Annotated in this window: 48 protein-coding genes, 3 tRNA genes and 4 pseudogenes (1 of these 55 only partly in view); 25 read left to right on the plus strand and 30 right to left on the minus strand. The window is 71.7% G+C overall.

The genetic code is table 11. The annotated features are described in order from the left end of the window. Together ACFVYX_RS29380 and ACFVYX_RS29385 are read right to left on the minus strand one after the other, a co-directional pair. Positions 1-1,651, minus strand: the 5' portion of a protein-coding gene (locus ACFVYX_RS29380) for a restriction endonuclease (RefSeq protein ID WP_389684520.1). Its footprint begins 434 nt before the window's first position; the window shows 1,651 of its 2,085 coding nt (coding positions 1-1,651); the start codon lies at positions 1,649-1,651; its stop codon lies beyond the left edge, outside the window. Positions 1,652-1,805: 154 nt separating this feature from the next. Beyond that, positions 1,806-1,872: transfer RNA gene (locus ACFVYX_RS29385), tRNA-Tyr, on the minus strand. Positions 1,873-2,453: 581 nt separating this feature from the next. Between ACFVYX_RS29385 and ACFVYX_RS29390 the strand changes: the two genes are divergently transcribed. The 4 genes from ACFVYX_RS29390 (at position 2,454) to fdxA (ending at position 4,402) form a co-directional block, all read left to right on the plus strand. After that, positions 2,454-2,559 (plus strand) — tRNA-Ser (locus ACFVYX_RS29390). Positions 2,560-3,113: 554 nt separating this feature from the next. Continuing rightward, positions 3,114-3,371 carry an Imm51 family immunity protein gene (locus tag ACFVYX_RS29395; protein WP_389684610.1) on the plus strand — a complete coding sequence of 86 codons (258 nt, stop codon included), beginning with the start codon at positions 3,114-3,116 and terminating at the stop codon, positions 3,369-3,371. A gap of 356 nt (positions 3,372-3,727) precedes the next feature. Then, positions 3,728-3,940, plus strand: coding sequence for a cold-shock protein (locus ACFVYX_RS29400; protein WP_389684521.1), 213 nt, complete (start codon positions 3,728-3,730; stop codon positions 3,938-3,940). Positions 3,941-4,066: 126 nt separating this feature from the next. After that, positions 4,067-4,402, plus strand: a complete 336-nt coding sequence (gene fdxA / locus ACFVYX_RS29405; protein ID WP_389684522.1) for a ferredoxin FdxA — start codon at positions 4,067-4,069, stop codon at positions 4,400-4,402. Positions 4,403-4,587: 185 nt separating this feature from the next. Here fdxA and ACFVYX_RS29410 read toward each other — a convergent pair. Beyond that, positions 4,588-5,518 (minus strand): annotated as a pseudogene (locus ACFVYX_RS29410) (IS5 family transposase). 31 nt (positions 5,519-5,549) lie between these two features. Further along, positions 5,550-6,134: a S1 RNA-binding domain-containing protein gene (locus ACFVYX_RS29415; RefSeq protein WP_389684523.1), complete on the minus strand. Its 585-nt coding sequence runs from the start codon at positions 6,132-6,134 to the stop codon at positions 5,550-5,552. Positions 6,135-6,348: 214 nt separating this feature from the next. Between ACFVYX_RS29415 and ACFVYX_RS29420 the strand changes: the two genes are divergently transcribed. Then, positions 6,349-7,362, plus strand: a complete 1,014-nt coding sequence (locus ACFVYX_RS29420; protein WP_389684524.1) for a quinone oxidoreductase family protein — start codon at positions 6,349-6,351, stop codon at positions 7,360-7,362. A 137-nt stretch (positions 7,363-7,499) separates the two neighbouring features. Then, positions 7,500-7,636 (plus strand): annotated as a pseudogene (locus ACFVYX_RS29425) (site-specific integrase); the annotation flags it as partial. A gap of 121 nt (positions 7,637-7,757) precedes the next feature. On the opposite strand, the gene ACFVYX_RS29430 reads toward ACFVYX_RS29425, so the two are convergent. Beyond that, positions 7,758-7,834: transfer RNA gene (locus ACFVYX_RS29430), tRNA-Thr, on the minus strand. A gap of 182 nt (positions 7,835-8,016) precedes the next feature. Here ACFVYX_RS29430 and ACFVYX_RS29435 point away from each other — a divergent pair. The 3 genes from ACFVYX_RS29435 (at position 8,017) to ACFVYX_RS29445 (ending at position 10,542) form a co-directional block, all read left to right on the plus strand. Next, positions 8,017-9,114, plus strand: coding sequence for an ABC transporter ATP-binding protein (locus ACFVYX_RS29435; protein ID WP_389684525.1), 1,098 nt, complete (start codon positions 8,017-8,019; stop codon positions 9,112-9,114). A gap of 233 nt (positions 9,115-9,347) precedes the next feature. Then, on the plus strand, positions 9,348-9,758 hold the full coding sequence (locus ACFVYX_RS29440; RefSeq protein WP_389684526.1) for a hypothetical protein: 411 nt from the start codon (positions 9,348-9,350) through the stop codon (positions 9,756-9,758). A gap of 67 nt (positions 9,759-9,825) precedes the next feature. Further along, positions 9,826-10,542 carry an NDP-sugar synthase gene (locus ACFVYX_RS29445; RefSeq protein ID WP_389684527.1) on the plus strand — a complete coding sequence of 239 codons (717 nt, stop codon included), beginning with the start codon at positions 9,826-9,828 and terminating at the stop codon, positions 10,540-10,542. Between the two features lie 82 nt (positions 10,543-10,624). Here ACFVYX_RS29445 and ACFVYX_RS29450 read toward each other — a convergent pair whose 3' ends face one another. The 6 genes from ACFVYX_RS29450 to ACFVYX_RS29475 all read right to left on the minus strand — a co-directional run bounded on the left by ACFVYX_RS29450 (position 10,625) and on the right by ACFVYX_RS29475 (position 16,910). Further along, complete coding sequence (locus ACFVYX_RS29450) at positions 10,625-12,193, minus strand: DoxX family membrane protein (protein ID WP_389684528.1); 1,569 nt, start codon at positions 12,191-12,193, stop codon at positions 10,625-10,627. A 92-nt stretch (positions 12,194-12,285) separates the two neighbouring features. Further along, positions 12,286-13,251 (minus strand): 23S rRNA (guanosine(2251)-2'-O)-methyltransferase RlmB, encoded by a 966-nt coding sequence (gene rlmB / locus ACFVYX_RS29455; protein ID WP_389684529.1) that lies wholly within the window; start codon positions 13,249-13,251, stop codon positions 12,286-12,288. 77 nt (positions 13,252-13,328) lie between these two features. Continuing rightward, positions 13,329-14,729 carry a cysteine--tRNA ligase gene (gene cysS / locus ACFVYX_RS29460; RefSeq protein WP_389684530.1) on the minus strand — a complete coding sequence of 467 codons (1,401 nt, stop codon included), beginning with the start codon at positions 14,727-14,729 and terminating at the stop codon, positions 13,329-13,331. A 124-nt stretch (positions 14,730-14,853) separates the two neighbouring features. After that, positions 14,854-15,354, minus strand: a complete 501-nt coding sequence (ispF, locus tag ACFVYX_RS29465) for a 2-C-methyl-D-erythritol 2,4-cyclodiphosphate synthase (protein ID WP_389684531.1) — start codon at positions 15,352-15,354, stop codon at positions 14,854-14,856. Then, positions 15,344-16,093 carry a 2-C-methyl-D-erythritol 4-phosphate cytidylyltransferase gene (gene ispD, locus ACFVYX_RS29470; RefSeq protein ID WP_389684532.1) on the minus strand — a complete coding sequence of 250 codons (750 nt, stop codon included), beginning with the start codon at positions 16,091-16,093 and terminating at the stop codon, positions 15,344-15,346. Before ispD ends, ispF begins: the two co-directional genes overlap by 11 nt. A gap of 334 nt (positions 16,094-16,427) precedes the next feature. Then, entirely contained in the window at positions 16,428-16,910 is a 483-nt protein-coding gene (locus tag ACFVYX_RS29475) for a CarD family transcriptional regulator (protein WP_003953493.1), read from the minus strand. A 683-nt stretch (positions 16,911-17,593) separates the two neighbouring features. Between ACFVYX_RS29475 and ACFVYX_RS29480 the strand changes: the two genes are divergently transcribed. Next, positions 17,594-18,184 carry a DUF461 domain-containing protein gene (locus ACFVYX_RS29480; RefSeq protein WP_389684533.1) on the plus strand — a complete coding sequence of 197 codons (591 nt, stop codon included), beginning with the start codon at positions 17,594-17,596 and terminating at the stop codon, positions 18,182-18,184. Positions 18,185-18,263: 79 nt separating this feature from the next. On the opposite strand, the gene ACFVYX_RS29485 is transcribed toward ACFVYX_RS29480, so the two are convergent. Together ACFVYX_RS29485 and ACFVYX_RS29490 are read right to left on the minus strand one after the other, a co-directional pair. Further along, entirely contained in the window at positions 18,264-18,944 is a 681-nt protein-coding gene (locus tag ACFVYX_RS29485; RefSeq protein ID WP_017242433.1) for a response regulator transcription factor, read from the minus strand. Beyond that, complete coding sequence (locus ACFVYX_RS29490) at positions 18,941-20,170, minus strand: sensor histidine kinase (RefSeq protein WP_389684534.1); 1,230 nt, start codon at positions 20,168-20,170, stop codon at positions 18,941-18,943. The genes ACFVYX_RS29485 and ACFVYX_RS29490 overlap by 4 nt, the downstream gene beginning before the upstream one ends. A 263-nt stretch (positions 20,171-20,433) precedes the next feature. On the opposite strand from ACFVYX_RS29490, the gene phoU reads away from it, so the two are divergent. Continuing rightward, on the plus strand, positions 20,434-21,114 hold the full coding sequence (phoU, locus tag ACFVYX_RS29495; protein WP_384111601.1) for a phosphate signaling complex protein PhoU: 681 nt from the start codon (positions 20,434-20,436) through the stop codon (positions 21,112-21,114). A 207-nt stretch (positions 21,115-21,321) separates the two neighbouring features. After that, a complete protein-coding gene (locus ACFVYX_RS29500; RefSeq protein WP_169749546.1) occupies positions 21,322-21,477 on the plus strand; it encodes a hypothetical protein in 156 nt (51 codons plus the stop codon). A 59-nt stretch (positions 21,478-21,536) separates the two neighbouring features. Here ACFVYX_RS29500 and ACFVYX_RS29505 read toward each other — a convergent pair whose 3' ends face one another. The 3 genes from ACFVYX_RS29505 to ACFVYX_RS29515 all read right to left on the minus strand — a co-directional run bounded on the left by ACFVYX_RS29505 (position 21,537) and on the right by ACFVYX_RS29515 (position 23,397). Beyond that, positions 21,537-22,004: a GNAT family N-acetyltransferase gene (locus ACFVYX_RS29505; RefSeq protein WP_389684535.1), complete on the minus strand. Its 468-nt coding sequence runs from the start codon at positions 22,002-22,004 to the stop codon at positions 21,537-21,539. A 49-nt stretch (positions 22,005-22,053) separates the two neighbouring features. Continuing rightward, positions 22,054-22,404, minus strand: a complete 351-nt coding sequence (locus ACFVYX_RS29510) for a hypothetical protein (RefSeq protein WP_389684536.1) — start codon at positions 22,402-22,404, stop codon at positions 22,054-22,056. 234 nt (positions 22,405-22,638) lie between these two features. Then, complete coding sequence (locus ACFVYX_RS29515; RefSeq protein ID WP_389684537.1) at positions 22,639-23,397, minus strand: phosphoglyceromutase; 759 nt, start codon at positions 23,395-23,397, stop codon at positions 22,639-22,641. A gap of 137 nt (positions 23,398-23,534) precedes the next feature. Here ACFVYX_RS29515 and ACFVYX_RS29520 point away from each other — a divergent pair, with 137 nt between their 5' ends. Continuing rightward, a complete protein-coding gene (locus ACFVYX_RS29520) occupies positions 23,535-24,860 on the plus strand; it encodes an MDR family MFS transporter (RefSeq protein WP_389684538.1) in 1,326 nt (441 codons plus the stop codon). Between the two features lie 10 nt (positions 24,861-24,870). Here the strand turns inward: ACFVYX_RS29520 and ACFVYX_RS29525 are convergent, their stop codons facing one another. Beyond that, positions 24,871-25,785, minus strand: a complete 915-nt coding sequence (locus tag ACFVYX_RS29525) for an MBL fold metallo-hydrolase (RefSeq protein WP_389684539.1) — start codon at positions 25,783-25,785, stop codon at positions 24,871-24,873. A gap of 103 nt (positions 25,786-25,888) precedes the next feature. Between ACFVYX_RS29525 and ACFVYX_RS29530 the strand changes: the two genes are divergently transcribed. Beyond that, positions 25,889-26,851 (plus strand): AraC family transcriptional regulator, encoded by a 963-nt coding sequence (locus ACFVYX_RS29530; protein ID WP_389684540.1) that lies wholly within the window; start codon positions 25,889-25,891, stop codon positions 26,849-26,851. On the opposite strand, the gene ACFVYX_RS29535 is transcribed toward ACFVYX_RS29530, so the two are convergent. From ACFVYX_RS29535 to mshA, 3 genes are all read right to left on the minus strand, one after another. After that, complete coding sequence (locus tag ACFVYX_RS29535; protein ID WP_389684541.1) at positions 26,842-28,524, minus strand: glycosyl hydrolase family 28-related protein; 1,683 nt, start codon at positions 28,522-28,524, stop codon at positions 26,842-26,844. The two genes, ACFVYX_RS29530 and ACFVYX_RS29535, sit on opposite strands and share 10 nt — an antisense overlap. Before the next feature lie 105 nt (positions 28,525-28,629). Continuing rightward, positions 28,630-29,130: a YbjN domain-containing protein gene (locus tag ACFVYX_RS29540; protein WP_389684542.1), complete on the minus strand. Its 501-nt coding sequence runs from the start codon at positions 29,128-29,130 to the stop codon at positions 28,630-28,632. Next, positions 29,123-30,490: a D-inositol-3-phosphate glycosyltransferase gene (gene mshA, locus ACFVYX_RS29545; protein ID WP_389684543.1), complete on the minus strand. Its 1,368-nt coding sequence runs from the start codon at positions 30,488-30,490 to the stop codon at positions 29,123-29,125. The genes ACFVYX_RS29540 and mshA overlap by 8 nt, the downstream gene beginning before the upstream one ends. A gap of 205 nt (positions 30,491-30,695) precedes the next feature. On the opposite strand from mshA, the gene ACFVYX_RS29550 reads away from it, so the two are divergent. Next, the gene (locus tag ACFVYX_RS29550; RefSeq protein WP_389684544.1) at positions 30,696-31,511 is read left to right on the plus strand and encodes a class I SAM-dependent methyltransferase; all 816 of its coding nucleotides are present in this window, start codon (positions 30,696-30,698) and stop codon (positions 31,509-31,511) included. 69 nt (positions 31,512-31,580) lie between these two features. Here the strand turns inward: ACFVYX_RS29550 and ACFVYX_RS29555 are convergent. Continuing rightward, a pseudogene (locus ACFVYX_RS29555) lies at positions 31,581-31,670 on the minus strand (IS5/IS1182 family transposase); the annotation flags it as partial. A gap of 262 nt (positions 31,671-31,932) precedes the next feature. Between ACFVYX_RS29555 and ACFVYX_RS29560 the strand changes: the two are divergent. Both ACFVYX_RS29560 and ACFVYX_RS29565 read left to right on the plus strand, forming a co-directional pair. Beyond that, positions 31,933-32,982 (plus strand): NlpC/P60 family protein, encoded by a 1,050-nt coding sequence (locus tag ACFVYX_RS29560; RefSeq protein WP_389684545.1) that lies wholly within the window; start codon positions 31,933-31,935, stop codon positions 32,980-32,982. A 380-nt stretch (positions 32,983-33,362) separates the two neighbouring features. Beyond that, positions 33,363-34,598 carry a PP2C family protein-serine/threonine phosphatase gene (locus ACFVYX_RS29565; RefSeq protein ID WP_389684546.1) on the plus strand — a complete coding sequence of 412 codons (1,236 nt, stop codon included), beginning with the start codon at positions 33,363-33,365 and terminating at the stop codon, positions 34,596-34,598. Between the two features lie 126 nt (positions 34,599-34,724). Here the strand turns inward: ACFVYX_RS29565 and ACFVYX_RS29570 are convergent, their stop codons facing one another. The 3 genes from ACFVYX_RS29570 to ACFVYX_RS29580 form a co-directional block, all read right to left on the minus strand. Beyond that, positions 34,725-35,069, minus strand: coding sequence for a DUF2516 family protein (locus ACFVYX_RS29570; protein WP_389684547.1), 345 nt, complete (start codon positions 35,067-35,069; stop codon positions 34,725-34,727). Positions 35,070-35,158: 89 nt separating this feature from the next. Continuing rightward, entirely contained in the window at positions 35,159-35,728 is a 570-nt protein-coding gene (locus tag ACFVYX_RS29575) for a hypothetical protein (RefSeq protein ID WP_389684548.1), read from the minus strand. A 35-nt stretch (positions 35,729-35,763) separates the two neighbouring features. Then, positions 35,764-36,189, minus strand: coding sequence for a helix-turn-helix domain-containing protein (locus ACFVYX_RS29580; protein ID WP_389684549.1), 426 nt, complete (start codon positions 36,187-36,189; stop codon positions 35,764-35,766). Positions 36,190-36,352: 163 nt separating this feature from the next. Between ACFVYX_RS29580 and ACFVYX_RS29585 the strand changes: the two genes are divergently transcribed. The 4 genes from ACFVYX_RS29585 to ACFVYX_RS29600 all read left to right on the plus strand — a co-directional run bounded on the left by ACFVYX_RS29585 (position 36,353) and on the right by ACFVYX_RS29600 (position 39,191). Beyond that, a complete protein-coding gene (locus ACFVYX_RS29585) occupies positions 36,353-36,844 on the plus strand; it encodes a hypothetical protein (RefSeq protein WP_389684550.1) in 492 nt (163 codons plus the stop codon). Continuing rightward, positions 36,841-37,251 carry a hypothetical protein gene (locus tag ACFVYX_RS29590; protein ID WP_389684551.1) on the plus strand — a complete coding sequence of 137 codons (411 nt, stop codon included), beginning with the start codon at positions 36,841-36,843 and terminating at the stop codon, positions 37,249-37,251. Before ACFVYX_RS29585 ends, ACFVYX_RS29590 begins: the two co-directional genes overlap by 4 nt. 288 nt (positions 37,252-37,539) lie before the next feature. Beyond that, on the plus strand, positions 37,540-38,115 hold the full coding sequence (locus tag ACFVYX_RS29595; protein ID WP_389684552.1) for an RNA polymerase sigma factor: 576 nt from the start codon (positions 37,540-37,542) through the stop codon (positions 38,113-38,115). Then, complete coding sequence (locus ACFVYX_RS29600; protein WP_389684553.1) at positions 38,112-39,191, plus strand: CU044_5270 family protein; 1,080 nt, start codon at positions 38,112-38,114, stop codon at positions 39,189-39,191. The genes ACFVYX_RS29595 and ACFVYX_RS29600 overlap by 4 nt, the downstream gene beginning before the upstream one ends. Positions 39,192-39,257: 66 nt before the next feature. On the opposite strand, the gene ACFVYX_RS29605 is transcribed toward ACFVYX_RS29600, so the two are convergent. Then, positions 39,258-39,737 (minus strand): hypothetical protein, encoded by a 480-nt coding sequence (locus tag ACFVYX_RS29605; protein WP_389684554.1) that lies wholly within the window; start codon positions 39,735-39,737, stop codon positions 39,258-39,260. 100 nt (positions 39,738-39,837) lie between these two features. Between ACFVYX_RS29605 and ACFVYX_RS29610 the strand changes: the two genes are divergently transcribed. The 3 genes from ACFVYX_RS29610 to ACFVYX_RS29620 all read left to right on the plus strand — a co-directional run bounded on the left by ACFVYX_RS29610 (position 39,838) and on the right by ACFVYX_RS29620 (position 43,165). Next, positions 39,838-40,323 (plus strand): MarR family winged helix-turn-helix transcriptional regulator, encoded by a 486-nt coding sequence (locus ACFVYX_RS29610; RefSeq protein WP_389684555.1) that lies wholly within the window; start codon positions 39,838-39,840, stop codon positions 40,321-40,323. Between the two features lie 212 nt (positions 40,324-40,535). Next, complete coding sequence (locus tag ACFVYX_RS29615) at positions 40,536-42,017, plus strand: MFS transporter (protein WP_389684556.1); 1,482 nt, start codon at positions 40,536-40,538, stop codon at positions 42,015-42,017. Positions 42,018-42,076: 59 nt separating this feature from the next. Further along, complete coding sequence (locus ACFVYX_RS29620; protein WP_389684557.1) at positions 42,077-43,165, plus strand: helix-turn-helix transcriptional regulator; 1,089 nt, start codon at positions 42,077-42,079, stop codon at positions 43,163-43,165. On the opposite strand, the gene ACFVYX_RS29625 is transcribed toward ACFVYX_RS29620, so the two are convergent. The 4 genes from ACFVYX_RS29625 to ACFVYX_RS29640 all read right to left on the minus strand — a co-directional run bounded on the left by ACFVYX_RS29625 (position 43,113) and on the right by ACFVYX_RS29640 (position 48,030). After that, positions 43,113-45,128, minus strand: a complete 2,016-nt coding sequence (locus tag ACFVYX_RS29625; protein ID WP_389684558.1) for a HelD family protein — start codon at positions 45,126-45,128, stop codon at positions 43,113-43,115. The two genes, ACFVYX_RS29620 and ACFVYX_RS29625, sit on opposite strands and share 53 nt — an antisense overlap. A gap of 70 nt (positions 45,129-45,198) precedes the next feature. Beyond that, a complete protein-coding gene (locus ACFVYX_RS29630; protein WP_389684559.1) occupies positions 45,199-45,870 on the minus strand; it encodes a TetR family transcriptional regulator in 672 nt (223 codons plus the stop codon). A 233-nt stretch (positions 45,871-46,103) separates the two neighbouring features. Beyond that, positions 46,104-47,348, minus strand: a complete 1,245-nt coding sequence (locus ACFVYX_RS29635) for a GNAT family N-acetyltransferase (RefSeq protein WP_389684560.1) — start codon at positions 47,346-47,348, stop codon at positions 46,104-46,106. Between the two features lie 61 nt (positions 47,349-47,409). Beyond that, a complete protein-coding gene (locus ACFVYX_RS29640; protein ID WP_389684561.1) occupies positions 47,410-48,030 on the minus strand; it encodes an ABC transporter substrate-binding protein in 621 nt (206 codons plus the stop codon). Between the two features lie 139 nt (positions 48,031-48,169). Here ACFVYX_RS29640 and dtd point away from each other — a divergent pair, with 139 nt between their 5' ends. After that, on the plus strand, positions 48,170-48,595 hold the full coding sequence (gene dtd, locus ACFVYX_RS29645; protein WP_389684562.1) for a D-aminoacyl-tRNA deacylase: 426 nt from the start codon (positions 48,170-48,172) through the stop codon (positions 48,593-48,595). Between the two features lie 49 nt (positions 48,596-48,644). On the opposite strand, the pseudogene ACFVYX_RS29650 reads toward dtd, so the two are convergent. Continuing rightward, positions 48,645-49,559 (minus strand): annotated as a pseudogene (locus tag ACFVYX_RS29650) (YgfZ/GcvT domain-containing protein); the annotation flags it as partial. Positions 49,560-49,635 lie beyond the last annotated feature (76 nt).

Here is a 49,635-nt window from a genome sequence, read left to right on the forward strand (position 1 = left end):
CGTCGAGCGCGGCCGTGCCGGACCACATCATGCCGAGCAGGTTGAAGTCGGCGTCGGCCTCGACGGGCGTGTCCACGGCGACGGGCCGCGCCGTCCCGGGCCCCAACCGGCCCCGCAGCCCGTGCTGGTGGAGCAGATCGACGAGCTCGGTCCCGGAGATGAGCGTCAGGGGTTTGCCGTTGGCGAAGGTGTACGAGCCGGGCCCGAACGTGGAGGTGGTGACGAGGACGCCCTTGTTCGCGCCGGCGCCCTGAACGGTCCCGAAGAGATCGCGTACCGCCGACGGAGGAACGGTGTTCCGGTACCGCTTCACCTGTACGAGGATCGACCCGCCGCTGATGGGATCGGGATCGAGGGCTTCGACGTCCACACCACCGTCGTTGGACCGGGTCGTGGTGACGGCCTGGAGCCCACGGGCCCGGAAGAGCTCGGCCACGAGCCCCTCGAAGGCGACGGGATCCATGGCGAGCAGATCGGGCTCCTCGCCGTCGCCCTGCACGACCACGTCCGAGCTCACCTGGTCCGGGGAGAGCAGCGGCGCGACGGCCGCCCGCTCGTCGGGCTTGGCGGAGAGCCGCCCGGACAGGGCGCCGGTCAGGCACTCGACGGCCGCGACGAGCTCCAGGTTGAGCCGGTCGAAGACGCTCCGCTCGACGACCACGGAGGCCAGGCACACGCGTGCCGCGAGGCCGGTGGCGGGATCGACGCCGGCCACGTAGCCGTTGAGGGCGACCCGCTCCAGCACACCGAAGCGGTCCGCCGCGAACAGTTCGCGCACGGCGAGCAGGACGCTCTGGGCGAGCACGTCCCGGTAGAGCGCCCGCCGCTGCGTCACCGGCCGGGGGACTTCCTTCTCCTGGTCGGTACTGGGCAGGTACTTGACGCCCTTGGCCTCGGGCACGACCTCGAACCCGGGCAGACCCCAGTCGAGAACGAGCCCGCGGCCACCGCGCTCGTAAGCGGCGGACACCTCCCGGGGGAACCCCTCGGGCCACGCCGTGGAGGCGAAGAGCACGGCGGAGAAGTACTCGACGACGGTCTCGGGCTCCCCAGCCCTGAGGGCTTCGACGGTCCCGGCGACACCACCGTTGTGGGTACGTATCTCGGCACGCCGCGCGGCGGCCCAGGCGTCGTACTCCCGCCGGTACGCGGCCAGTTGCTCGACCCGCCGCGCCTCGGCGGCCTGGGCGGCGTACCAGTCGCGCTCGAACCGGGCCCGCGCGTCCCGCTCGGCCTGCGCGCGCCCGGAAGCCGTCCAGGCCGACCCCTGCGGCTGGTAGAACCGCTGGTCGGGCATGGCGACGGGCTCCCCGAGGGGCCCGGGCGAGAACGGCTCGACGTCCTCCTCCCGCCGCAGGGACTCCACGCTGAAAGCCGGAGCCCGGCACCCGGCCACGAGGAGCGACTCGAGCAGGGCGACCCGCTGATCGAGCTCGTGGGTCCGCCGCAGCGCGTCCGCTTCCCGCTGCTGCCGATAGGCGGCCCGCTGCTCCCGCTGCATCCGGGCCACGTCCCGCTCGTACGCCCGCTGCGCCCGCTCCGCGTCCCGCTGCTGCCGCAGCACCGCCTGCTGCTGCCCCTCCCGCTGCCGCTGCGCCACCCGCTGCTGCTCGGCCCAGACTCCGATCAGCCCACCGGAACGCCGACTCATCCGCCGCACCCCTCCCGCACAACACCCCAGCCACCCGAACCCCCGCTACGAACAAGTGTCCCGGACCGAACCACCCCGGAACACCGAAACCCAGGAGTCCACCGAGCAGCACCGACGCCCGGACCGACGACGGCCTCACCGGCGCTTCAGCATGAGCCCCCTGTCGGGTTCGAACCGACGACCCCCGCTGTACAAGTTCGATCCGGGCCCGCTGCGGCGGCTTTCGTCGATTGGCGCGACGGCCGGGCAGAGGTGCTGGTGTACGCCCCCGTCCGGCGTCGTTGATGTCAGCCGCTGATGTCAGGCCCCGCACGCGGTCTTTGCAGGGGGCGGCGCTGTTGAGCGATGGGGGCTGTCCCTGGCATGGCGGAGGATGGTGCTCATGTGCGCTCTCTTCGACCCCCCTGAGCCTCGCCGCGTCTTGCCGGGCGAGTACCCAGTGTGGGACCAGGCTCTCGCCCTTCTGAACCGGGACCTAGCGGTGACGCTTCCCCAGCTGGAACCCCTGCAGCTGCTGGCCCTTCCGTCCTACGACGCGGATGAGCCGGAGAACGTCTACGTCGCCATGGCCAACGGCGAGTGGCACGGCAACCACTTGGACCCGAACTCACAGGACAGCCTTGCCTCTGCACTGGCGAGCATCGCCGATGCCGCGCAGGAGACCGTCATGGAGCTTCTGTGGCAGGCGTGGCCCCTGTGCCCCGAGCATGGCCTGGGCATGCATCCAAGGGAGGACACAGAAGAGCAACTGTCCTGGTGGTGCGCGGGAGAACGGTTGCGTCGCGGCCCGGCTCATATCCACGCGGCCGTGGGCACACTCGCCGCTTTGGGAGCGTCCATCCGTACACGGTCTTGAAAACCGTCGTGGCAGCGATGTCACCGTGGGTTCAAATCCCACACCCACCGCAGATGAACGGCCCTTGACCAGTCAAGACGGTCAGGGGCCGTTCCCGTGCCCCTGACCGTGATCCCCCCGGCGTTCCCCGTGCTTCCCTGCTCGATCGACACGCGCATCAGCCAGAGCGAGACGGGTTCCGACGCGGAGCGACCACACCGGCCGCAGCCACATCGCGGCATCAGCTGCTCCCCACCCGCCCATTTCCGGTGGTGCGTTCGCCTCGCGCGCCCGTCATCCACGACGGCGGGGGTACGGCGCCCAGCCCCACTCGGCGCCGGCAGACGGCCGACCCTGCGCAAGAGGCCGGAGCGGGGCGCAGACAGGAGCGGCGGCCCGGGCGACGGGCCGCGCGCGCCGCGCGTGCGCGGCGGGTGCCTTGATGAGGTAGCGAAATCTGTAACAGCTGCGTCGGCCACACCCGCCAGCACTTGGCGCAGGGACGGACGTGGACAGTCGGCTCGGAGCAACGGGCAGCCCGTGCAGCAGAGGGTGGGATCATCGCGCTGCAACCATCAACCTGCTTGACTTCGACGGTGAGCACTCGCTGACGTTGAATGCCGTGGCCTGCCTGTCGATGCTGCAGTAGCTGCCGCCGGGCATGAGCCGAACGGCTGCTTCTGGGAAGGTCTCGTGCAGTGCGCCTGGCCGGACATTGCCGAGAGTCTCGACTTTGACAGCGAGGCCGGCATGTTCTGCGCGGTCGGCAGTCTGGGCGGCCTCACACGACTCAAGGAAGCCCTTGAATCCGTCATCACGAGCCCTGGCGCAGCCGGCGACCTCATTGATCGCGCGACAACGTCGGGCTTCGAGTTCGACGACTAGGGCTTGTCCGGCCGATCATGCCGCTGCTCCGTCGTCTGGCGATGCGGCGTCCCGCGCCAGGTGCATGTCGTGCCACACGTCTGGTGCCGCTCCTCGGGTGCGGGTGCAGCCCCCGTAGCAGAGGCACCGGGGGTCGTGGCTGGGGCAAAGCCCGTCGGTTTCGGCGGCGGCTCCGGGGCATCCGGCGGCGGCGCAGAAGGGGACACCGCGGGCGAGGGTGTGGTGCTGGCTGCTTGGGTCGGTGCAGCCGGGGGTGGTGGCAGGTGTGGGGGATGGGCATCTTCCTGGTGCTCGGTGCTACGCGCCCGTCATGACATGATCTCTGCGTAATCGGTCGGCTACGCACTGGAGGCACCGTGGCGGAGCGTCAGAACGGCACCGCGAAGTGGTTCAACGACGAGAAGGGCTACGGCTTCATCACCCCCGAGTCGGGGCCCAACCTGTTCGTGCACTTCCGTGCGATCGAAGGCGACGGCTTCAAGTCCCTGAAGGAAGGCCAGAAGGTGACCTTCGAAGCCGTCCAGGGGCAGAAGGGCGAGCAGGCCGACAAGGTCCAGGTCGTCGGCTGACCCTGCCATCGCCGGCCGAAGGGTCGGCGTCCCTGGCGGGCCGCAGCTCCCGCCCTGTGTCTGGTAGCGCGCCGTATGGCACGCACTGGGCAATCGACCAGATCAACTCGAACTAGAAAGTTCCCCATGACCTACGTAGTGGCTGAGCCTTGCATCAGGTGCCGGACCACCGACTGTGTATCCGTATGCCCCGTCGACTGCTTCTACGCGGGCGAGAACATGCTCGTCATCCACCCGGAGGAGTGCATCGACTGCGGCGCCTGCCAGCCCGAGTGCCCGGTCGACGCAATCTTCGAGGAGTCCGAGCTTCCGGAGAAGTGGTCGGAGTACAAGGAACTCAACGCCGAGTACTCCAAGAAGTGGCCGGGAATCGCGGAACAGAAGAGTCCTCCCTCCGACTGGGAGGACTGGAGGAACGTCGAAGAGAAGGCGGATCACTTCAGCTCGAAGCCCGCTTCCTGAGAGGACGTCACTCGGCACCGTCAGCGCCCTACCGCGCGGCGCGGACCCAGGAGTGCTCGTCGCCGACCCGGTCGGCGACGAGGCGTCCGTCCTGGAGCCGCCAGTTTGTCGGGATGCCCGCTTCCTCGGCGAGCCGGGCGGTGCCCGCCGCTCCGTGTGATCGGCGCTAGGACTTGTCCGGCCGATCATGTGCGGAGCCAGATCGCGACGGCCGCCGCCGCGGTGGCGGTGCCGAGGAAGACGTAACCGCGCTTGTCGTATCGAGTGGCGACCGCCCGGAACTGCTTCATGCGGTTGATCGCCCGCTCGACGGTGTTGCGCTTCTTGTAACGGTCCTCGTCGAAGCCGGGCGGCCGTCCACCGCGTGCGCCTTTGCGTCGGCGGGGCCTGGCTGTCACTCTTCTCCGGAATCGTGTGGCGGATGCCCCGCCGTCGCAGGTACTCGCGGACGGGGCCGTTGCTGTAGGCCCTGTCGGCCGCAACTGTCGGGCTTCTTGCGTGGTCGTCCCAGGCCCGGTCTGGGGACTCGGATCTTCTCCAGCACCGCGATGAACTGGGTGCAGTCGGCTCGCTGACCTGGTGTGACGATGAGGGATATCGGGCGGCAGCGGCCGTCCGCGCTCAGGTGGAGCTTGGTGGTGAAACCGCCGCGCGAGCGGCCCAGGCCCTCGCCTCCCGTATCACCTCCACCAGGCGGGCGTGCAGATTCTGCCACGGCGCTTCGTCCTGATGTTCTAGCTCCTCGGCCCCCTTTGAGCCGGGCGCCGGCGGTAGGTCGGTGCGAGCGCCGGCCGCGTGCTGATGCGCGCGGACGATGGCGGAGTCGACCGAAATGTCCCAGTCGATCTCGCCTGCGGCGTCGGCCGCCGCCTGGACCTGCTGGAGGAGACGTTCCCAGGTGCCGTCGGCCGACCACAAGCGGTGGCGTTCGTAGACGGTCTTCCATGGCCCGAACCGTTCGGGCAGGTCACGCCACTGCACTCCGGTCCGCACCCGGTGCAGGATCCCGTCGATCACCTGCCGGTGGTCCCGCCACCTGCCACAACGCCCGTTGCTGACTGGCAGGAATGGCCGCAGCCGTTCCCACTCAGCATCACTCAGATCACCCCGCCCCATGCTCGCATCAACGGCTGGAGCACGCTGGCCGTCACGTGGCCGGTACGACACCTTCGCGCTGGGCGTTCTTCGGCCTGGAAAGACGGATCCGGCGGGTCGGCAGGTCGATTTCCGTGACGATGACGGTGATCTCCTCTCCGGCCTCCAAGTCCTCCACCGGACTCACCGCGGGCCGACCGTCGATCTCTCTGGAGGGGATCAGCCCGACGATCCCGTCTCCGAGCTCGACGAAGACGCCGATGGGAACGGTCTTCTCCACCGTCCCGCAGATTTCCTGACCCACCGGCGTATGGTCGGCGAAAGCCCGCAGGGGGTCAGGCTCCAGCGCCTTCAAGGACAGTCTGGCCTCCAGGTTGTAGGTGTCGAACTGGAGGAACTCGCACGAGACCCTCTGGCCTACGTGAACGACATCGGTGGGAGCGTAGATGTGCCGCCAGGACAGTTCGGGGATGACGATGAACCCGACGCCGGGGAAGAGCGGATGGGCAGGTCCGTCGTCCAGGGCCACGAAGACCCCGAACCGCTCGATCGCCGCAACGGTGCCAGACAAGATGTCGCCACGGTGCAAGGTCTCCAAAAACGCCCAGAGTTCCGGGCTCTCAGACTGCCAATCCATACCGTCACCCTGGCACACGACATCGCGGGCCGACCATGAGCTCGACAGACTGAAGCCCCGCCGTGCCCCAGCAACCGGAACCATGATCGGCCGGACAAGTCCTAGGTGTATTGCCTCGTTAGGTCGGGGACGCGCCTTTCAGGTGGTTTGCCTGCCGGGAATCGGATCGCCATCAGCGGGGTTGGTGGGGGGACGAGCCGATCATGGGAGGGTCATGCGAGCGATTCAGGTGTACGAAGTGGGCGGTCCCGAGGTGCTGCGGGAGGCCGAGGTGGACCAGCCGCGGCCGGGTCCGGGCGAGGCGGTCGTGGAGGTCGCCGCATCCGGGGTCAACTTCCTCGACGTCTACCACCGCGAAGGCCGGTACAGCCTCCCGCTGCCCTTCACCCCGGGCGCTGAGGGCGCCGGCACGGTCGTCGAAGTCGGACCCGGCGTCGCTGACGTCGCAGTCGGGGACCGGGTCGGTTGGGTGGAGATCCCCGGCACGTATGCCGAGCGGGCCGTCGTGGACTCCTCCCGGCTGGTGCCGCTGCCCGACGATATTGGCTTCGAGACCGCCGCCGCCGTGCTCCTCCAAGGCATGACCGCGCACTATCTCGTCACAGACGCCTACCCGGTCCAGCGGGGCGACACGGTGCTCGTGCATGCGGCCGCTGGTGGCATGGGGCTGCTTTTGACCCAGCTCATCACCCATCTCGGCGGCAGGGTGATCGGCACGACGTCGACCACGGCGAAGGCCGAGCTGGCGAAGCGTGCCGGGGCCGCTGAGGTGATCCTTTCCTCCGCAGTCGACGATCTCGCAGCCGAGGTGAGGCGGCTCAACGGCGGTCAGGGACTGCCGGTTGTCTTCGACGGCGTCGGCGCGCACACCTTCGATGCGAGCCTCGCCAGCCTGCGAACCCGCGGCCATCTCGTGCTCTTCGGCGCGGCAAGTGGTGCCGTGCCGCCGTTTGATCCGATTCGGCTCGCCCACGGCGGTTCGCTGACCCTGATCCGGCCCAGCCTCGGAGACTTCATCGCCGATCGGTCCGAACTGCTCCGACGGGCCGCCGATGTGTTCGAGTGGGCGCGCTCCAAGGCGCTTGAGTTCACCGTCACGGGCCGCTACGCATTGTCCGAGGCCGCCCAGGCCCACAGCGATCTGCAGGCTCGGCGTACCACCGGCAAGCTGCTCGTCATACCCGATGCGGCCGCCGCTATGGGACGCCGCGAGGAGACGCAGAGCTGATCGCGGGTGACGAGGTCGGGGATCTTGGAGACTGAGATATCGAGGGCATGGCCGACCGCCATCGCCAAGATCCCGACAGCGTCGGGCACTCAGCAGGCCGAGATCAAGTTCTGGCGGGTTTCTGGGGCATCTGGGTCACGGGCTACGTCTTCGCCACCCCCACCGGCCGTCCCGTCGAGCCCCGCAACGCCACCGGCCCTTCGTACGCGTCAGCGTGGCGGCCGGCCTCCGGCTCATCCGCCTCCACGACGCCTGGCACGGCTGCGCCACGCTCCACATGGACCGGCTGCTCTCCCGAAAGCGGCCCGACCGCGGCCGACCGCAGCCGTTGATGTCACCCGTAGATGTCGAAGACCCCCAACCAAGATCGGTCGGGGGTCTTCGACGTGCCTGCCTGGAGCCCCCTGTCGGGTTCGAACCGACGACCCCCGCTTTACAAGAGCGGTGCTCTGGCCAGCTGAGCTAAGGAGGCAGCGAGTGCAGTGTATCCAACGCCGTCCGGGTGGCGGTCGGAAATCTCGTCGCCTTCGGAGTGCTGACAGATCCCGGATCGCCAGGTAGCGTCGCCTGGAGTTCACTCCGGTGGACTAGACCTCAATCCTTCCTTTACTCGGATCGTCCGGCACGTTCCTGCCGGTGAAGGGACACATCACCATGGCTTCCGTCACTTTCGACAAGGCGACCCGGGTGTACCCCGGTGCCACCAAGCCCTCCGTCGACCAGCTCGACATCGAGATCGCCGACGGCGAGTTCCTCGTCCTCGTCGGGCCCTCCGGCTGCGGCAAGTCGACCTCCCTGCGCATGCTCGCGGGTCTCGAGGACGTCAACGCCGGCTCCATCCGCATCGGTGACCGCGACGTCACGCACCTGCCGCCCAAGGACCGGGACATCGCCATGGTGTTCCAGAACTACGCGCTGTACCCGCACATGACCGTCGCCGACAACATGGGCTTCGCGCTCAAGATCGCCGGCGTCAACAAGTCCGAGATCCGCGCCAAGGTCGAAGAGGCCGCGAAGATCCTCGACCTCACCGAGTACCTGGACCGGAAGCCGAAGGCGCTCTCCGGTGGTCAGCGTCAGCGTGTGGCCATGGGTCGTGCCATCGTGCGTGAACCGCAGGTCTTCCTCATGGACGAGCCGCTGTCGAACCTCGACGCCAAGCTGCGCGTGTCCACCCGTACGCAGATCGCCGGTCTGCAGCGCCGGCTCGGCATCACGACCGTGTACGTCACGCACGACCAGACCGAGGCCCTCACCATGGGCGACCGCGTCGCGGTCCTCAAGGACGGTCTGCTCCAGCAGGTCGACTCGCCGCGCAACATGTACGACCGGCCCGCCAACCTCTTCGTCGCCGGCTTCATCGGCTCCCCGGCCATGAACCTGATCGAGGTCCCGATCGTCGACGGCGGCGTGAAGTTCGGCAACAGCATCGTCCCCGTCTCCCGCGAGGCGATCGCCGCCGCGTCCGCCAAGGGCGACACCACCGTCACCGTCGGCGTCCGCCCCGAGCACTTCGACGTGCAGGGCCCCACCGGCAAGGACGGCCTCGCCGTCACCGTCAACGTCGTCGAGGAGCTCGGCTCCGACGGCTTCGTGTACGGCTCCACCCGCGTCGGCGGCGAGGACAAGGACCTGGTCGTCCGCGTCGGCGGCCGTGACGTGCCCGCCAAGGGCACCACGCTGCACGTCGTGCCGCGCGCCGCCGAGCTCCACGTCTTCTCGACCTCCACGGGCGCGCGCCTCAGCGACTGACCCGTCGGTCTCGACGACCCCCTCCGCGGCCCCGTGTCCCTCGTGGACGCGGGGCCGTTGGTTCATGTGGCGGCCGCCGGGTGGTTTACCCGGCGAAACCCCGGCAGGTCCCGGCATTCCGGGCCCGTCGTCCCCCCGGGCGTCAACACGGGATTCGAAAAGCCGCCTCGAACCATCGCCCGTGAGAGTGACTAAATGTCGCCATATCACTACCGGCCGCTACGCTCGCCTGCGTGACGCACACTGCCCGCCGAATCGGCCGCTCTCTCGCCCTCGTCCTGCCCGTCGTCCTGGTGCTCTCGGGAACGCTCGCGGTGTCCGCCGTTCCGTGGGCCGGCAAGGACGCCGGGACCCAGCTCACGGCAGCCTCCTCCGAGGTCTCCGTCCGGGCCAAGGCCCGTGCCCCGCAGGACGTCCTGCGGGACCAGCTCCTCGCCGAGCTCCAGGAGAAGGACCCCGGCACGGCTCTCACCCACCTCCAGCGCGAGGTGGAGAACCGTCCCTCCCTCGCCAAGCACTGCATGTCCATCGCCCGCTCCCTCGGCCGCGCCGCCGTCGAGCAGTACGGCCCGACCCGCGCCCAGTCCTTCTCCCGGCCGGTCTGCGACACCTCGTACGCGACCGGCGTGATGCGGGCGAGCTGAACAGCCGGACACTGAGCGCCGTCGCGCGTCCGGACCACTGCCGTACGGGGCGCCTATCGTTCCCCGTATGCACACCACTCCGACGCAGGCCGTGGTCCTGGCGGGCGGCCAGGGCTCACGGCTCCGCCCGTACACCGACGACCGCCCCAAGCCGATGGTCGAGATCCCGGGCACCGGGACCCCGATCATCGGCCATCAGCTTTCCTGGCTGGCCGCCGAGGGCGTGACCGACGCCGTCGTGTCCTGCGGCCATCTCGCCGAGGTGCTCCAGGAGTGGCTGGACAGTGCCGACCTGCCCCTCAAGGTGACGACGGTCGTCGAGACCGAGCCGCTGGGCCGCGGCGGCGGCCTGAAGTACGCCGCCGCGCGTCTGCCCGCGCCGGACCAGCCCTGGTACGCCACCAACGGCGACATCTGGACCCGTTTCTCGCTGCGCGAGATGGCCGCCTTCCACTCGGAGCGCGATGCCCTCGCCACGCTGGCCCTGGCCCGGCCCCGGATCCCGTGGGGCGCCGTCGAGACCGACACCTTCGGGCACATCACCGACTTCATCGAGTCGCCGCCGTCGCCGTTCCTGATCAACGCGGGCGTGTACGTCTTCTCCGCGGCCTTCACGGAGCTCCTCCCCGACCTGGGGGACCATGAGCGGACCACGTTCCCCCGGCTCGCCCGTGAGCGGCGTCTGGCGGGCTTCCCGCTCCCCCAGGGCGCGTACTGGAGGGCCATCGACACCGCCAAGGACCTGACGGAGGCCGCCAAGGAGCTGGCCACCCAGAGGGGCTGAGGGGCAAGGGGAAGGGCGGCACCGCTTCACGCGGTGCCGCCCTTCCGTATCGGGTACGGGCGTTGATCGGGTACGGGCGTTGTCAGCCCAGCAGGCCGCCGATCGGGTTCCTCGCGCCGCCCGACGTCGAGCTGCTCTCCGACGGGGTCCCCGTCGAGCCGGTCGAGCCGCCGGTGGAGCCGCCGCTCGTCGTGCCGCCGGTGGTGGTCGGGGTGTCGCTGGTGGTCGGCGGGGGCTCCGGCTCGGAGCGCGTGGGCGTACTGCTGCCGGTGCCGGCGCCCTGGGTGGCGGTCGGGCGCCGCTCCTGGGTGCGGGGGGCCTCGGGGGTCGTCTCGGTGGGTCGGCTCGCCTCCTCGGTCTCCTCGCGCTCGGCCGGGGCCTCGCTGGTCGCGGCCGGCTCGGGCGCGGTGGACCCGGCCTCGGAGGGAGTGCGGCGTGTCGGCTCCGTGGGGAGCGGCCGGCCGGGGAGGTGGTTGATCGGGTCGTCGTTGGGACCGGGGACCGTGATCATCTCGGTGGAGCGGACGGCGCCGCCGAGGACGGAGCCGACGAGGAGGGTGAGGCCGACGACGAGGGAGGCGAGGAGGGTGCTGCGGCGCATGACGCGGCGGCGGAGGTGCCAGAGGTCGGCGCGGGGGCCGAGGGTGCGCCAGGCCTCTCCGGCGAGGCGGCCGTCGAGGGAGTAGACGGGCGCTCCGGCGATGATCAGCGGTGACCAGGCGGCCAGGTAGATGATGTCGGCCGAGTCGTAGACCGGGACGGTCTTCCAGCTGACGGTCAGCAGGAGCGCGGCCGACAGCAGGGCGCCGACGACGGCGGCGGCCCGCTGCCAGAGTCCGAGGACGGTGAGGACGCCGACGACGACCTGGAGGAAGGCGATGGTCAGCCCGGCGCCGACGGGGTGCTGGAGGGCGAAGTCGCGGAGGGGTTCGGCGAGGGCCCAGGGGTGGAGGGAGTTGAGCCACTTCACCATGGAGCCGCGCTCGCCGCCGTCGAAGTAGACGGGGTCGCAGAGCTTGCCCATGCCCGCGTAGACGGAGATGAGGCCGAGGAAGACGCGGAGCGGGAGGAGCACGACGCCGAGGTTCATCCGGCGGCCGGGGTAGTAGGCGTGCCGGACGGCGGCGTCCTGCCCGTGGCGCTGCGCGGGCCGGTCGTGCGCCGCGTCGTCCGCTTCGGGGCCGCCGGTCTCGGGCCGGAGCTCGTACAGCTCGTCGTACGCGCCCTCGGCGCGGCGCATCGGCGGCAGCAGCGGCGCGGAACCGGCGGGCACCATCGGGGTGGGCATGGTGTCGTCGATGCGCGGGATGGCCTGGGTGGCGCCCGCGTCACCCCCGGGGTGGCCGATGCCGGGCTCCAGGGTGGAGACGGAGGACTCGCGGACGGCCTGGAGGAGGCCGGTCGCGCCCGGTGAGGACTTCCCGGTCCATACGACGGGACGGCGGCGCGGGCCGCCCGCTCCGGCCGCGGCCCCGGAGAGGGCCGCGGTGCGGGCGCCGGCGCCGAACTTCGGTTGCGGGGCGGGCGCGAGCCGCACACGGAAGCTGGCGTGGTTCACGATCACCTGGGCGGGATCGGAATCCACCTTGACCATGCTCAACGCGGGCTGATCGTCGAACCCCGGCCGGGGCGTTCTGGTGTCCACACTCATCTAACCGAGTGATCTGGGTTTAGGACACTGCCTTGACGGCTCGCAAATGTCCGAGACCCGTCAAGATCACGCCATGGCCGGGGCCGGGGGTACTACAGCGACGTGCCCATCCGGCGGCGGGCCGCCTCGTAGAGCACGACACCGGCGGCGACACCGGCGTTGAGCGACTCGGCGCCGCCCGGCATCGGGATGCGGACGAGGAAGTCGCAGGTCTCGCCGACGAGCCGGGAGAGACCCTTGCCCTCGGAGCCGACGACGATGACGACCGGACCGGACAGCGCCTCCAGCTCGTGGACCTCGTGGTCGCCGTCGGCGGCGAGGCCGACGACCGCGAGACCGGCCTTCTGGTACGCCTCGAGGCAGCGCGTCAGGTTGGTGGCGCGGGCGACGGGGGTACGGGCGGCGGTGCCGGCCGAGGTCTTCCAGGCACCGGCGGTCATACCGGCGGCGCGGCGCTCGGGGACGACGACGCCGTGGCCGCCGAAGGCCGCGACGGAGCGGACGACGGCGCCCAGGTTCCGCGGGTCGGTGATGCCGTCGAGGGCGACGATCAGCGGTTCCTCGTGGTGGTCGTAGGCCGTCGCGGCGAGGTCCTCGGGGTGCGCGTACTCGTACGGCGGGACCTGGAGGACGAGGCCCTGGTGGTTGAGGTTGTTCGTCATCCGGTCGAGCTCGGGGCGCGGCGCCTCCATGATGTTGATGTTGCCGCGGCCGGTGGCGAGGTTCAGGGCCTCGCGCACGCGCTCGTCGTTGTCGATGAACTGCTGCACGTACAGGGTCGAGGCGGGCACGCCGTCGCGCAGGGCCTCGAAGACCGGGTTGCGGCCGACGACCATCTCCGACTGGCCCTTGCCGCCGCGGCGGGCGACGGGCTTGCGCTTGGCCGCGTTCCGGGTCATCGCGTTGGAGACGCGGAACGCCTTGTGGCCCTTGCGGTTCTCGGCCTTGGGCGTCGGGCCCTTGCCTTCCAGGCCCTTGCGCCGCTGGCCACCGCTGCCGACCGTCGCGCCCTTCTTGTTGGACGTACGACGGTTCCTGCGCTGGCTGTTCCCGGCCATGACTACCTATTCCTCGGTGTTGCGTACATAGGTCTGTAACTGAAGTGTGCCGCCCGGAGCCCCGAGCGGCACGTCTTCTAACGGTTGCCCAGCGTCCAGCGGGGGCCGTCGGGGCTGTCCTCGATGGCGAGGCCGGACTGGTTCAGCTGGTCGCGGATCGCGTCCGCGGTCGCCCAGTCCTTGCGCTCGCGGGCCGACTCGCGCTGCTGGAGCACGAGCCGTACGAGGGTGTCGACGGCGCCGTGGAGCTCGTCGCCGCCACCGCTCTCCTCGGCCCAGTGCGGGTCGAGCGGGTCCAGGCCGAGGACGCCGAGCATGGCCCGGACCTCGGCGAGGCGGGCGATGGCCTCGTCCTTGTCGTCCGCGGCGAGGGCGCTGTTGCCCTGGCGGACGGTGGTGTGGATGATCGCGAGCGCGTGCGGCACGCCCAGGTCGTCGTCCATGGCCTCGGCGAAGGCCGGCGGCACCTCGGCGGCGGGGGCGACCGTCGTCCCGGCCTTCTCCGTGGCGCGCTGGACGAAGCCCTCGATGCGGCCGAACGCCGACTCGGCCTCGCGCAGGGACTCCTCGCTGTACTCGATCATCGAGCGGTAGTGCGGGGTGCCCAGGTAGTAGCGGAGGACGATGGGCCGCCAGTTCTTCACCATCTCGGACACGAGCACGCTGTTGCCGAGCGACTTCGACATCTTCTCGCCGCTCATGGTGACCCAGGCGTTGTGCACCCAGTACGAGGCGAAGTCGTCGCCGAAGGCCTTGGCCTGGGCGATCTCGTTCTCGTGGTGCGGGAAGATCAGGTCGAGGCCGCCGCCGTGGATGTCGAAGGCGGAGCCGAGGTACTTGTGGGCCATGGCCGAGCACTCCAGGTGCCAGCCGGGGCGGCCGCGGCCCCACGGGGTCTCCCAGTCGGGCTCGCCCGGCTTGGTCGCCTTCCACATCGCGAAGTCGCGAGGGTCGCGCTTGCCCGTGATGCCGTCCTCGGAGGGCTGGCGCAGGTCGTCGATGTCCTGGTTGGACAGCTCCAGATAGCCCGGGAAGGAGCGCACGTCGAAGTAGACGCTGCCGTCCGCCTCGTAGGCGTGGCCGCGCTCGATGAGACCGCGCATCATCTCGATCATCTCGGGGACGTGACCGGTGGCGCGGGGCTCGTACGTCGGCGGGAGGCAGCCGAGCGCGTCGTACCCGGCGTTGAACGCGCGCTCGTTCTCGTAGCCGATGGACCACCAGGGGCGGCCCTGGTCCGCGCCCTTCGCGATGATCTTGTCGTCGATGTCGGTGACGTTGCGGATGAACGTGACGTCGTAGCCGCGGTACGCGAACCAGCGGCGCATGATGTCGAAGTTCAGCCCCGACCGGATGTGTCCGATGTGCGGGGCCGCCTGGACGGTGGCGCCACAGAGGTAGATCGAGACGCAGCCCGGAGTGAGCGGGGTGAAGTCACGGATCTGCCGGGCGTTGGTGTCGTACAGGCGAATAGTCACCACTCCAGGGTAGTGGGCGTGTGGTAGTGCCCCGCGACCGATTCCCGGTAGCGGGGCACGATTTTCGGCGGCCTTCCCGCCTACGGGGTACGTACGGGGGGCTTACGGGGTATGTCCGGGACGCCTACGGGGTGCGTACCGGGTAGACGAGCGCGGTCGCCAGCGCGGCGAGGCCCTCGGCGCGGCCCGTGAGGCCGAGCCCGTCCGTCGTGGTGCCGGAGACGGAGACCGGGGCGCCGGCCGCCTCGCCGAGGGCCTTCTGCGCCTCGTCGCGCCGCTTGCCCACCTTGGGGCGGACGCCGACGACCTGGACGGCGATGTTGCCGATCTCGTACCCCTCGGCGCGGACGATCCGGGCGGCCTCGGCGAGCAGCGTGACGCCGGAGGCGCCGGACCACTCGGGCCGCGAGGTGCCGAAGTGGGCGCCGAGGTCGCCGATGCCCGCGGCGGAGAACAGCGCGTCACAGGCGGCGTGGGCGGCGACGTCACCGTCGGAGTGCCCGGCGAGGCCGTACTCCTCACCGTCCCAGAGGAGACCCGCGCACCAGAGTTCGCGGCCCTTCTCGAAGGCGTGGACGTCGGTACCGATACCGACGCGCGGGATCGGGGGGATGTCAGAAGCCATCGTTGGCCCTCCTGCGGGCGAGTACGGCCTCGGCGAGGACGAGGTCGAGGGGGCGGGTCACCTTGAAGGCCTCTTCGTGGCCGGGCACGACGACGACGGGCGCGCCGAGCCGCTCGACCATGCCGGCGTCGTCGGTGGCGCCCTCGCCGGTGAGGGCGATGGTGGCGTGGGCGTTGACCAGGGTGTCGTGGTCGAAGCCCTGCGGGGTCTGGACGGCGCGGAGCCGGGCCCGGACGGGGGTGGCGACGACCTGCTCGGGGTCGCCCGGCTTCCCGGCCGGTTCGACCTCCTTGACGGTGTCGGAGACGGGCAGCGCGGGGACGACGGCCACGGCCCCGCCCCGTACGGCCTCGATGACGGCGTCCACGGTGTCGACGGGCACGAGCGGGCGGGCCGCGTCGTGGACGAGGACGGTGGTGACGCCGTCGGGGAGCGCTTCGAGCCCGAGACGTACGGACTCCTGGCGGGTCTCGCCGCCGGGCACGACGAGGTAGTCGGTGCGCTCGGGGAGGGCGTGGGCGTCGAGGAGGTTCTTGACCTCGGCGGCGCCATCAGAGGGGGCCACCACGACGACGAGCGAGACCGCGCGGGAGGCGGCCATCGCGCGGACGGCGTGGATCAGCATGGGGGTGCCGTTCAGCGCGCGCAGCGCCTTGGGGGCGCCCGGCCCGAGGCGTACGCCCCGGCCGGCCGCCGGGATCACCACGGCGGTACGAGGAGGACGCGCTTCGTCTGACATCGGTTGCACTCCGGCAGGTTTGTTTCCGCGGCCGACATGGGTATGGCCTCAACCGTGCCGGACGCTCCGCCTTGACCGGGCCCTTTCCGTGACGACGGTCGAGGCGTGCCGCCCGAGCACAGGGGTTCGGACGTTACAGGGGGTGCGGTTTCTTTCTCGGCGATACGCACATGTGACCGGTCACCGTGTGCGTGCGGCCGCGCATACGCTCCGCGGGCGTACGCGAACATGCCGCAGCGCCCGGCGGCAGCGCTGTGTGGATCACAGCACGCCAACGGGCACCGCGGCATCGCTTCACTTGGGAACGCGCTCGGATGTCGTCAGAGCACGCTCATCAGGACGCGAGGACCTCGTCGAGGAGAGCCTCGGCCTTGTCCTCGTTCGTGTTCTCCGCGAGGGCCAGCTCGCTGACCAGGATCTGCCGCGCCTTGGCGAGCATGCGCTTCTCACCTGCGGAGAGACCCCGCTCGCGCTCGCGCCGCCACAGGTCGCGGACTACTTCGGCGACCTTGATGACATCGCCGGAGGCGAGCTTCTCGAGATTTGCCTTGTAGCGCCGGGACCAGTTCGTCGGCTCTTCGGCGTACGGCGCGCGCAGCACCTCGAAGACCCGGTCCAGCCCATCCTGACCGACCACGTCGCGAACACCGACGAACTCCGCATTGTCCGCCGGCACACGCACCGTCAGGTCGCCCTGCGCGACCTTGAGCACCAAGTAGGTCTTGTCCACGCCTTTGATCTGGCGAGTTTCGATGGCCTCGATCAGCGCGGCCCCGTGATGGGGATAGACCACGGTGTCGCCAACCTTGAACGTCATGTGACAGGTACCCCTTCCGTGGCTATCCAGGGTAACACGGATACGGCTTCTTCTGAATGGCGTTTTCGCAGGTCAGGGCATATCTCGGGGCTTGACAACAGCGACAGGGACGTGCTGCGGAGGGCTTCCGGAAGGCGGTATTCGCAGGTCGGAGTGGTTGTGCGGACGGAGAGAAACACGCACGTCACTCCTGCCCGGACTGCCTCCAGAGAGGGGCGATGACCCGATTTGTCGGGTTCGGAGTGGCCTTCTTCACCTACTCCGTTCGAGGATCGTCCACCCGTACGGATGCATCACGGGGTGATTCCGTAATTGATCAGCCGACACGGGGGCGGAGTTTTCCGGAGGCACGGCTCCGGGGAATGCGGGGCGGCCCTCGAATTGATCAAGGCAGTTATGTGAACAACAGGTCAATGGGTCGTGATCCGGCCACACCGGCCGGCTCCGGGGGCCGATCTTCGCGGGCGGGGCGAGGCGCGGCTCGCGGGCACCCCGGGCGCTCCGCGGCGGCACCCGGAGACGGCCGCGGCCGGTTAGGGGCGGGTCGGGTGCGGGACGGAGAGTGCGGCTCGGTAACCTAAGCGCGCTGACACACCTTTAGTTGATCCGTAGCTCCGAAGCTCGTCCGTAGTTCCGAAGCCTGTCCGTAGCCTGATCCGAACGTCCTAGGAGATGCCGCCGCCGTGAGCCGCAGCCTTCGACGCGGCGCCCTCGCCGCCACCGCCATCGTGTTCTCCATCGCCACGCTGTCCGCCTGTGGGGCGGGCAACGACGCGCAGACGCTCGGTGTCCGGCCGGACAACGCCGCCGTCACGGTGGATGACGTCAAGATCCAGAACGCGCTCGTCATCACCCAGCCCGAGGCCGCCTCCAAGGGCCCGGCCGTCGTCTCCGCCACCGTCTTCAACAACGGGGCCACGCCGCAGACCCTCGACGCCATCAGCCTGCCGGGCAGCAGCGCCACCGTGAAGCTGAAGGCGGCCCAGGGCACCGGCCCGATCACCGTCCCGGCCAACGGCTCCGTCGTCATCGGCGGCGCGGGCAACGCCTCCGCCGTCATCGAGAACGGCAACGAGGCCACCCGCGACGGCGACGCCCAGAAGGTCACGTTCAAGCTCAGCAAGACCGGCGACGTGAGCCTGAACGCCTTCGTCGTCCCGGCGACCACCTACTTCAAGGACTTCGGCCCCGAGGTCGTCCCGGCGCCCCCGGGCTCCTCCCCCACGGCCTCCGCGACGCCGTCGGGCGAGGCGGAGCACGGCACCGGACACTGACCGCCAGCGGTACCTGTACGTGTGAAGGGGCGCCCCCCGGCCGGGGGGCGCCCCTTCACATGTATGACTCCGGAGCTGTCTACGGCTCGAACTTGTAACCCAGGCCGCGGACCGTCACCAGGTAGCGCGGCGCGCCCGGGTCCGGTTCGATCTTCGCCCGCAGGCGCTTCACGTGGACGTCGAGGGTCTTGGTGTCGCCGACGTAGTCCGCGCCCCACACCCGGTCGATCAGCTGCATACGGGTCAGGACTCGGCCCGCGTTGCGCAGCAGCATCTCCAGGAGGTCGAACTCCTTCAGCGGCAGGTCGACCTTGCCGCCCGAGACCGTCACCACGTGACGGTCTACGTCCATGCGGACCGGGCCGGCCTCCAGGGCCGCCGGGGTGACCTCCTCCGGCTCGCCGCGGCGGCGCAGGACCGCGCGGATGCGGGCGACCAGCTCCCGCGAGGAGAAGGGCTTCGTCACGTAGTCGTCGGCTCCTATCTCCAGGCCGACGACCTTGTCGATCTCGCTGTCCTTGGCGGTCACCATGATCACCGGGACGTTCGAGCGGCCGCGCAGCTGCCGGCACACCTCGGTACCGGGCAGCCCGGGAAGCATCAGGTCGAGGAGGACGAGGTCGGCCCCGTTGCGCTCGAACTCGTCGAGACCGTCGGGCCCGGTCGCCGCTACGGCGACTTCGAAGCCCTCCTTGCGGAGCATGTACGACAGGGCGTCGCTGAAGGATTCCTCATCCTCGACGACGAGCACTCGGGTCACGGAAGGACCTCCGGGGCAGGAAGCGGTTCGGTCATGAGATCAGGGGTGGGGGAAGAGGCGGGCCGGCGGTCCCGTGCGGCGCCCGCCTCGGGCAGCCGCAGGGTGAAGGTGGAGCCCTGGCCCTCGGTGCTCCAGACGGTGACCTCGCCGCCGTGCGAGGCGGCCACGTGCTTGACGATGGCCAGACCGAGCCCCGTACCGCCGGTGGCACGGGAGCGGGCCGGGTCGACGCGGTAGAAGCGCTCGAAGACGCGCTCCTTGTCCTTGTCGGGGATGCCGATGCCCTGGTCGGTGACGGCTATCTCGATGAGGTCGCCGGCGGGTGCGGCGACGCGGCGGGCGGCGACGCCCACCCGCGTACGGGCCGGTGAGTAGTTGACCGCGTTCTCGACGAGGTTGCCGAGGGCGGCGGCGAGCTGGCCGCGGCTTCCCCAGACCCGCAGGTCGGCCTCTCCCCCCGAGACCATGGTGATCTGCTTGGTGGAGGCGGTGTGCCGGGAGCGGTCGATCGCCTCGGCGACGAGTTCGTCCACGGACACGGGCTCGGAGTCCTCCAGCGGGTCGTCGTTCTGCACGCGGGAGAGGTCGATGAGCTCCTGTACGAGGTTGGTGAGGCGGGTGGCCTCTATCTGCATGCGGCCGGCGAAGCGGGTGACCGCCTCGGGGTCGTCCGAGGCGTCCATGACCGCCTCGGAGAGCAGGGACAGGGCGCCCGTCGGGGTCTTGAGCTCATGGCTCACGTTGGCGACGAAGTCGCGCCGTACCGCTTCGATGCGGCGGGCTTCGGTGAGGTCCTCGACCAGGAGCAGGACGAGGCGCGAGCCCAGCGGGGCGACCCGGGCGGAGACGGCGAGGGCCTCGCCGCGTCCGGTGCCGCGCCGCGCGAGGTCCAGCTCGACCTGTCGTATCTCCCCGTCGCGGCGGGTGTCGCGGGCCATGTTGAGCATGGGCTCGACGGCCAGCTTCCCGCCTCGGACCAGCCCGAGCGCGTACGCCGCCGAGCTGGCCTTCACCACGGAGTCGCTCTCGTCGAGGACGACCGCGGAGGAGCGCAGCACGGACAGCACGGTGTCGACGCCGGGCGGGAGCACGGCGTCGGTGTGCAGGGAGCTACGGGTGGGTCGCGCCTGGTCGCGTTCGCTCCAGCGGAACGCCAGCATGGCGATCACGCCGGTGCACACGCCGGCGATCGCGGCCAATGCGGCCACTGCCGCGTTCACGTCCATGCCTCAAGGTTATGCGGGGCCGGGGACACTCTCCCAGCCGTCCGAGTGGCTCCTCGAACACTCGTCGCTCAGAGTTCACTGTGAAGACGGGACCGGTTCATTTGCCCCAGCGGGGACGGTGGTGCGTGTGGCCCAGAGTTCACCTGGGGGAAAGTGATGGTTCATGTGTGGGGGTGGAGCCGGACGCGTAGGGGGCCGAACGTGGGAGCGTGGGGGTCCGAGCCCCACCCGGACCCCGGAGCTTTGCGTAGAGAGGGACATCCATGCGGGACGCGTATCACGAGGAACTCGACTCGATCGGCGAGAGCCTGGTCGAGATGGCCCGACTCGTCGGGTCGGCGGTCGGGCGCGCCACGACGGCGATGCTCGACGCGGATCTGAAGCTCGCGGAGAGTGTGATCGCGGCGGACCAGAAGGTCGACGACCTCCAGCACGATCTGGAGGCGCGTGCGATAGCGCTGCTCGCGCGGCAGCAGCCGGTGGCGACCGATCTGCGGATCGTGGTCACCTCGCTGCGCATGAGCGCCGACCTGGAGCGCTCGGGCGACCTGGCGCAGCACGTGGCGAAGCTGGCGCGGCTGCGGTTCCCGGAGTCGGCGGTGCCGCGTGACCTGCACGCGACCATCCTGGAGATGGGGCAGCTCGCCCAGCGCCTGATGGCGAAGGCGGCGGAGGTCATCATCACGAAGGACGTCGATCTGGCGCTCCAGCTGGAGCAGGACGACGACGAGATGGACCTGCTGCACCGGACGCTCTTCCAGCACCTGATCGACGACCGCTGGAAGCACGGCATCGAGACGGCGGTGGACGTGACGCTGCTCGGCCGGTACTACGAGCGGTTCGCCGACCACGCGGTGTCGGTGGCCAAGCGGGTCGTGTACCTGGTGACGGGTGAGCACGCGGACGAGCTGCAGGCGTCGGACGCGCCGGTGGAGGGCGCGTGACCCTGGCGGGTGCCCGGGGGGCGGGGCGTCGTTCGCGGGCCCGGGGGCTCGGGGGCGCGTGACCCTGGCGGGTGCCCGGGGGGTGGGGCGTCGTCCGCGGGCCCGGGGGCGCGTAGGCGCACGGGCGCCGATGCGCCGTTGATGCGCCCGTGCGGGTGGGCATGCAATGGGGGGAGGCGACGCACGCCTCGAAAGGGAGGGACCCTCATGGCCGAATCCCCGATGACGACGAGCGACTCCGGGCCGGAGGCGCCGCGGGAGCCGATGCTGCTGCCCGTACTGGGCGCCTGCGGGTGCGGCTCGGGCTGCGGCTGCGGCTGCCAGTCGGGCGCCCCGTGCCAGTGCGGCGGCTGCTCGGGCTGACCGAGGAGGGGGTGGGGCGCGGAATCCGCACCCCACCCCCTCACCCGTACGCCGCTCTCTCACACGTCGAGTACGCCGACGGTCTGGCCGCCGCTGGCCTCACCGGTCGTACGGAAGCCGAGCCGGCGGTAGAACTCGCCGGGCCCGTCCTCGCCGGGTTCCCAGGTCACGTACATCAGCGGTGTTCCGCGGCGGCGCAGCTCGTCGCGTACGGCTTCGACGGCGAACCGTCCGTATCCCTTGCCCTGGGCGTCGGCGGCGATGTTGAGGCGCCAGAGACCGCTGCGGCGGTCGGCGGGGTCCTTCTCCTCGTTCCACGGGATGTCGAGGAAGGCCATCAGGAACCCGACGAGCCGGTCGCCGTCGAGAATCAGCCGCGGCCAGGCCGCCTCCCCGAAGGCGTACGCCTCGGCGAGGGACTGCACCACGGGGGAGACGTTGTGCTCCTGGTGGGGGTGGACGCGCAGGGCGAGGGCGGCGTCGACGTTGGCGGGGGTGACCTTCTCCAGGCGCGGTGACGTGCTCATGGCCTGAAAGGTACCGGCCGCCACGCGCGGGGCGCCGGTGATTATCCGACTAGCCGAGGAACAGGACCGAGCGGAGCTTGAGACGGTCCGTGGCGGGGCGGCCGTGAGGACGGAGGGTCCAGGAGTCGCCCGTGCAGTCGGGCTCGGTGAAGACGACCGCGTACGCGTCGGTGTCGTTGTGCGGCGCGAAGGCGGGCGCGGAGGAGCCCGGGTCGGCGGCCTCCGGGATCGCGACGCACTCACCGCTCGCGGGGTCGTGCAGGGTGACCGCCTGCGGGTACCCGTCCATACCGACGAACCGGTAGCCGAAGTCGCCGGTGGCGGCGTGGGCGGGGGCGGCCAGGGCGGCGGTGAGGGCGAGGGCACCGCAGACGGCGGCGACGGAGTGCCGGAGACGCACGGGGGTTCTCGATTCGTGTGAGGAGGAGCAGTTCCACCCGCACCACTAACAGCCCCGCACCACCGCCACACGAAGCCCCTCCGCCGGAAGGTTTCCCCCTCACCCGTCCGGTCCAGCATCCGACACGAAGCCCCTCCCGGCGGGGGTTCCGCCGGCAGGGGCTTCGAGGGGGGGTTCAGGAGGGCTTGAGGGGACTTGCGCCCTGCGTCCCGAGTTCCCGAGGGGGCGTCAGGGTTACTTCTTGCCCTGGTTCTTCACGGCCTCGATGGCCGCGGCGGCCGCGTCCGGGTCGAGGTAGGTGCCGCCCGGGTTGAGGGGCTTGAAGTTCTCGTCGAGCTCGTAGGACAGCGGGATGCCCGTCGGGATGTTGAGGCCCGCGATGTCGGCGTCCGAGATGCCGTCGAGGTGCTTGACGAGGGCGCGGAGGCTGTTGCCGTGGGCGGCGACGAGGACCGTGCGGCCGGTGAGGAGGTCCGGGACGATGGAGTCGTACCAGTACGGGAGCATCCGCTCGACGACGTCCTTGAGGCACTCGGTCCGCGGGCGCAGCTCCGGCGGGATCGTCGCGTAACGGGCGTCGTGCGCCTGGGAGTACTCGCTGTCGTCGGAGAGCGCCGGCGGCGGGGTGTCGTAGGAGCGGCGCCACAGCATGAACTGCTCCTCGCCGAACTCGGCGAGCGTCTGGGCCTTGTCCTTGCCCTGGAGGGCGCCGTAGTGACGCTCGTTGAGGCGCCAGGAGCGGTGGACCGGGATCCAGTGGCGGTCCGCGGACTCGAGCGCGAGCTGCGCCGTGCGGATGGCGCGCTTCTGGAGGGAGGTGTGCAGCACGTCGGGCAGCAGGCCGGCGTCCTTGAGCAGCTCGCCGCCGCGCGTCGCCTCCTTCTCGCCCTTGGCGGTGAGGTTCACGTCCACCCAACCGGTGAACAGATTCTTCTCGTTCCACTCGCTCTCGCCGTGGCGGAGGAGGATCAGCTTGTACGGTGCGTCGGCCATGCGGACGAGCCTAATCGACCTCTGACGATTGACGCGCGTCGTCAATCCGCTGGCGTCCGGCACCTGAGATGCGTAAGTTACGAGAGCCGGAAGCAGGTCTTACATTCAGGGCTACGTACAGCAGGGGGCGGCCACACATGTCCATCGACTCGCTCAGACGATCAGCGCGTGCGACGGTCTCGGGCCTCCCGCCGGGATTCTGGTGGCTCTGGCTGTCGACCCTGGTCAACCGGACCGGGGCGTTCGTCCTCACCTTCCTCTCCCTCTATCTGACGATCGAGCTCGGGCACTCCGCCTGGTTCGCCGGACTCGTCGTCGCCCTCCACGGCCTCGGCGGCGTCGCCGGTTCGCCGCTCGGCGGCGCGCTCACGGACCGCTGGGGCCGGCGGCCCACCATGGTCACCATGCACCTCGCGGCCGCCGCCTCCGCCGCCGCCCTCGCCGTCGTCACCAGTGCCTGGGCCATCGCGACGGTCGTCCTCCTCATGGGCGTCGCCATGCAGGCCGTCCGGCCCTCCATCAACGCCACCATCGCCGACATGGTCCCCGCCCACGACGTGCGCCGGGCCTACGCCCTCAACTACTGGGCGCTCAACCTCGGCTTCGCCATCGCCTCCATCGGCGGCGGCGCCGCCATCTTCCTCGGCTACCGCACCCTCTTCGTCGTCGACGCCGTCGCCACCGTCCTGTGCGCCGTCATCGTCTTCCTCCGGCTCCCCGAGACCCGGCCCGAGGCCCGCACCGACAAGAGCGGAGCGCCCGTCGTCGAGGACAAGGTCAGCATGCTCACCGTGCTGCGCGACGCGCCCTTCCGCACCCTCGTCCTGCTCAACCTGCTCGTCTGCCTCGTCTTCACCGCCCCCTGGATCGGCCTGCCCCTCACCATGGCGGACCAGGGCCTCTCCCCTTCGTCCTACGGCGTCGTCATCGCCGTCAACGGCATCGTGATCGTCGGCTTCCAGCTGCTCGTGAACAAGCTGACCGACAAGCGGTCGCCGGTCCTCCTGCTGGGCCTCTCCTCCCTCCTCTTCGCCGTCGGCACCGGCGCCACCGCCCTCGCCGGCTCCTCCGCGGCCTTCGCCGTGACGGTGGTCGTCTGGACCGTCGGCGAGATGATCCACGTCCCGACGAACGCCGCCGCCACCGCCCGCCTGGCTCCCGAGCACGCCCGGGGCCGCTACCAGGGCGTGATGGGCATGTCCTGGGCCGTCGCCGGCTTCGCCGCCCCGATCGGCGCCGGTGCGATCGTCGACGGTCCCGGCCCGGACGTCCTGTGGGCGGCGACGGCCGCGATCGGCGTCCTCGCCGCCGTCGGTTACCTCACCCTGCTGCGGCAGGCCCTCGCCGAGGACGCCGGGAGCGACGGCCACCCCGACAGCGACGACAGCGGGGCCGATGCCGGTGGTGGCCCCGACAGCGCCTCGGAGACCGCCGCCGCCCCGGTGAAGTCCGCCGGCGCCTGACCGCGCGCCCTCACGCCGTACCCCCGGCCGCCCACCCGGCCAGGGCGAACCCGCTCCCCTGCCTGCGCACTTCGGCGGCACCCGCCCCGCCGAAGTGCGCGGGCACGACCAGCTCGCGCGCGTCGGCGGCGCGTTCGAGGACGCGGCGGCGGCTGACCGCCGCCCCTTCCGCGTCCAGGCAGAAGCAGCTGCCGCAGGCGGGGTCGAGGATCTGTACGGGGCTGTGCAGCAGGTCCCCGACGAAGACCGCCCGGTCGCCGCCGGACGCGAGCCGCAGGACGGCGGAACCGGGTGTGTGGCCGGGCGCGGGCTCCAGGAGAAGGTTCTCGTCGATGCGGTGGGCCCCTGCCCACAGCAGCATCTGCCCCGCTCGGTGCACCGGTGCGACGCTGTCCTCGTAGACCAGCCGGTCCTCCTCGTTCCGCCCGCCGCCGTACGCGTTCCGCGGGCCGAAGTGGAAGTCGTCGGCGGCCGCGAGCAGGTACTGGGCGTTCGGGAACGTGGGAACCCACTCCCCGTCCGCCGCGTGCGTGTTCCAACCGACGTGGTCGGCGTGCAGATGCGTGTTGACGACCACGTCGACGTCCCCGGGACGGATGCCCGCCCGCTCCAGATCGCCGAGGAAGTCCCCCCGCCGGTGGTGGAAGTGCGGCGAGCGGGGCCGCTCCCGTCCGTCGCCGACCCCGGTGTCCACGAGGACCGTCCGGCCCGCGCTGCGCAGCACCCACGTCTGCAGCGCCATCACCGCCGCTCCGCTCGCCGGATCCCAGTGGTCCGGCGCGAGCCAGTCCTCGTTGTCCTTCCACAGCGCGGCTCCGGCCGCCGGGACGAGGTCCCGGGCGGGGGCGAACGGCCCCTGCCACTCCACGACGCGGATGATCTCGACGTCTCCCAGCACGATGCGCTGCGCGCTCTCCCTGTCCATGCCGCCGAGCCTAGGAAGCGTGCGTGAGCGCCTCAATGCCCGGACTGCTCGCCCGGATACGCGTACGTCTCACGGCCGGTGCGCGGCGGGATACGCTGCCGCGATGGACGTGGTGAGCGACGCGATCTCGGCCGTCCGGACCGGACAGCCCTCCTCCGACCGGGTGCGGGTCGGCGGGAGTTGGTGCGCGCGGCTGGCCCCGTACGACGGCGCGGGGTTCCACGTCGTCCTTGAGGGCGACTGCTGGCTGCTGCCCGACGGCGGTGAGCCGGTCGCGCTGGGCGCGGGGGACGCGGTCCTGCTCCCGCACGGTACGGGCCATGTCATCGCCGACTCGCCCGCCGACGCGGCGACGGTGCGGCGGGCCGTGCCGTACGAACGGTGGACCGGCGGCGCCCCGGCTGCCGCGCTGCTCCCATCGGCCCGACCGGCCCCACCGGCCCCGCCGGCCACCGGTGCCCCCGTCCGTGAGGTCGAGATGCTCTGCGGCAAGTACCGGCTCGACCGCAGCCACGAGCACCCGCTCCTCGCGGAGCTCCCGCCGCTCGTCCACCTCCCGAACCGGGCCGGCGGCCGTCCCGAGCTCAGGGCCGCCATCGGCCTCCTCGGCGGCGAGCTGTCCGAACGGCGGCCCGGCTCCTGCGTCGCCCTGCCCAGCCTGCTCGACCTGCTGCTCGTCTACATGATCCGGGCGTGGCTGGCCGAGAGCACGGCCGGGGCCTGGCCGGCGGTCCTCGGCGACCCGGTGACCGCCGTCGCGCTGCGCGCGCTGCACTCCGACCCGGCCGCCCCCTGGACCAACACCCGGCTCGCGGCCGAGGCCGGCGTCTCCCGGCCCACTCTCGCCCGCCGTTTCACCGCCCTGGTCGGCCGGCCCCCCATGGCGTACCTGACGTGGTGGCGTCTGACCCGGGCCGCGACCCTGCTCCGGGACACCGGGGACCCGCTGGAGGCCGTCGCCCGCCAGGTCGGTTACAGCACGCCGTACGCCCTCTCGCACGCCTTCCGCCGCGAGTTCGGCACCACGCCGGGCCGGTACCGGGCGGACCGGCTCGGTCACCCCTGACCGAGCGCCCGCTGTGCCTCGTACAGGTTCCGCGGCCGCACCGAACCCGGGGTTCCGTACGCCTCCACGCGCGCGTGGAGGTCGCCCGTGAAGTCCGGGACGTCGGTCTGGTCGAACTCGCGGACCTCGCTGATGCCGACCGTCGCGCTGTACGGGGCGACGGTGTCGATCTTCACGAGGCCGGCCCGGCCGTTGGTCACCGTCACGTTCCAGTGGGCGAACCGGGCGCCGTAGAGCGGGCCCGCGGAGGCGTCGCCGCCGTGCCTGCCGTTGTTCTCGACGGTGATCTCGGTCCGTACGTTCGCGAAGGGCATGCCCCGGTGGGTGTCGAAGGTGCCCATCTCCATGACCCCGCGCGACCAGACGTTGTGACTGGACAGGCCCTCGACGTTGATGCCGTGGAGCTGGGTCCCGGCCGGGGCGGGGACGGTACGGGCGGCGACGCGGAAGTCCTCGACCAGGTTGTCGTGCGCTCCCTCCCGGCAGTAGTACGGGTGGTGGGAGCCGCGCCCCTCCACCCGTGTGCGGCGCAGGGTGCAGGCGGAGGCGGCGACGAGCCCGAAGCCGTTGTCGACATGGCGTACGACCACGTCCTCGGCCCAGCAGTCGTACGCGCACTGGAAGGTGACGCCGTTGTAGCCCTGGTCGAGGAGGTGGGGGGATTGCGGTGTCTCCACCGCCTCCAGGGTCAGGCCCACCACCCCTGAGTCGGTGAGTGCCTCGGCCCCCGAGATCAGTCGGGGGTCCCACTCGGGGCGTACGTCGAGGGGCAGCGGCCGTTCCAGGGTCACGGTGCGGCCGCGGACGGCGGTGATCCGTACGGGCCACTCGTAGGGGACGTAGCTGGTCAGCTTCGTCCTGTCGTCCCAGCTGTACGCCTCCGGGCCGGGTCCGCCGCCCGCCATGTGCTCCAGGAGGGTGTGGGAGGGATCGTCGGCCAGGCGGAGGACGACGAGTCGGCCGCGCCGGAGGGCCGACGGGTCGTCGACCGTGATCGAGCGGTCGCCGCGGCGGGCCGGGCGGACCGCGGTCAGCGTGGTCCATTCGTCGCGCCGGTTGCCGGTCCAGCCCTCGAAGGGCCAGGCCCGGTCCCGTATCGCGGCGACGAGGGAGGCGTGCCGGGTGTGCGGGGAGAGCCAGATCAGGCCGCCCGCCCAGGACCAGGAGGACTTGTCGCCGCCGTACCGGGAGCCGTACGGGCCGATCAGCTCGGTGAGGTTCCGGGTGGCGAGCAGGGTCGTGCGGCCGGAGCCCGCACCGCGCAGGACCACGCCGCTGTGGCCGATCCGGAGGTAGTCGTCGATCCGGTACGTGCCGGGCGGCAGCAGGACCGTGCCGCCGCCCCGCTCCCCCGCCTCCGCGAGGGCCCGGTTGATGGCGGGCGCCGAGTCGGTGCCGTGCACCTCGTTCGCTCCGCGTCGGGCGTCGGGGGTGGCCCCGTAGGTGAGGGCGTCGGCCACCACGCGGGGGCGGGGCGTGCGGCGGGCGCCGGCGTGGGCTCCGGCCCGGCCCACGTAGGGGATCTGCGGGTGGGTGTAGGGGGCGGCCTCGAACTCCCGCCAGAGCCGGGCGGGGGCGACGGGTGCGGCGAAGCCCGTGGTGCCGAGACCTGCCGCGGTCGCTCCCGCCACCGCCACCGCGCTGCCGACGAACTGCCTTCTGCTGAGTGCCATGCCCCTGAACCTTTCATGTATATGAACGGTGTTCAGATCTACGCCGGGCGCGAGCATGGCACTGGAACTCCCCTGCGGGAAGAGGTCGGTCCTCAGATTCCGGGGTCAGTCCGCGGATTTCCGGGTCAGGTTCTTGAACGCGTCGAGGTTCCGGGTCGACTCACCGCGCGAGACCCGCCACTCGTACTCGCGCCGGATCGCCGACGCGAAGCCGAGCTCCAGGAGCGTGTTGAAGTCACCGTCCGCCGCTTCGAGGACGGAACCGAGCAGCCGGTCCAGCTCCTCCGGCGTGACGGCGGCGAGCGGCAGCTTGCCCACCAGGTAGATGTCGCCGAGGCCGTCGACCGCGTAACTCACCCCGTACAGCTTGAGGTTGCGTTCGAGCAGCCAGCGGTGGACGCCCGTCTCGTTCTCGTCCGGGTGCCGGACGACGAAGGCGTTGAGCGAGAGCGAGTGGCGGCCGGCGCGCAGGGAGAGCGTCGTGAACAGCTTGCGCGTGCCAGGGAGCTTGACCACGTACGAACCCGGCTCGGGGGACTCCCACTCCAGTTCCGCGTCCTTGAAGGTGTCCTCGATGATCCGCCGGACGGTCTCAGCCTCAGCCATGGTGGGAGCGTACGCGACGGCGGTTCTCACGCAGCCGGTGGTCGTGCATGGCGGCCGTGTACACATCCGCCGTACCCGAGGCCGCCGTGTCCCAGCCGAAGGAACCGGCGTGCAGGGCCGCCGCCGCACCCATCCGCGCCGAGAGCGACGGGTCCGCGACGAACCGGCCGAGCGCCCGGGCGTAGTCCGCCGGGTCGTGCCCCTGCACGAGGAAACCGGTCACGTCGTCCCGTACGGCCACGGGCAGGCCGCCGACCGCCGCCGCGACGACCGGGGTGCCGGCCGCCTGCGCCTCGATGGCGACCAGGCCGAAGGACTCGCTGTACGAAGGCATGACCAGCACGCTCGCCGCGCGGAACCAGTCCGCGAGCCGGTCCTGGCCCACCGGCGGATGGAAGCGGACGATGTCCGCTATCCCGAGCCGGGCGGCCAGCTTCTGCAGCCCCTCCGGCTTCGCGAGGCCGCTGCCGCTCGGGCCGCCGACCACCGGCACGATCATGCGCGAACGCAGCGAGGGATCCTGGTCCAGAAGCGCCGCGGCGGCCCGCAACAGGATGTCCGGGGCCTTCAGTGGCTGTATCCGGCCGGCGAAGACTGGGATGAACGCGTCCTGCGGCAGCCCGAGCCGGGCGCGCGCCGCGCCACGGCCGTCGGCGGGCCGGAAGTGATCGAGGTTGACGCCCGGGTGGACGACCGCGATCTTGCCGGGATCGGCCTCGTAGAAACGCGCGAGCTCGTCGGCCTCCTCGGCCGTGTTCGCGATCAGGCGGTCGGCCGCGGACACGATCTGCGTCTCACCGATCACCCGGGCCGCGGGCTCGGGCGTGTCGCCCTCGGCGAGCGCCGCGTTCTTGACTTTCGCCATGGTGTGCATGGCGTGGACGAGCGGCACGCCCCAGCGCTCGGCGGCAAGCCAGCCGACGTGCCCGGAGAGCCAGTAATGGGAGTGGACGAGGTCGTAGTGGCCGGGGCGGTGACCCGCCCACGCCTGCATCACGCCGTGCGTGAAGGCACAGAGCTGAGCCGGCAGCTCCTCCTTCGCCAGACCCTCGTACGGGCCGGCGTCCACATGCCGTACGAGCACGCCCGGGGTGAGCTCGACGACCGGGGGGAGGCCGCCGGTCGTGGCCCGGGTGAAGATCTCCACCTCGATGTCGATGGCGGCGAGACGTTTCGCCAGCTCGACGATGTAGACGTTCATGCCGCCCGCGTCGCCGGTCCCCGGCTGGTGCAGCGGAGAGGTGTGGACGCTGAGCATGGCCACGCGGCGCGGGGTGCGGTTCCGGCCGGGAAGCCGAAGCCGGGATGGTGCCGGGTGCCGGTGCCGGGTACCGGCGAACCGGGACACGTACTGGCTCACGTCGGCGGTCCTTCCGCTCGGGGGCTGAGCATGAGCGCCGCGGACATGACGGCGGGAGGACGTGGTGCGCCCTCCGGCCGTGAACAACACCGGAATGGACCCTTTCATTTCCATCGCACGCGGCACTTTGCCAATTCATTACCGGGCCGGGTGGTCGGTCGCCTCCACGAACCGGGCGCCCGACCCCACCCCGTACGCTTTCGGCATGGCCCCGCGCACCACCCGCCCCGTCGGCACACCGACCCGCGGGACCACCAATCCCAACCGTCTGCGCCGCATGGACCGCTGGATCGCCGCCGTCCACGGCCCCGCCCTCCGCCGCTCCCCCGAGCCGCCCGTCGCCGTGGACCTCGGATACGGGGCCGCCCCCTGGACCGCCGTCGAACTCCTCGCCCGGCTGCGCACCGCGGACCCCCGCACCCGCCTCTACGGCATCGAGATCGAACCCGCCCGCGTCGAGGCCGCGAAACCGTACGAGCACGAGGGCCTCTCCTTCCTGCACGGCGGGTTCGAGGTGCCCGTACCCGGCCAGGTGTCGCTGATCCGCGCGGCGAACGTGCTGCGCCAGTACGACGAGGAGCAGGTCGCGGCCGTCTGGCGACGGCTGTGCGAGCGGCTCGCACCCGGGGACGGGGGGCACGGGGGCGGACTGCTCGTCGAGGGAACCTGCGACGAGATCGGGCGCCGGCACGTCTGGGTGGCGCTCGACCGGACCGGGCCGCTGACGGTGACCTTCGCGACCCGGCTGGGCTCGCTGGAGCGCCCTTCGGACCTCGCGGAGCGGCTGCCGAAGGCGCTGATCCACCGCAACGTTCCGGGCGAGCCGGTGTACGCGTTCCTGCGGGATTTCGACCGGGCGTGGGCGGCGGCCGCGCCGTACGCCTCGCTCGGCGCGCGGCAGCGGTGGATCCGCGCCGTCCGCGACCTCGCGGCGGACTGGCCCCTGACGGACGGCCCACGGCGGTGGCGCCAGGGCGAGGTGACGGTCCGCTGGGAGGCGCTGGCGCCTCACGAACGCTGACGGCCGGGGGCCGTCGCCAGCTCGGACGCTGGCCGGGGGGGGTGTTGGCGCTAGGGGGTGTCCGGAAAGTCATGGGAGCCAGAGTCGGAGGCAGGCGAGGGTGACCATGGCTTGGTAATGGGTGGCTCGTTTGTCGTAGCGGGTGGCCAGGGCTCGGTTCTAGGGGCTGACGGCCGCAGGGGCGGCGCCGACGGCTCGGGGGTGAGACCGCGGGGCCCCTGCGGGCGGCCGCTTCCCCAACTCCCGCTGAATTTCCCGTACCAGGGGAACGCCGCGCGCACCTCACTCGTCCCCCGGGGTGGGAACGGGCCCGACAGGCCCCGGTTTCCCCTGTTGCTTTCCGGTTTCGCATGGCACTATCGCCATCGTCACCATCAAGTTACTGACGGTAAATCAGATTTGGCCACTCGAGGGGGAGCTCGTGAACCGACGCCGCCACGCCACCGCCGCGATCACCGTGATCTGCGCCTTGACCGTGCTGGCCTCTCCCGCGCTGACCCTCCAGGCGGCCGCCGCACCGCTCCCGCCGCCCCCGCCGAAGAAGAGCCTGGAGCAGGTGCGCCAGGAGATAGACGCCCTGTACCGGCAGGCCGCCGTCGCCACCGACGCGTACAACCTCGCGGAGGAGAAGACCAAGGAGCAGTCCGCCGAGATCGTCCGGGTCGCCCGGATGATCGTGGAGGGCCGCGCGAAGATCGAGACCCTCAAGGCCAAGGCCGGTGCCGCCGCCCGCGCCCAGTACCGCAACGGCGGACTCCCCGACGGCGCGCAGCTCGTCCTCACCGACGACCCGCAGATCTTCCTCGACGCCGCGGGACGGCTCAAGGAGGGGGCGAAGGCCACCACCGACCTCCTCGGCGAGATGAACCGCACCCAGGCCCAGCTGGACGTCTACGCCAAGGACGCCGGCGTCAACTGGACCAAGCTGGAGGCCGATCGCATCCGGCAGGCCCAGGCGAAGAAGCAGATCAACGACAAGATCGCCGAGGCGAGGAAGCTGGAGTCCGAGCTCGCCGCCGAGGAGCGGGAGCGGCTCCGGCGCCTTGAGGAGCAGGAGCGGCAGCGGGCCCAGACGACCTGGCTCGGCACCGGCGTCCTCAGCGGCCTGAAGGCCGACGCGACGCCGGACGCCAGGAAGGCGATCGCGTTCGCGACGGCCCAGATCGGCAAGCCGTACGTGTGGGGGGCGGAGGGCCCGGACTCGTACGACTGCTCGGGGCTGACCCAGCGCGCCTGGGGCGCGACGGGCCGGAACATCCCGCGCACCTCGCAGGAGCAGTGGCGGCTGCTGCCCCGCGTGGACATCAAGGACATGCGGCCGGGCGACCTGATCGTCTACTTCAAGGACGCGAGCCACATCGGGATGTACGTCGGCAACGGCACGATGGTGCACGCGCCCCGGCCGGGGCGTGACGTGACGCTCGCGGGGGCGGGCTCGATGGAGATCCTGGGAGTCGTGCGCCCGACGTGACACGGGGGGCGGGAGGGGTCGGGAGGAGTCGGCGAGCCCCCTCCCGACCCCTCCCGACATGACGGACCACGCGCGCGTGGGGCCCGGAGCGGGGCGCCGCCGGGGCGTGACCTTTCTCATTGCCGACGGGGGCTCCCCGTAGGGCAGATCGGGGCAAGTACCTCCCCTTCCGCGGCATATGCCAATCGCGACGCGGCCTCCCGCCCCCTGATCACCATTCCGCTCCGCACCGCCCTAGCGCTATGGTCCGGGACGGGCGGGACGCCACCCGGCGCCCTGCGCACCCTCGGGGGGAGGGAAGGAAGACCGGACCGATGCCCGTATCGCTACCGCGTCAGAGAATCGTCTCTGCAGCTGCGGGACCCGGCGAGGCCACCCCTATGGACGCCACCGCTATGACAGGCACAGTCACAGGTACCGACCGCACCGACCTCACTCTCCTGGTCGTCGAGGACGACCCGGCGGGCGCCCTCGCCGTACCCGAACTCCTCGACGCCGCGGACGCCTCGGGCACCCGTGTCCGCATCCGCACCGCCCGCAACCTCACCGAGGCCGAGCGGCTCCTCACCGACGACGTCCACTGCGTCCTCGTCGACCTCTCCCTGCCCGGCCCCCGGGCCGCCGCGGGTGACGACCCGCTCGCCCCGCTGCGGCACATCCTTCGCCTCGCCCCGCGCCACGCCGTCCTCGCGCTCGCGGCCTCCGCCGACGCGGAGCTGGCGGCCGAGGCGGTACGGGTCGGCGCCCAGGACCACCTCTTCCGCGAGGAGCTCGACGGGCGGCTGCTCAGCCGGGCCATCCGGTACGCCGTCGAACGCAAGCGGGCCGACGCCGTCCAGGTGAAGCTGGCCGAGTCCCGGCTCAGGGCCCAGGAGAACGCCCGCCTGGAACGCGGACTGCTGCCCACCCCCCTCCTGGAGGGCTCCGACCTGCGGTTCGCGGCCCGCTACCGGCCCGGCCGCTCCCGCGCCCTGCTCGGCGGAGACTTCTACGACGTCGTGCGCACGCCCGACGGCACCGTCCACGCCATGATCGGCGACGTCTGCGGGCATGGCCCCGACGAGGCCGCGCTCGGCGTGGAGCTGCGGATCGCGTGGCGGGCCCTGACCTTCGCGGGCCTGTGCGGGGACGAGCTGCTCTCGACGATGCAGCAGGTCCTGGAGCACGAGCGGGAGAGCGACGAGATCTTCGCGACCCTCTGCACCGTCGACATCGCTCCCGACGGCCGCCGGGCGGGCCTCTGCCTGGCCGGCCACCCCTCCCCTCTGATCGCCCGGCAGGGCAGGGCGGCCCGGCTGCTCCCGTACGAGGACGGCGGCCCGGCCCTCGGCCTGCTGCCGCGCGCCCGCTGGCCGCGCCGGCAGGTCGAGCTCGGCGGGGCGTGGAGCCTGCTCATGTACACGGACGGGCTGATCGAGGGCCGCTCGGCGGGGCCCGGCTCGCCGCGGCTCGGCCAGGACGGGATGGTCGGGATGATCAACCGGCAGCTGGCCTCGGGCCTGCGGGGCGAGGAGCTCCTGGAGGCGGCGGTCACGGAGGTCCGGTCACTGAACGGCGGCGAGCTGACGGACGACGTCGCGGTCCTGGCCCTGGAAAGGGACAGGGGCCGGGGCTGAGGCGGGGAACGTGACAGGGCCCGGGGCTGAACCGGGAACGTGACAGGGCCCGGGGACGATCCCCGGGCCCTGTACCTGTCTGTACCTGTCTGTACCTCTACGCGTGGGCGTGCGCTTCTGCCGTCGCTAGCGGCCGCCGTTGTAGGGACCGTACGGTCCGTCGCTGCTGGAGCCGCCGCCGCGGCCGCCACGGCCTCCGCCGGAGACCTGCGCGAGCGCGGGCCGCACGTCCACCATGAAGATGATGGCCGCGATCACCCCCGCGATCTGCAGGAACAGCATCGGCAGCAGAAGGTTCAGGGCGAGGTTGATGCCCAGGATGATCAGCCAGAACTTCTTCGTCTGCTTCTCGGCGGCGCGGTAGGCGTCCTCGCGCGCCATGGCGGCGAAGACGAGCGCGGCGACGGCGAAGCCGGTGAAGATCAGGAAGGTCACCAGGAAGAGGAGGGAGTCGAATCCCGCGCGCAACATGCTGAGCACCGCCTAGGGAAGAGGGGAAGAGCGCCTCGCGGTCAAGGTACCCGGTACAACGCCGTTGGTACCCGTATTGGTGCCCGGCCCTACTCCTTCTCGGCAGCGGCGGTCTTCTTGGCGGAGGCCTTGCGGGCGGAGGTCTTCCTGGCGGGCGCCTGCCCGGCCTCTCCGGTCTCGTCGGCCTTCTCGCCGACCTTGCCCTCAGCCTCCCCGGCCTTCTCCTCCGGCTCGACGACGACGGCGATCTCGACGATCTCCTCGGCGACCTCGCCCCGCCAGGCCTTGACGGCCTCCTCGCCGTGGGCGGCGACCTCCTCGTACTTCTCTCGCGCCTTGACCGCGTACTCGGCCGCGACACCGACGCCGCGCAGGGCGAGGTCCTGGGCCGTCTCACCGAGCTTCTTCAGGTCCGTGTCGAGACCGCCGACGACATCGGCGAACTTCGACTGCACGGTGGCCTGGGCCTCCTTGGCCTGGGCGGTCACCTTCTCCTGCACGGCCTTGGGGTCGGTCTTCCGCACGGCCTCGATCCGTGCGGGCGCCTCGGCGGCGAGCTGCTCGATCAGGCCGGGAACCTTCTTGGCCTGCTGCACGGCGAGGTCGGCGGTGCCGGCGGCGAAGTAGAGAGGGGTACGCAGTTCGTCGATGATGGCCATGCTGGTGGTCCTCCCGGATGTGACGTACGAGCGAGCTACTTCAGGGGCGCTTCGGCATCGGGCGCGTCGGCGGGTGCGTCGCCGGGCGTTTCCGCGTCGGCAGCGACGGCGGCCTCGGCGGCGTTCTCCTTGCGGAAGGAGTCGTAGATCTGGAGCAGCACCTGCTTCTGCCGCTCGTTGATCGAGGGATCGGCCAGGATGACGGCGCGCGTCTCCAGCTCCTCCCGCTCCTTCTCGTCGAGGATCCCGGCCCGTACGTAGAGCGTCTCGGCGGAGATCCGCAGCGCCTTCGCGACCTGCTGCAACACCTCGGCGCTGGGCTTGCGCAGCCCGCGCTCGATCTGGCTCAGGTACGGGTTCGACACCCCGGCGGCATCGGCGAGCTGCCGCAGGGACAGCTGCGCGGTCCTCCGCTGCTCACGGAGGTACTCACCGAGATTGCCGACGTTGAGCGATGCCATGCTCCGACCATGCCAGCCTTTGCTAACTATTGCAAGCAGGCGCTTGCAATAGTCGCCTCCCGAGAGATCGCGATCATTACCAGAGCCCGTAATTCCCCAGGTCCCGACTGTGTGAGCCACTAGGTTGGCGTGCGTGGAGACACGGGGGCAGGGGTATCGGTATGTGGGTCCGGCTGAGCTGAAGGAGCTCGTCCGGGCGGGTTCTGAGGGCCGGAGCATCCGCTCGGCGGAGGACTTCGGCGAGTGGGTCTCGGCGCAGACCCTGGATGAGTTGGCCGAGCCGTTCACGTTCGTCGTCGATGGCGGCGGGGTGCTGCGACTGGCTCCGCGCCGCAGTGAGCACGTGGTGTGTGCCGGCGGCGAAGAGGTGCTGAGCGCCGGGGAGATGAGCTTCCGTGAGGAGTCCGGGCGTTGGGTGGTCGAGGAGGTCAGCAACCAGTCGACCGGCTACTGCCCGGACGTCAGATCATGGCCGGCCGTGGCCGAGGCTCTGGACGGGATCGGGATCCGTCGACCGTCCGGATTCACGCACGGGGTGGTCTTTCGCCGTTGCCACTCCTGCCGGGAACCCAACATCGTTCGGGAGAACGACTTCGTATGCGTCTTCTGCGGCAAGGATCTGCCGCAGGAGTGGAACGTCGGGGAGCCCGGGTGACTGGTCAGACCGCGAAGATCGCATCACCTTGCGAGTGCGGCAGCATGGCGGTGCGGCAGGTGAACCAGTTCATCCTTCGCGATGAGTTGTGGTGGGATTCGGAGTTCTCTTGCGGGTCCTGTGGCACCTATCTGTGCGAACACGCTGGTCCGGGTCCAGCACCTGATGATGTTCGGGAGGCTCTCCTCGCAGCGCATGGGTCTGTCAGGCTACGGCTGGTCGGTTCAGTTCCCAGTTTCGTCCCAGCTTTGAAGGTATTTCGGGAAGTCACAGCAGCCTCGATGTCGCGGGCTCGTGAACTGGTGGGGGAACTGAGCCACGACGGTCTGGTGGGGACGTTGCCGGAGATGGAGTTCCTGAAGGCCCGGCTGCAGATGCGTGGTGTTCCCGTCGACGTCGATCGGTAGCTGTCCCTGGGGGACTGAACGGGAGCGCTCCAGCGCTGGAATCGGTCTTGAGCTTGGGCCGGCCCACAATGACATCTCACCGACGTCGAACACCCCTGCTTCCAGCACGTACTGGCCGGGCAGGACGACGCGCGCCCGCTCCGGCCCTCCGCCAACGACCCGGAGAGGCCTGGCGAGTGGTGGCGGGGCTTCGGTGAACGCACTGCCCTGACCTGCGGGAAGTAACGATTCGTGGTCCCCGTACCAATGGGTTGGTGACAGATCACAGAGCCGCACTGGAGGTCCCGCGTGCAGATACCCACGCACGAGCCCGGACGGAGCAGAACTCCGTTCAGCGAGGTGTACGAGGCGCATTTCGACGCCATCCTCGGCTTCGTCACCCGCAGAACCGCCGACCGGCACTTGGCCGCCGACCTGACCGCCGACATCTTCGTGGCCGCGCTGGAGGCCTTCGAGCGCTACGACGTCGGGCGCGGTACGCATCTGGTGTGGCTCTACGGGATCGCCCGCAACACGCTGGCCTCGCATGCCCGTCACGCGGCCCGCGAGCGGGAGGCGGTAGCCGCGTTCAGCGGCCGTCGGCTGCTGGACGAGCAGGACGTGCAGCGCTTCGAGGAGCGCATCGACGCGGAGCGGGAGGCCAGGGACCTGCTCGCCCGGCACGGTGTGCTGTCCGAGCCGCTGCGCGCGGTGATCGACCTGGTCGCTGTCGACGGCCTGAGCACGAAGGAGGCCGCGAAGGTACTCCGGATCTCACAGGCGACCGCCCGCGTCCGTCTGCACCGGGCCCGTACCGCGTTGCGTGCCGGACGTACCACCCCGTCCGGCACCTTCACCACCCCGCTCACGGAGGTCACCCGATGAACACACCGACCGGATTCAAGCAGCGACTCGGTGCGGAGCTGGCCCTCCTGGAAAGGACGCTGGCCGACCGGGCCGCCGAAGAGGCGTCCGGGCATGGCGTGCCGGTGGTTGGCCGCCGCTTCCTCGCGCGGCCTGGCGTGCGGCGGACCGCACTCGTGGGCCTGGCCGCGGGCGTGGTCGCCGCCACCCTCGTCGCCACCTCAGGCGGACAGGGGGTGCGGACCCAGCCGGTGCGCGCCATGACGGTCGCTCAGGTCCTGGACGCAGCCGCGGTCGCCGCAGCGAAGGGACCGGACCGGGAGCCCGCTCTCCACCAGTGGGTGTACACCGACAATGTGGTCTGCATGGCCGACTGCGGACACCAGCCTTCCTGGGTACGGTACGACGGTGTCAAGGGTGCCTCTGTCGGTAAGACGTTCGAGACGGGCGACCGCACCGTCGTCTCCGTGGGTGATCGCTTCTTTGCGAGGCCGGGGAAGGTCGGAAGCCGTCCGCGGGAGACCCGCGAGGTCTTGTCCCGGCTGCCCACCGACCCCCACGAGCTCCTCGAGCGGGTGAGTACCGACCCCTTCTTCGCCGGCGGAGCGGACCCGAACGCGGGCCCGAGCCAGGGAAAGCTCCACAACTTCATGGCGGAACAGCCCCCGGCCGTCACCCCCGGAGCCCAGTTCGCCAGGATCCTCAACATCCTGCAGAGCGCACCGACCATCCCCCCGCGGATCAACGCCGCGCTGTACCGCGCGCTGGCGCTGATCCCCGGAGCCGAGCTGGTCAGCACACCGATGCGAGACGCGGCCGGCCGGTCGGGAATCACCATCGCGTTCGATTTCCACGACCGGCTCCGAACCCGCGAGTACCTCTTCCTGGATCCGCATACCTACGCCTACCGCGGCTTCCGCCACGACTGGCACGGAGAGCGCAGCTTCTCCAACTCCTTCGCCCGTGTGGCGACCGGCGTCGTCGACCATCCCGGCCAGGCGCCCGGCGGCCCCGCCCCGGACCCCTCGGACATCGTGGAGCGGCCGCCGGTCCGGAAGGTTCCGCTGCCTCGGGTTCCGCCCGGCGTGCGGGGGTGAGCTCGTCGGCGCCGCGGCGGTGGGAGAGCCCGCCACGGCGAAGGCGGTGCCCGGCCGCGCCCCCCTTCACCCCGCCCACGCCGCGAGCGCCCCGTGATCCGCCGCCGTGAGGCCCCGGCCGGGGTCCACGCGGTGGAGCAGCGCCCGGCCGGGGTGGTGGGCGGCGACCCAGTCGCGGTCGGCCGGGCCGATCTCGTCGTCCACCCAGGCGAACGGCCGCCCGGCGGCCCACTCCACGAGCCCCGCCGTCTTCCAGTGGAGCCCCGGCACCGGATCGGGCCCGTCGTCCGGCCATCGCACGAGGGGCAGCGGGGGCAGCCCGAGGCGTGGGGCGACCCAGGCGTTCGCGTCCTCCTCCCAGGTCGTCGCCCACACCAGTTCGTACGGCAGCGCCGCGAGCCGCGGCCCGTGGGCGGGGTCGAGCCGCGCGAGGAGCGGGCTCACGGACGCGGGCGGGACGGGCGGGTACGTCCGGTACGCCCCGCCGCTCGCCCCGAAGGGGATCAGCGGCCCGTCGACGTCCAGGAAGAGCAGGGGGACCGTCATGCCTCCATCGTGACCGGCCCGGGGCCCCACGCGTCCAGCCTTCCCACCCGTCCGCTTCCCGATAATCCGCGACGGATCGGTTCTCGTTACCCTGGCAGGCATGACAGCGATGGCGCGCACCCGGACCGAGCCCGATCTCTCCTACCTCCTCGACCACACCAGTCACGTCCTGCGGACCCGGATGGCCGCCGCGCTCGGCGCGATCGGGCTCACGCCCCGGATGCACTGCGTCCTCGTCCACGCCCTGGAGGAGGAGCGCACCCAGGCGCAGCTCGCGGAGATCGGCGACATGGACAAGACGACCATGGTCGTCACCGTCGACGCCCTGGAGAAGGCCGGACTGGCCGAGCGTCGGCCGTCGAGCACCGACCGGCGCGCGCGGATCATCGCCGTGACCGAGGAGGGGGCGAAGGTCGCCCGGGAGAGCCAGAAGATCGTCGACGGCGTCCATCAGGGCGCCCTCTCCTCCCTCCCGGAGGACGAGCGGACCGTCCTGCTGCGCGCCCTGGACCGCCTGGCCACCGGGCATCTGGAGACCCCCGCCGAGGGTCCCGGGACAGCCCGCCGGGCGCGGCAGCGCACCTAGAGCCACAACAAGGGGCACGGCGGCCGGGGCGCCGGCGAGGGCGTCCCCGAGTCGCGATCGGCTTGCGCGGGTCGTCGCGACTCTTGGTGGACCTCCGCCGCCCCCGTACCCCTCAGACCCCTCCGAGGACATCCGTTCCGTAAAAAATAGTCTGCAACAAAACCTTCTGCTAACGTCACTCCTGTTGCCTCCCTCGAACAGGAGTGACCCCCATGCCCAGGACCACGCCCGCACCCACCCCCCAGCTCGCCCTCGGCGTCCTCGCCACCGGCATGCTCATGACGGTCCTCGACGGCAGCATCGTCACCGTCGCCATGCCCGCCATCCAGAGCGACCTCGGCTTCACCCCCGCCGGCCTGAGCTGGGTCGTCAACGCCTACCTCATCGCCTTCGGTTCGCTCCTCCTCCTCGCCGGCCGCCTCGGCGACCTGATCGGCCGCAAGCGGATGTTCCTCGCGGGCACCGGCGTCTTCACCGCCGCATCCCTCCTCGCCGGGGCCGCCACCTCCCCCGGCGTCCTCATCGCCGCCCGCTTCCTCCAGGGCGTCGGCAGCGCGATGTCCTCGGCCGTCGGCCTCGGCATCCTCGTCACCCTCTTCACCGTGCCCCGCGAACGCGCCCGCGCCATCGCCGTGTTCAGCTTCACCGGCGCGGCCGGGGCCTCCCTCGGCCAGGTCCTCGGCGGCGTCCTCACCGATGCCCTCACCTGGAACTGGATCTTCTTCATCAACCTGCCCATCGGCATCGCCACCGTCCTCGTGGCCCTCCGCGCCCTTCCCTCCGACCGCGGCCTGGGGATCGGGGCGGGCGCCGACGTCATCGGCGCGGCCCTCGTCACCACCGGCCTCATGGCCGGGATCTACGCGGCCGTCAAGATCGAGGAGTACGGAGCCGGTTCGGCGCACACCCTCGGCCTCGGAGCCCTCGCGCTCGCCCTCCTCGCCGGGTTCCTGGTCCGCCAGGCGAAGGCCGCGAACCCGCTCATGCCCCTGCGGATCCTCCGCTCGCGCAGCGTCTCCGGCGCCAACGCCGTCCAGATGCTGATGGTCGCCGCGCTCTTCTCCTTCCAGATCCTCGTCGCCCTCTACCTGCAGAAGGTCCTCGGGTACGGGGCCGCCGGGACCGGCCTCGCGATGCTGCCCGCGGCCGTGGTCATCGGCGCCGTGTCGCTCGGCGTCTCCGCCCGTCTCATCGCCCGCTTCGGCGAGCGGAACGTCCTGCTCACCGGCCTCCTCCTGCTCGTCGGCGTCCTCGGCCTGCTGACCCGGGTCCCCGTCCACGCCTCGTACGTCACCGACCTGCTCCCCGTGATGCTGCTCGCCGCCGGCTTCGGCCTCGCGCTCCCCGCCCTCACCTCGCTCGCGATGTCGGGCGCCGACGAGGCGGACGCGGGCCTGACCTCCGGCCTCTTCAACACCACCCAGCAGATCGGCATGGCCCTCGGCGTCGCGGTCCTCTCGACCCTGGCCGCCACCCGCACCGAGTCGCTCACGGCGGCGGGCCGGCCCGCCGCCGAGGCCCTGACCGGCGGCTTCCACCTGGCCTTCGGCGTCGGCGCGGGACTCCTCCTCGTCGCCCTGGCCGTCGCCTTCACCGTCCTGCGCCGCCCGGCCGCACCCCACCGACCCGCCACGCGCCGACAGCCGGAGGCGCCCGAACTGCCGGAGCCCGCCGAGACCCTCGCCTCCCACTGAGGAGTACGGCCCCGGAAGCGGCGGCGGGACCGACCGGCTCTCACGGCGACAATGGCGTCATGAGAGCCGACCGACTCGTCGCCGCCCTGCTCTTCCTCCAGACCCGGCAGCGGGTCACCGCCGCCGAACTCGCCGCCGAACTCGACGTGTCCGAGCGCACCGCACGCCGGGACCTCGAAGCGCTCGCGAGCGCCGGGATCCCGGTGTACTCGCAGGCGGGGCAGGGCGGCGGCTGGTCCCTCGTCGGCGGCGCCCGCACCGATCTGACCGGCCTCACGGCCCCCGAGATCCGCGCGCTGTTCCTCCTGACGGGGGCGGACGCCACCGCGAGCCCGCAGACCCGGACCGCGCTGCGGAAGCTCGTACGGGCCCTCCCCTCACCCCTCAGGAACGGAGCGGAGGCCGCCGCCCGCGCCGGGGTCTCCGACGGCACGGACTGGGCGGGCGCGGAGACCGACGAGGCCCGGCTGCCCTCGCTCCAGCGGGCGGTGGTCGAGGGCAGGGAGATCAGGATCGGGTACGCCCGTCCCGGCCGGGAGCCGCGCGAGCGGACCGTCCACCCCCTGGGCATCGCCGTGAAGGCCGGGGTCCGCTACCTCGTCGCGGACACCGAGCACGGTCTGCGCACCTTCCGCGTCGGCCGCGTCAGCTCCGTGACCGAGACCGGCGCCCCCGCCGTACGGCCCGAGGGCTTCGACCTGCCCACCGCCTGGCGTGCGCTCGCCGCCCGCATGGAGGACCGGATGGTCGCCGCGACGGTGAGGGGCCGGGCCGCCCCGGGCACGGAGGCGGTCCTGGAGGGCGTTCTCGGCGGACGGATACGGTACGGGGAACGCGCCCCCGACGGATGGACGCCCATCGAGGCCGACGGCCCCTCCCCCGAGGTGATCGCCTCCCAACTGGCCGGGCTCGGCGCCCGCGTGGAGCTCCTCGACCCGCCCGAGGCCCGCGCCGCCCTGAGCCGCATCGCGGCCGAACTCGCCACGCTGTACGGGAATCCGGCCGGCTCTCCCGCGCAGGCCGCCGCCGCGCCGCAGCAGACACGACCACCGGCACAAGCCCCCGAGGCACGACAGCCACTGGCAGCCGCCCCCGTCACCCACCGGACACCGCCGCCGTCTCCGGCTCCGGCTCCGGCGTCAGCCTGAGCCACTCCGGAAGCGCCCCCGCGTGCACCAGCGTCAGCCGCGACACGGCCCGGGTGAGCACCACGTACAGGCGGTTCGCTCCCCTCGGTTCCGCCGCCACGATCGCGGCCGGTTCGACCACCACGACGTGGTCGAACTCCAGGCCCTTGACGACCGCCGCCGGAAGCACGCTCACCCGGTCCGCCGCCCCGCAGCCGCGGACCGCGTCGCCCACGGGACCGGCCAGGGCGTCCGTGGTGATCACCCCCACCGAGCCCTCCGCCGTGAGCGCGGCGCGCACGGCCTCGCGGGTCGCGGCGGTGAGGTCCGTCGCCCGGTGGACCGTCACCTCGCCGTCCGCGCGGACCGACCGCCCCGCCGGTACGTCGGCGCCCAGGTGCGGAAGGAGCCGGTTGGCGAGGTCCACGATCGCCGCCGGGACCCGGTAGCCGAGGGTGAGCGGCACGACGGGTGCCTCCGCCTTGCCCAGGTGCGCCAGTTGCCCACGCCAGGAGCGGGCGGCCCACGGCGTGGTGCCCTGGGCGAGGTCGCCGAGGACGGTGAGCGAGCCGAAGGCGGTGCGCCGCGCGATGGCCCGGCACTGCATGGGCGAGAGGTCCTGGGCCTCGTCGACGACGACATGTCCGTAGCCCTGGGGGCGCTCGATCAGGCCGGCGAGCTCGTCGAGGAGGACGAGGTCGGCCGCGGTCCAGCGCGCCGAGCGGTACGAGCGCGGCGGGCGGTCCCAGCGGATCGCCTCCCGCTCGGTCCCGGTCAGAGCGGGATCGGAAGGGTCGGTGAGCACCTCCGCGAGCACTTCCTCGGGGGTGGTCCTCGGCCAGCACGCGTCGAGGAACGCGGTCACCGCCCGCGCCCGCTCGATCCGCCGCGCCCAGGCGGCGCCCATGGGACCCGACCGGCGTTCGGCCCGGAGCTGCAGGGCCCGTACGACCCGGGCGCGGACCCGCTCACGGCCCGTCGCGTAGGGCGGTGCCTCCTCCCGTACGGCCTCGACGATCTCGGCGAGGAGGGCGGCCGGCAGCCGCCAGTGGTAAGAGCCGTCGGGGACGGCGAGGTCCTCCGCCGGGGCCGGGCCGACCCTGCCGTACAGCGCGCGGTGCAGCACACCGGCCATCCGGGCGTCGTGCTTGACCAGGGCCGCCGCCTCGCCGTCCGCGGCCCGCACGGGGTGGCGGGCGAGCTCGTCGTCGAGGGTGGCCTGGCGGACGCCGGTCTCGCCGAGCGAGGGCAGCACCTCGGAGATGTACGCGAGGAAGGCGCGGTGCGGACCGAGGACAAGGAGGCCGGAGCGGCGGATCCGCTGCGGATGTGTGTAGAGGAGGTACGCGGCCCGGTGCAGGCCGACGGCGGTCTTGCCGGTGCCGGGCGCGCCCTGAACGCACAGGGAGGCGGCCGGGTCGGAGCGTACGAGGTCGTCCTGTTCGGGCTGGATGGTGGCGGCGATGTCCCGCATGGGACCCACCCGGGGGCGCTCGATCTCCCCGGCGAGGAGGGCGCTCGCCGTCACCGCCCCGCCGGCCGTGAGGGGTTCGTCCTCCAGGGCGGTCAGGTCCTCCGACGCGCCCCTGCTGTACGGGGCCCAGCCGAAGCGGCGGCGCCGGACGACGCCCTGCGGGTCGTGGGCGCCCGCCTGGTAGTAGGCGCGGGAGACGGGGGCGCGCCAGTCGACGACGAGCGGCGGGGCGGCGTGGTCCTCGGCGATCCGGCGGCGGCCGATGTGGTGGGTCTGGCCGTCCTCGCGGTCGAGGCGCCCGAAGAACAGCGGCCCCGGCGGCTGCTCCCCCATCTCCTTGGCGCGGCTGCGGAGGTGGTACCCGAGGGCTTCGGCGTCGGCGCCGGACGCGGCGGTGTCCTCACCGGTGACGACCTGTCCGGCGACGTCCTCGGTCATCCGGGTGAGGGCGGCGCGGCAGGCGTCGTGGTGGGCGCGTTCACGGGCGAGCTCAAGGTCCAGTGACGTCATTCCGGCAAGCCTAACGGAAGACGTTACTGAGTTACATTTTTTACTTGTCTACGGACAGGTCCCGTCGTGCTCAGTACGGGAGACCCTCCCGCAACGCGCGGAACGCCCTCTCCGCCGCCGCCACCGCGTCCGCCTCCACGGCCTCGACCGGCTCCCCGCCCGCGATCCGGGCCGTGTTCTCCTCCGCGAGGACCCGCAGCACGGTCACGATCTGCCCGGCCGCGAGCCGCGCACCGAGCCGGTCGGCCCCCCCGGTCGCGCCGGCGGCGAGCGCGTCCGCGAGCGCCACCTCCGAGCGCACGCGGTACGCGTGGAGGCGGGCGACCAGGGCCGGGGTGCCGTACAGGAGCCGGAGATACGCCAGGACCGCCGGATGGTCGCAGAGCCCGGTGACCGGATCACGCCGGGCGAGCCCGTCGAGCAGATGCGCGTACAGCGCGTCGAGCGGCGCGACGCCGGCACGGCGCCCGGCGGCCACCACGCGGGCCGACTCGTCCTCGTGGTCGGCGAACCGGTGGAGGACCAGGTCCTCCTTGGCCGGGAAGTACCGGAAGAGGGTCGGCTTCGAGACCTCGGCCGCGGCGGCCACCTCCGCGACCGACACCGCGTCGAAGCCCCGTTCGAGGAAGAGCGCGACGGCCGCGTCCGAGAGCGCCTGCCGGGTGCGCTCCTTCTTCCGCTCGCGCAGGCCGGGAGGGGTCGGCACGGTGGAGACCGGGCCGCCGTCCTCGCCGTCCGCCATGACCCGCCGCCTCCCGCTCACCTCTCACACACTTGACGCCCATCCTAAGACTTGATCCGCACGTCACCAGAGGGTGAGCTGCGGGGCGCGGCCGGGGCGGTGTCCGGGCTTTCCGGCGTGGTCACGCACGGGGCCCTGGCGGGCTCCTGAACTGCGGAACACCTCAGTAATGCGTACGCCTTACGGAGTAACGCGGACCGGCGGCACAACGGCACACGACGGCCCTGCGGGGATCAGAAGATGTCGGGCGAGAACGGCCGCAGCGGCGTACGGAACAGCAGGTCGGCGCGGGCGGCGGCGCCCGCCGTCAGCTCCTCGACCCGGCCGAGCCGGCAGAGCCGTACCGCCGACTCGTCACCGAAGGCCAGCGTGCCCAACTCGGCGATGTCGAAGGCGAGATCGGCGGACTCGGCGGTACGGGAGCAGGAGACGCCCTCCGGGGAGGCGTCGAGCCGGTAGCGCCCGCCGGCGAACCCGTCCCCGTCCCGCACGTCGAGCACCAGGGTGTCCGCCACCGGATACGTCCGGCCCTCCAGGACCCGGACGGCGTCCAGGACCCGCACCCACAGCATGTCCGCGTACGTCAGCGTCCTGGCGGCGCGCGGGTCGGGCAGCAGCATCGGCAGCGGGTCGTCGGGCGCCCGGTAGCCGGAGCGGACCGTGCCGACCCAGTCGATGGAGCACAGGTAGTGCCAGAGGGCGCGCTCGGCGGCCGGGGTGGCGGCGATCAGGTCCCGTACGGTCGCGGTGTTCAGCGGCTGCTTGGCGTCGCCCCACTTGTCGTCGGCCGTGTAGGACACGTACCCCTCGACCTCGCCGGACTCCGCGCGGTACAGCGCGTAGAACGGCTCCCGCCACGGCTCACTCTGCGCGCCGAGCCCCGTGCCGTACTCCCAGTCGCGGGTGGTGCGGTGGGTGACCCCGGCGCGGACGCGGGCGAGACGCCGGTGCACCTCGGGGCCGGCCTTACGGACCTCGTCGGCGTCGGTCAGGTCGATCCGGCCGCCGTCCTCCGGGCGCCCCGAGCGGCGGGGGTCGAGCCCGGCCCTGCGCACGTCCACGCTCCACTCGGTGGCCCAGCTCGCCGCGCCGAAGCCGAACCGCCCGTAAATCGGGTACTCGGCGGCGATCAGCGTCGCGATCGCGTCGCCCCGCTCCCTCGCGGCGGCCAGGTCGGCGGCCATCATCCGGCCGAGCAGCCCGCGCCTGCGGTGCGTCGGGGCGACGGTGACCTGGCTGATCGCGTCGGCGGTGAGACTGCCTCCGCCGACCGTGCTGACCTCCTGCCGGAACGACCGGAAGGTGGCGACGACCCGGTCCCGGTCGAAGGCGCCGAGCGTGCGCGCGAGGTCGGCGTTCGCCAGCCGGTCGGCGACCTCCTCGTCGGACACGACGGGCGGACGCAGGAATCCGGTGCGCAGCGCCCGCTGCCAGTCGGGGAACTCGGACTCCGTCACCGTGCGCACGTCGACACTCATCCCCCGACCCTATGCACGGCCCGGACGCGCCGCACGCGAGTTTCCCACCGGACTTCCCGGGTCAGGCCAGCAGGTCGTCGACCTGTGCCTCGCCCTCCCGGTAACGGCGGGCGATCTCCGCGCTGCAGTCGTCGGCGGTCCGCTGCAGATGCTGCCGGCGCCGGGAGATCTGCTGCTCGTACCCCGCGAGCCGCCCCATCGCCGTGTGCAGCTCGTCGTCCGTCCGCGCCGTCAGGTCCGACAGCTCGACCTCCGACAGCATGTCGGCCGCGAGCCGCCGGTACTCCTCGCTCCGCGGCGTCGACAGCGTCACGTGCCGGGCCGAACTGCGGTGCCGCGAGGGCACGTCGGCGAGGATCTCGGAGAGCCGGTCGAGGACCGGCGTCTCCGGGTCGGTCCGGCGCGCCAGCTCGGCCCGCAGGATGTCGATCCGGCCCTGGAGCATCCGCCGGACATAGCTCAGGTCGGCCTCGTCGCTCTGCGCGTCGCGGCGAAGGCCCCGCAGCTCCGGCAGCCGCAGCGCACCGAGGTCCGGTTGCGCGCGATCGGGCAGGGCGGGCTCGGCGGACCGTTGTACGGGCGGGCGCGTGGCCGGTCCTCCGCCCGGTCCACCGCCCCTGGTTCCTGCGCGGATCAGCGGTACGGGGCCGGACGGCGTCGGCCCGGTGCCAGGTGCACTCATGTGAATCGTCCCCTCGACCGGTGCGGAGCCGCACCGCCTGACACGCATGGTGCCACTCCTGCACGCGCGCGTGCAGGCGCTCTGCACCCGTTCGGCCCCTCGTCCTCCGGCCTGCGGGTGGCTCGGTAGGTTGGGGCGCATGCGTGCAGTGGTGCAGAGGGTCGACGGCGCGAGCGTCGTCGTCGCAGGGGAGACCGTCGGTGAGATCAGCGGCGAGGGGCTGTGCGTCCTGGTGGGGGTGACCCATGACGACACCCCGGAGAAGGCCGCCCAATTGGCCAGAAAACTCTGGTCCGTCCGGGTACTGAAGGACGAGAAGTCATGCTCCGACGTGAACGCGCCGCTGCTCGTGATCTCTCAGTTCACGCTCTACGGGGACGCCCGCAAGGGCCGCCGCCCCACCTGGAACGCGGCCGCGCCCGGCCCCGTCGCCGAGCCCCTCGTGGACGAGGTCGTCCACCGGCTGCGCGAACTGGGCGCCCGTGTGGAGACGGGCCGGTTCGGAGCGTCGATGCGCGTCTCCCTCACGAACGACGGCCCGTTCACGGTGCTCCTGGAGGTCTGACCGGGGCCGGGCCCCGCGCCCGGACCCAGCCTGACCGACAGGACAGCCCCTACGGCTCGACCACGGTCTCCTGAGCCGCCGCCGTCGTCCCGACGATCAGCGGCGCGTCCACGGGCACGTTCCGCTTCACCAGGGCGAGGGCGATCGGGCCCAGCTCGTGGTGGCGGACGGAGGTCGTCACGAAGCCGAGCTGCCGGCCGTCCTCCCCGTCGGCCGCGAGCCGCACCGGCGTGCCGTGCCCCGGCAGCAGCACCTCGCTGCCGTCCAGGTGCAGGAAGACCAGGCGGCGCGGCGGCTTCCCCAGGTTCTGCACCCGGGCGACGGTCTCCTGGCCCCGGTAGCAGCCCTTCTGGAGGTGGACCGCGCTGCCGATGAGACCGACCTCGTGCGGGATGGTCCGGTGGTCGGTCTCGAAACCGAGCCGCGGCCGGTGCGCCTCGACGCGCAGCGCCTCGTACGCGAGCATCCCGGCGGCCGGCCCGTGGGAGGCGGCGAAGGACTCCAGGTCCGCGCGCGGCAGGAACAGGTCGCGGCCGTGCGGGGTCTCCCGTACGACGACGCCCTCGGGCACCTCGGCGATGGAACCGGCCGGGAGGTGGACGACCGCGATCTCGTCCGTACGGTCGGCGACCTCGACCCGGTAGAAGAACTTCATCGACTCCAGGTACGCGACGAGCTCCTCCCTCGTCCCCGGCTCGACGTGCGCCCACACCGTCTCGCCGTCGTCGACGAGATACAGGGCGTGCTCGATGTGCCCGTTCGCGGAGAGGACGAGCGCCTCGGTGGCCCGGCCCGGCGGCAGATCGGTCATGTGCTGGGTGACAAGCAGGTGCAGCCAGCTCAGCCGGTCGTCACCGGTGACGGTGACGACACCGCGGTGGGAAAGGTCGACGAAACCGTGGCCGTCGGCGAGAGAGCGCTGCTCGCGGAACAGGTCGCCGTAGTGCGCGGCGACACCTTCGTGGGGGGGGGGGGGGGGGCGCGCGCCCCGGGCGGGGCGCGGGGGGGGGGGGGGGGGGTGTGGGGTGGGGAGAGAGAAG

The organism is Streptomyces sp. NPDC058326 (assembly GCF_042879855.1).
Taxonomy (GTDB): Bacteria; Actinomycetota; Actinomycetes; order Streptomycetales; family Streptomycetaceae; genus Streptomyces.

What these genes read in the sequence shown, in the direction of transcription:
- fdxA (WP_389684522.1), top strand. Translation starts at nt 4,067, where the DNA reads ATGACCTACGTAGTGGCTGAGCCTTGCATCAGGTGCCGGACCACCGAC.
- ACFVYX_RS29635 (WP_389684560.1), bottom strand. Translation starts at nt 47,348, where the DNA reads ATGAGTGTCGACGTGCGCACGGTGACGGAGTCCGAGTTCCCCGACTGG.
- ACFVYX_RS29420 (WP_389684524.1), top strand. Translation starts at nt 6,349, where the DNA reads ATGCGAGCGATTCAGGTGTACGAAGTGGGCGGTCCCGAGGTGCTGCGG.
- ACFVYX_RS29575 (WP_389684548.1), bottom strand. Translation starts at nt 35,728, where the DNA reads ATGGCCATCATCGACGAACTGCGTACCCCTCTCTACTTCGCCGCCGGC.
- ACFVYX_RS29475 (WP_003953493.1), bottom strand. Translation starts at nt 16,910, where the DNA reads ATGACGTTCAAGGTTGGCGACACCGTGGTCTATCCCCATCACGGGGCC.
- ACFVYX_RS29570 (WP_389684547.1), bottom strand. Translation starts at nt 35,069, where the DNA reads ATGTTGCGCGCGGGATTCGACTCCCTCCTCTTCCTGGTGACCTTCCTG.
- ACFVYX_RS29540 (WP_389684542.1), bottom strand. Translation starts at nt 29,130, where the DNA reads ATGGCTGAGGCTGAGACCGTCCGGCGGATCATCGAGGACACCTTCAAG.
- ACFVYX_RS29640 (WP_389684561.1), bottom strand. Translation starts at nt 48,030, where the DNA reads ATGAGTGCACCTGGCACCGGGCCGACGCCGTCCGGCCCCGTACCGCTG.
- ACFVYX_RS29505 (WP_389684535.1), bottom strand. Translation starts at nt 22,004, where the DNA reads ATGAGCACGTCACCGCGCCTGGAGAAGGTCACCCCCGCCAACGTCGAC.
- ACFVYX_RS29515 (WP_389684537.1), bottom strand. Translation starts at nt 23,397, where the DNA reads ATGGCCGACGCACCGTACAAGCTGATCCTCCTCCGCCACGGCGAGAGC.
- ACFVYX_RS29450 (WP_389684528.1), bottom strand. Translation starts at nt 12,193, where the DNA reads ATGAGTGTGGACACCAGAACGCCCCGGCCGGGGTTCGACGATCAGCCC.
- ACFVYX_RS29625 (WP_389684558.1), bottom strand. Translation starts at nt 45,128, where the DNA reads ATGACGTCACTGGACCTTGAGCTCGCCCGTGAACGCGCCCACCACGAC.
- ACFVYX_RS29565 (WP_389684546.1), top strand. Translation starts at nt 33,363, where the DNA reads ATGGACGCCACCGCTATGACAGGCACAGTCACAGGTACCGACCGCACC.
- ACFVYX_RS29415 (WP_389684523.1), bottom strand. Translation starts at nt 6,134, where the DNA reads ATGGATTGGCAGTCTGAGAGCCCGGAACTCTGGGCGTTTTTGGAGACC.
- ACFVYX_RS29630 (WP_389684559.1), bottom strand. Translation starts at nt 45,870, where the DNA reads ATGGCGGACGGCGAGGACGGCGGCCCGGTCTCCACCGTGCCGACCCCT.
- ACFVYX_RS29535 (WP_389684541.1), bottom strand. Translation starts at nt 28,524, where the DNA reads ATGGCACTCAGCAGAAGGCAGTTCGTCGGCAGCGCGGTGGCGGTGGCG.
- ACFVYX_RS29620 (WP_389684557.1), top strand. Translation starts at nt 42,077, where the DNA reads ATGAGAGCCGACCGACTCGTCGCCGCCCTGCTCTTCCTCCAGACCCGG.
- ACFVYX_RS29605 (WP_389684554.1), bottom strand. Translation starts at nt 39,737, where the DNA reads ATGACGGTCCCCCTGCTCTTCCTGGACGTCGACGGGCCGCTGATCCCC.
- rlmB (WP_389684529.1), bottom strand. Translation starts at nt 13,251, where the DNA reads ATGGCCGGGAACAGCCAGCGCAGGAACCGTCGTACGTCCAACAAGAAG.
- ACFVYX_RS29610 (WP_389684555.1), top strand. Translation starts at nt 39,838, where the DNA reads ATGACAGCGATGGCGCGCACCCGGACCGAGCCCGATCTCTCCTACCTC.
- ACFVYX_RS29600 (WP_389684553.1), top strand. Translation starts at nt 38,112, where the DNA reads ATGAACACACCGACCGGATTCAAGCAGCGACTCGGTGCGGAGCTGGCC.
- ACFVYX_RS29435 (WP_389684525.1), top strand. Translation starts at nt 8,017, where the DNA reads ATGGCTTCCGTCACTTTCGACAAGGCGACCCGGGTGTACCCCGGTGCC.
- ACFVYX_RS29490 (WP_389684534.1), bottom strand. Translation starts at nt 20,170, where the DNA reads ATGGACGTGAACGCGGCAGTGGCCGCATTGGCCGCGATCGCCGGCGTG.
- ACFVYX_RS29500 (WP_169749546.1), top strand. Translation starts at nt 21,322, where the DNA reads ATGGCCGAATCCCCGATGACGACGAGCGACTCCGGGCCGGAGGCGCCG.
- ACFVYX_RS29550 (WP_389684544.1), top strand. Translation starts at nt 30,696, where the DNA reads ATGGCCCCGCGCACCACCCGCCCCGTCGGCACACCGACCCGCGGGACC.
- dtd (WP_389684562.1), top strand. Translation starts at nt 48,170, where the DNA reads ATGCGTGCAGTGGTGCAGAGGGTCGACGGCGCGAGCGTCGTCGTCGCA.
- ACFVYX_RS29615 (WP_389684556.1), top strand. Translation starts at nt 40,536, where the DNA reads ATGCCCAGGACCACGCCCGCACCCACCCCCCAGCTCGCCCTCGGCGTC.
- ACFVYX_RS29445 (WP_389684527.1), top strand. Translation starts at nt 9,826, where the DNA reads ATGCACACCACTCCGACGCAGGCCGTGGTCCTGGCGGGCGGCCAGGGC.
- ACFVYX_RS29520 (WP_389684538.1), top strand. Translation starts at nt 23,535, where the DNA reads ATGTCCATCGACTCGCTCAGACGATCAGCGCGTGCGACGGTCTCGGGC.
- phoU (WP_384111601.1), top strand. Translation starts at nt 20,434, where the DNA reads ATGCGGGACGCGTATCACGAGGAACTCGACTCGATCGGCGAGAGCCTG.
- ACFVYX_RS29525 (WP_389684539.1), bottom strand. Translation starts at nt 25,785, where the DNA reads ATGGACAGGGAGAGCGCGCAGCGCATCGTGCTGGGAGACGTCGAGATC.
- ispD (WP_389684532.1), bottom strand. Translation starts at nt 16,093, where the DNA reads ATGTCAGACGAAGCGCGTCCTCCTCGTACCGCCGTGGTGATCCCGGCG.
- ispF (WP_389684531.1), bottom strand. Translation starts at nt 15,354, where the DNA reads ATGGCTTCTGACATCCCCCCGATCCCGCGCGTCGGTATCGGTACCGAC.
- ACFVYX_RS29580 (WP_389684549.1), bottom strand. Translation starts at nt 36,189, where the DNA reads ATGGCATCGCTCAACGTCGGCAATCTCGGTGAGTACCTCCGTGAGCAG.
- ACFVYX_RS29530 (WP_389684540.1), top strand. Translation starts at nt 25,889, where the DNA reads ATGGACGTGGTGAGCGACGCGATCTCGGCCGTCCGGACCGGACAGCCC.